Here is a 57,671-nt window from a genome sequence, read left to right on the forward strand (position 1 = left end):
GCACGGCCGACCCCGACATGGACGCCTGACCGCCCGGCAATGGAGGACCATGGACGGACGGCGACGGATCGCGGCGGGGCGCGGAGACTGCGGCGACGAAGCCGGATGGAGACCGGGGCTGCGAGGTCAGGTGGGGACGGCGGCGACGAAGAGGCGGCCGGTTCCGGCGACCTTGATGGCGCCGGCGGTGGCGGGGACGTAGGCCGCGGTACCCGGGGTGAGCTCGACCGGGGTGCCGTCCTCGCTCTGCCCGGTGAAGACGGTCCCCTCGACGCACAGGACGATGCGCGGGCCCTGGGCCGGCACCTCGATGGGTGGGCGGGTGCCGTTCACCTCGATGCGGTAGAGGACGAAGTCGGGTACCGGGACGGTCCACGTGTCGACGCCGGGTTCGACCGAGGTGGCGGGCAGCAGCGGGTCCTCCAGGACCTCGAAGCGCAGCACGCGCATCAGCTCGTCCACGTCGACGCGTTTCGGGGTGAGGCCGCCGCGCAGCACGTTGTCGCTGGCCGCCATCAGCTCGACGCCGAGGCCGCTGAGGTAGGCGTGCAGGTTGCCGGCCGGCATCCAGATCGCCTCGCCGGGGGCGAGTCTCACCAGGTTGAGCAGGAGCGCGACCAGCACCCCGGGATCGCCGGGATAGTGCCGGGCCAGATCCAGGACGAGCCGGGCGGACGCGGCGTGCTCGGCATCGCAGGGGACGGCGCCGGCCGCGGCCACCACCTCGTCGATCAGTGCTGGCCGGTCGCCGGCCGGCCAGGTGAGCAGCAGGCGGACCGCTTCGGCGAGGTCCCCGCCGGTCAGGGCGGTCACCACCGGCTCCAGCCGGGGCACCTGGAAGCCTCCGATGGCCGCGGCGGCGACGGCGGGGCTGCGGAAGCCGCACAGCGCCTCGAACGGGGTGAGCGCCACCAGCATCTCGGGCTTGTGGTGGGCGTCGGTGTAGTTCCGCGGGACGGCCGGATCGGCCTCCTGACGGGCGTGGGCGGCTTTCGCGTACGCCGCGTCGGGGTGGGCCTGCAAGGACAGTGGGGCGGCGGCGGCCAGGACCTTCATCAGGTACGGCAGGCGCGCCCCGAACGTCGCCACGACGTCGTCGCCGAGCTGCCCGGCCGGGTCGCCGCCGATCAGCTGGACCAGGTCGACCGGCCCGTCCGGGCCCGGCACGGTGGAGGGATCACCGGGATGCGCGCCGAGCCACAGCTCCGCCTCGGGCCCCTCGGTGGGGGCGGGACGGCCCTGCAGCTCGGCGATCGCGGTCCGGGAACCCCAGGCGTACGGCCGGATGACTCCGGTCAGCGGATACACGGTCATACCCGGCAAATTAGCAGCCCAGGGCACACTTTCGCGGGTCGCGGCGGTTAACGACGCCGACGCTCAGCGCAGGTCGTCGGCGATCGGGTTGGACAGCTCCTTCATCTCGCTGATCGCGGGCACCGCCATCGGGTCGAGACCGTGTGCCAGCGCCAGGTACAGCGAGGCGTAGTCGGGGACCGCGACCAGGGAGGCGAGCCGCTCCAGCGTGGAGCCGCCCTCGGCGGTGAGCACGTCGCAGCGGACGCCGCGCCGGTCGGCGATGGTCTGGATGGCGTCGGCGCGGCGCTCCTCGACGGCGACCGGCTCGTCGGCGTCGTCCTCCGGGTTGAGGCCGCCGTCGCGGAAGACCACCAGGCGCAGCCGGGTCACGCTCTCGTCGGCGTCGTCGTCCGGGTCGGCGAAGATGTCCCGCGAGCCCTCGGCCAGGCCGCCGAACACGCCGTCGAGCAGGCCCACCCGGCCCCGGCCGGCCTCGCCGAGCGCGCCGGCCATCACCGGGTAGCGGGCGTTGGCGGCCAGGGTGTCGGCGAACCGGCGGGCCGCGACCGTGGCCAGCGGCGAGGAACCCCAGACGATCGGCACCGAGCCGGCCAGCCCGAGGGCGAGCTCCTTGGCCGGGTTGACGAACGAGTCGGCGCCGGGACGGCAGCGCTCGGCGTCGGCGTCCAGCCGGGTCGCGGTCTCGGCGATGTCCGCCTCGGCCAGCTTGGCGATGCCCAGCGCCCGGCCGGCGAACAGCACCGGGATGGTCAGGCCCCACAGGGTGGCCCGGGCCGGGGCGCGGCGCGGCACACCGATGAACGGCGCGCGGGCCCGCTCGGCGAGGGCCTCCAGGTCGGAGCCGGGGTTGCCGATGGCGACCAGGCGGGCGCCGCGGCGGGCGGCGGCCTCGGCGGCGGCCAGCGCCTCGGGGCTGCGGCCGGAGGCGGAGACCGCGATCACCACGTCGGCCGCGCCGACCCAGCCGGGCACGCCGGCGCTGCGGTGGCCGATGATCGGCACCGGGCAGCGCGGGCCGGCGACGGTGGACAGGATGCTGCCGGTGAGACCGGCCGTGCCGATGCCGGCGACCACGACGGCGCGCGGGCGGCCTTCGTCGGCGAGCATGCTCAGGTCGACCTCGGCGGCGAGCGCCGCGGCCTCACGCACCTGCGCGCCGGCCGAGGCGGTGGCGCGCAGCATGCCGCCGGGGTCGTTGCCCAGCATCGACTTCTCGTCGTTGAGCAGCGACTCGTCGGCGACGCGATGACCATTGACCCCCGAGGACCCGCTCAGTGGGCTGACCATCAGCTCTTCCCCTCCTCAGCGGCATCCCCGGCGGCGACGGAAGCGTCAGCCGACGCAGCCGGCGCGGCGGCGGAAGCGGCCGGCTCGGTGGCAGCCGCCGGGGACGAGGCGCCGGGAAGCCGGGCCTCGTCCAGGAGCAGGATCGGGATGTCGTCCCGGATCTCGAACACCCGGCCGCACTCGGTGCACGTCAGCGTCTGTGCGCCGGCATCGTGCTCGAGGGGCGCGTGATGGGTGTCCGGGCAGGCCAGAATCTCCAGCAACTGCTGATCGAGCGCCACCGAGTTACTCCTCATCGCCACGTGAAACTCCGGTCGTGGCGATCCTATCCACGAACGATGGCGAGAACCTCGTCACGGAGCTTTGCCATCCGTTCCGCGTCGGGCGCTTCCACGTTGAGGCGCAGCAGCGGTTCCGTGTTGGAGGCTCGCAGGTTGAACCAGGAACCGTCGCCGACCTGCACGGTCATGCCGTCCAGCTCGTCCACGGAGGCGCCGGGGAACGCCGCCCGCACCTCGGCGATCTTGGCGGCGGAGTCGGCCACCGTGGAGTTGATCTCACCGGAGGCGGCGTACCGCTCGTACTCGGCGGCGTACTCCGAGAGCGGCTGCGGCTGGCCGCCGAGCGCGGCGAGCACGTGCATGGCCGCGAGCATGCCGGTGTCGGCGAACCAGAAGTCACGGAAGTAGTAGTGCGCCGAGTGCTCACCGCCGAAGACCGCGTTGGTCGCCGCCATCTCCGCCTTGATGAAGGAGTGGCCGACCCGGCTGCGGACCGGCTTCCCGCCGTTCTCGACGATGATCTCCGGCACCGCGGCCGAGGTGATCAGGTTGTGGATGATCGTGCTGCCCGGGAACTTGGCCAGCTCACGGGCGGCGACCAGGGCGGTGATCGCGGACGGTGAGACCGGGTCGCCGTTCTCGTCGACGACGAAGCAGCGGTCGGCGTCGCCGTCGAAGGCGAGACCGATGTCGGCGCCCTGCTCACGGACCGCGTTCTGCAGGTCGACGAGATTGCGGGGGTCCAGGGGGTTGGCCTCGTGGTTGGGGAACGACCCGTCCAGCTCGAAGAAGAGCGGCACGATGGTCAGCGGCAGGGCCGGGAGCACCTGGTCGCCGAGGACCGCCGGGACGGTGTAGCCGCCCATGCCGTTACCGGCGTCCACGATGACCTTGAGCGGCCGGATGCCGGAAAGGTCGACCAGCGAGCGCAGGTGCGCGGCGTAGTCGGCGAGCAGGTCCCGCTGCTCCACCCGGGACACCCCGTCGGCTTCCGCGTTCAGGTCGGCGAGCAGCTGCTGGGCGCGCTGCCGGACGACGACGAGGCCGCTGTCCTGGCCGACCGGGCGGGCGCCGGCCCGGCAGAGCTTGATCCCGTTGTACTCCGCGGGGTTGTGACTGGCGGTGAACATCGCGCCGGGCAGCCCGAGCGCGCCGGAGGCGTAGTAGAGCTGGTCGGTCGAGGCCAGCCCGATGTTGATAACGGCGGCGCCGGCCGCGTTGACGCCGCGGGCGAAGGCGGCGGCCAGGCCGGGGCCGGACTCGCGCATGTCGTGCCCGATCACGATCTGATCCGGCTCGTCACCGGACTCGCGCAACATCTCGACGAACGCCGTGCCGATCGCCCGGGCCACGGTCTCGTTGAACTGGTCCGGAACGATCCCCCGTACGTCGTACGCCTTGATGATCTGCGACAGATCGGACACTGCTCACCCCTTGTGCGAAGGTCCTCTTTGAGCCAGAGGGTATCGGAGCGTCACGTGTCCCCAGGTTTTAACCGCGCGGCTGGACGGTTAACTCAGAAGATCTCTGCAGGCACGGTCAGCGACCCTAGTGGTCTCCGGTAGGCGGTACAGGGGGGTCAGGTCCAGTGTCAGCGCACAGGCCCGGTCCAGGCTGATCCGGTGCCCGACGGAGACGAAGACCGGCTTGACCCCGGCCTGGGTGCGCAGCACGGCACCGACCGTCTCCCCCGCGTCGATCAGCGGCGACCGGGCGCCTCGCGGCTCGCCCACCGGCTCCCAGTCTCCCACCAGCCGGGTCTTCCCGACGCCGAACGACGGAAGGCCGGTGAGCACACCGAGGTGCGCGGCGAGGCCGAACCGGCGCGGGTGGGCCAGCCCGTGCCCGTCGCAGATCAGCACGTCCGGCCGTACGCTCAACTTGTCCAGCGCCTCCATCAGCGCGGGGACCTCCCGGAAGGCGAAGAGCCCGGGGATGTACGGGAAAGCCGGCCGTCCTCGGACCACCGCGGTGTCCACCACCGAGAGATCATCGGTCCGCAGCACCACGACGGCCGCGGCGAGCCGTTGATCGTCGGCGGAGTAGGCGACGTCGAGCCCGGCGACGGTGTCCGGCGACGACGGACCGGGCGACACGATCACGCGGGAACGCAGGGCGTCCTGCACGGCAAGGGCTTCTTCTTCGGTACGCGGCCAGGGTTGCACGGCCCGCAGCCTAGTTACTGTTGTCTCTTGACGTGACGGCGGTCACGATGGGGCAGGAGGTGCTGCCGGTGAACCCGTGGCTTGCCCTGACCCCCGGAGACGATCCCGCCGAACGGATCCGCCAGATCGGCCGCGCCCACGAGCGGTTCCTGGCCGGTGAGCGTGGCCCCGGCCAGATGCGTGCCGTGGTCGCCGACTCCTGGGCGCGGTCGGCGGCGTTCGTCCGGGCCGACAGCACCGCCCCGATCGATCTGGCCGACGACGACCTGGAGGCGTACCGGTCGGCGCACCCGCTGGCCCGGGTCATGCCGATCTTCCGGGATCTGCTCGGCGGCCTGGCCGAGGACGGCGACCACATCCTGGCGGTCTGTGACGCGCACGGCCGCCTGCTGTGGGTGGAGGGGCATCCGGCCACGCTGCGCGGCGCCGCGTCGATGAACTTCGTGCCGGGCGCCCGCTGGGACGAGGCGCACGCCGGCACGAACGCGCCCGGCACCGCGCTGGCCGTCGACCACGCGCTGCAGATCTTCGCGACCGAGCACTTCAGCCATCCGGTGCAGCGGTGGACGTGCGCGGCGGCCCCGGTCCACGACCCGGGCACCGGCCGGCTGCTCGGCGCGATCGACGTGACCGGCGGGGACCATCTGGCGAACCCGCACAGTCTGGCCCTGGTCCGGGCCACGGCGCTGGCCGCCGAGGCGTACCTCCGCGGAAGTGAGCCGGTGCGGCAGCAACCGCGCGCCGCCGCACTCGGCCGGGACGAGGCCCTGCTCGCGCTCGGCAGCCGGCGGCTGCGGCTCAAACGGCGGCACTCCGAGCTGCTGGTCCTGCTCACCGTGCACCCGGAGGGCCGGACCGGGGACCAGCTCGGGTTCGATCTGTACGGCGACGACGTCAACCCGGTCACGGTCCGTGCCGAGCTGTCCCGGCTGCGCCGCATCCTCGGCCCGGAGCTGCTCGACTCGCGGCCCTACCGGCTGCGCGCCGGCGTGGAGACCGATCTCGGCACGGTGACCCGACTGCTGGCGGCCGGGCGGGCCGCCGACGCGCTGGACGCCTACCCGGGACCGCTGCTGCCCGCGTCGGACGCGCCCGGCATCGTCCGGCTGCGGCGGCTGCTGGACGACCGGCTGCGCGCGGCGATCCTGGAGAGCGGCGACCGGCGGCTGCTGCGGACCTGGCTGAACAGCGCGTGGGGCAGCGACGATCTGGACCTCTGGGAGGCGTACGCCGCCCTGGCCCCCGCCGATCCGCTGGCCGCCCGCCGGGTCGCCGCGCTGACCCGGGAATACGCGTGCAACGTCCGTGCAACGTGGCCGTAACTAGGGTCCGCCCCAAATGAGGAGGCGAGACCGTGACCGTCTATTCCCCGCCCGGCTCCGATGGCTCGATCGTCAGCTACCAGTCCCGCTACGACCACTACATCGGCGGTGAGTACGTCCCGCCGGCCAAGGGCCAGTACTTCGAGAACCCCTCCCCCGTCACCGGCCAGGTCTTCTGCGAGGTCGCCCGGGGCACCGCCGACGACGTGGAACGGGCCCTCGACGCCGCGCACGCCGCCGCGCCGGCCTGGGGCCGTACCTCGCCCGCGGAACGCGCCAACATCCTCAACCGGATCGCCGACCGGATGGAGCAGAACCTCGAGAAGCTGGCCGTCGCCGAGGCCTGGGAGAACGGCAAACCGGTCCGGGAGACGCTGGCCGCCGACATCCCGCTCGCCATCGACCACTTCCGGTACTTCGCCGGCGCCATCCGCGCCCAGGAGGGCACCGCCGGGGAACTCGACGAGGACACCGTCGCGTACCACTTCCACGAGCCGCTCGGCGTCGTCGCGCAGATCATCCCGTGGAACTTCCCGATCCTGATGGCGGTCTGGAAGCTGGCCCCCGCGCTGGCCGCCGGCAACGCGATCGTGCTCAAGCCGGCCGAGCAGACCCCGGCCTCGATCCACTACCTGATGTCGCTGATCGGCGACCTGATCCCGGCCGGCGTGCTGAACATCGTCAACGGCTTCGGCGTGGAGGCGGGCAAACCCCTGGCCAGCTCGAGCCGGGTGGCCAAGGTGGCGTTCACCGGCGAGACCACCACCGGGCGACTGATCATGCAGTACGCCTCGGAGAACCTGATCCCGGTCACCCTGGAACTGGGCGGCAAGAGCCCGAACATCTTCTTCGACGACGTCAGCCGGGCCGACGACGAGTTCTACGACAAGGCCCTCGAGGGCTTCGCGATGTTCGCCCTCAACCAGGGCGAGGTGTGCACCTGCCCGTCCCGGGCGCTGATCCAGCAGAGCCACTACGCGGACTTCCTGGCCGCCGGCGTGAAGCGGGTGGAGAACCTCAAGCAGGGCAACCCGCTCGACACCGACACGCAGGTCGGGGCACAGGCGTCCAACGACCAGCTGGAGAAGATCCTGTCGTACCTCGACATCGGCCGGCAAGAGGGCGCCCGTGCCCTGGTCGGCGGCGCGAAGGCGGAGCTGCCGGGCGACCTGGCCGGCGGGTACTACGTCCAGCCGACGATCTTCGAGGGCCGCAACACGATGCGGATCTTCCAGGAGGAGATCTTCGGGCCGGTGGTGTCGGTCACGCCGTTCGGCGACTTCGACGACGCGATCAGAATCGCCAACGACACGCTGTACGGTCTCGGCGCCGGCGTGTGGACGCGGGACGGCAACCAGGCGTACCGGGCCGGGCGCGCGATCAAGGCCGGCCGGGTGTGGACCAACTGCTACCACCTGTACCCGGCGCACGCAGCGTTCGGCGGCTACAAGCAGTCCGGCATCGGCCGGGAGAACCACCGGATGATGCTCGACCACTATCAGCAGACGAAGAACTTGCTGGTCAGCTACTCCCCGAAGGCTCTCGGGTTCTTCTAGGCATGGCCCGCCGAGTCGACGTGACGCCCGCCGCTGCCGATCTGATGCGGCAGCTGCGGGGACAGCACGGCCCGTTGATGTTCCACCAGTCCGGCGGCTGCTGCGACGGCAGCTCGCCGATGTGCTACCTGGAAGGCGAGTTCCGCACCGGCGGATCCGACGTCCTGCTGGAGTCTCTGGCGATCGAGGGGGTGCCGGAGCCGATCACGTTCTGGATGTCGGCCGCGCAGTTCGCACTCTGGAAGCACACGCACCTGACGGTGGACGTGGTCCCCGGCCGCGGCTCCGGCTTCTCGCTGGAGGCGCCGGAGGGCGTCCGTTTTCTGATCCGCTCCCGCCTGCTGACCGAGCAGGAGCTGGCTGAGCTGGGCTGAGACGACATCGATCGGGGGGTGGGACCTCAGCGTTCCGCCCCCTGCCCGGCTAGACCTTTCGGACATTTAACATCTTGACCGCACCCCATCGGTGACTCGCGATCCGGCTTCGACGAAACTTGAGACTGTTACCGGATTCGCGCCAAACGAAACATGCGGGCTGGCGGCCGGCGCGATCGCGAGGCATCGTCGGCAGTCTCGCGAACCGACCTGGGGAGGTCTCTTGATACGGCTGTCGCACACCCGGAAGGCCTTGGCGATCAGCGTCGTGCTGATCATGACGGGTCTGGTCGGCCAAGCGACCGCGGCGACCACCACCGCCACGCGGGAGAGCGCGGCGCCGGTCACATCGTCGAGCCCGGCACCCGGCACGCCCACGCCGGCGGCCCCGTCGGCCACGAAACCCGCGCCGAAGCCGGCCAAGACCAAGCCGCGCACCGAGAGCGCCCCGATCAGCACCGCCACCAAGCCCAAGGGCAAGGAGAAGACCGGCCCGGCCGGCAGCCTCCTGGTCACCGGCACCAAGGGCGTCGCGCTGACCTTCGACGACGGGCCCGACCCGCAGTACACGCCGCCGCTCCTCAAGATACTCGCCAAGGAGAAGGTGAAGGCCACGTTCTGCCTGGTCGGCACGCAGGCACGGCGTCACCCCGAGCTGGTCCAGGCGATCGCCGCGGGCGGGCACAGCTTCTGCAACCACTCGTGGAACCACGACCTCAAGCTCGGCAAGCGCTCGCCCAAGCAGATCCGTGCCGACCTGGCCCGCACCAACGCCGCCATCCGAGCCGCGGTCCCCGGCGCGAAGATCCGCTACATGCGCGCGCCCGGCGGCAACTTCACCCCCTCGCTGGTCAAGATCTCCGCCGAGATGGGCATGCACTCGATCTACTGGAAGGTCGACCCGCGCGACTGGGAGCACCACCCCGGCGAGTCGAGCGCGGCGCACCGCAACCGGATCATCAAGACGGTCAAGACCCAGACCCGGCCCGGCGCGATCGTGCTCGCCCACGACTACGCGCAGCCGGACACCATCGCCGCCTTCCGGACGCTGATCCCGTACCTCCGCAAGAAGTTCCAGCTCGTCGCCCTGACCTGAGACCTCGCGGGGTACGCCGTGAGCCGTCCCGCCCGGCGCGACGTGCGCGCCGGGTCACGGCCTCGGCGCGCCGCACGGTCACCCCGATCGTGAGCCGTCGCCCAGGCAGGTCACCGCCATCCCGAAACCGGCCTGACGTACGGCAGACGAGCCGGTCACCGCCGACCCGAGCGCCGGCCGTCGCCCAGACACGTCACCGCCACCCCGAAACCGGCCTGAGCGACGGCTCACGATTGGGGGGGGTGACCGGGACCCGGGTGGCAGCGCTACGGCAGTGCGCCGGGATCAACTCGCGCGGAACGGCGAACCGGCGCCCGTCAGTGGGACGGCGGAATGACGCGCAGGTGACCGCGGCGGCCCGTCTGGTGACCAGGGGTGTGGTCGGACTCGTCGGGGCGCGGCGGGATCGGGCGGGCGGCTTCGCGGACGGCCTCGGCCAGGGCGACCAGGTCGTCGGTGGTGGGGGGTGGTGGCGCGAAGTCGCCGTCGTGGCGGACCAGCTCCCAGCCTCGCGGGGCGGTGAGGCTGCGGGCGTGCGTCTCGCACAGGTCGTACGTGTGGGGCTCGGCGAACGCCGCGAGGGGACCCACGACTGCCGTCGAGTCGCCGTAGACGTAGGTCAGGGTGGCGACCGCCTGTCGGGGACAGCCGTTCCGGGAGCAGCGCCGTGGTGACCTCACGGCGGCAACTTATCTCTCCGTTCGCGATTCTGGGTCGTGTTGCCCCGCGACACGCCGGACGACGCGCATCACGATTCGGCGATGGTCGTTAGACACGCCGCCCCGTTGGGGCGAATTAACGGCGCGGACACACGGTGACCACGGGCTGACCACGTACATCGGCCCCGTGGGGATACGCTGGCCGCGTGACCACCAGCCCCGAACGCCGCCGCGCCACGGACGGCAAGACGACGCGCAAGCCCGGACCGGGCCATCCCGCGCGCCGGGACCGGCACGGACGTGGCCTGCGCGGCCGCCTGGTGCCGGCGACCGTGCCGCTGGCCCGCACCAAAGCGGAGATCTTCGACGACCTGGTGCTGGACACCGTCGAGAGCCTGGAGCGCCGCTATGCCAAAGAGCTGGCCGGCGTGGAGTTCGCGGTCGAGGACGTGCCGCCGGAGCTGAACGTCTACGACTCCGACGTGCTCGAGGACGGCGAGGTGCCCCTGGCCCGGCTGCTGCCGGGACGTCCGGGGCGGCACGAGCTGCCACCGCGGATCGTGTTGTACCGGCGCCCGCTGGAGTTCCGGGCGATGGATCGGGAGGACCTCGCCGACCTCGTCCACGACGTGATCATCGAGCAGGTTGCCAACCTGCTCGGGGTGGATCCTGACGAGCTGGCTTAGGCGTTTCTCAGGCAACCCGTCGCTTCAGCTTGCGACGTTCACGTTCGGACAGTCCACCCCAGATCCCGAAACGTTCGTCGTGCCCGAGTGCGTACTCCAGACACTCCGTCTTGACATCACAGCGGCCGCAGATGCGCTTCGCCTCGCGCGTCGAGCCGCCCTTCTCAGGGAAGAAAGCCTCGGGATCGGTCTGTGAACACAGTGCCCGTTCCTGCCACTCGGGCGCGTCCCCGAGCAGGTCTACCCCTTCAACCTGCGCTTCCATCGGCGTGCCTCCAAATTTCCGCGCCAGCACGAAGCCGGCGCTGACCCCCCACGCACGCAGCGTGTTTATGCGGGTTCGACGCCTTTATGCCGCATCGTCCCCGCAACCCCACCAAAATTACACGCGTGTAAGACGTGCGCCGTCAACCCGAACCTGGTAATTAAGCCCGCTTCACCGACGCTTGCTGACGGATCGCGGACCCGTTGTTGCCATATCTGTCCGGGGCGCCGGAAGGTAACGCGAATCAGAACGTACGCGTCCAATTTAACCCGTTTTGTGACCTAGGGGCAGGGGGTCCCCCAACCCGGGTACACCGAATGGATCACGCGTGTGGAGTTCGGGCGCACATGACGCCCGAACTCCACACGCGAAATACGCGAACTGCGCTGATCTTGCCCAGTCAGCGGCGTCCGTACACCGTGGTGCGTTCCACAGCGGGACGGCCCGCCGAAGCGGCCAGCTCCTTCAACTCCGCAACCGTCCTCGCGGATCCGTGTTCGGAGCCGGCCATTCTGGAGATGGTCTCCTCCATCAGGGTGCCGCCGAGGTCGTTGCATCCACTGTTGAGCATCACCCGGGTGCCCTCGTCGCCGAGTTTCACCCACGAGCACTGGATGTTGTCGATCCGGCCGTGCAGCAGGACCCGGGCCATCGAGTGCACGGCCCGGTTCTCCCGCCAGGTCGGGCCGGGACGGGCGATGCCGGCCAGGTAGATCGGGGCGTTGGTGTGGATGAACGGCAGCCCGACGAACTCGGTGAACCCGCCGGTCACGTCCTGGATGCCGGCCAGCACCCGGAAGTGGCCAAGCCACTGCCGGGGGTGGTCGACGTGGCCGTACATCATCGTCGAGCTGGACCGGATGCCCACCTGGTGCGCGGTGGTGACGACCTCGATCCAGGTGGAGGCGGGCAGCTTGCCCTTGGTGAGGACCCAGCGCACGTCGTCGTCGAGGATCTCGGCGGCCGTGCCGGGGATGGTGCCGAGACCGGCCTCCTTCAGCTCGGTCAGCCACTCCCGCAGCGAGACGCCCGCCTTCGCGGCGGCGGTGACGATCTCCATCGGGGAGTACGCGTGGACGTGCATCCCTGGCACCCGCTGCTTCACGGCGCGGACCAGGTCGGCGTACGCCGTGACGGGCATCTTGGGGTCGATGCCGCCCTGCATGCACACCTCGGACGCACCGTCCCGCCACGCCTCCTCGGCGCGGTCGGCGACCTGCTCGACCGACAGCCGGTACGCGTCGGCGTCCTTCTCCCGCTGGGCGAACGCGCAGAACCGGCAGCCGACGTAACAGACGTTGGAGAAGTTGATGTTGCGGTTCACCACGTACGTGATGTCGTCGCCGTTGACCTCCCGGCGCAGCCCGTCGGCGATCCGGCCCAGCTCGTCCAGGGCCGCCCCGTCGGCGGTGAACAACGCCATCGCCTTGTCCTCGTTCTCCTCCAGGAGGAGAGACGCCGGATCCTTGGCGGCCAGATCGAGTGCGGCCCTGACGTCGGTGGGCATCCGCTCCGGCGCGCCCTTGATGTGCGCGGCGACCTCGTTCCAGTCGCCGTAGACGTCGTCGAAGTCGGACCGCCGGTCGCCGGTCCGCCCGTCGGTGTCGATGCTCCGGAACAGGTCGGTGCGGCCACTGCCGAACGACTCGTCGGGCTCCTGCCACGGGAGGCCGGCCGGCTTCACGTCGGCACCGAGCCCGTCGTCGGTGGCCAGCGCCGCGACGTGCGTCTTCAGCCTCGGGTCGAGCCAGCCCTCGTCGCCCCGGCGCACATACTCCGGGTAGATGGTGAGCCGCTCCCGCAGCTCAAATCCCGACTTTTCGGACATTTCGGCAAGAAGGTCGATCTGTGGCCACGGACGCTCCGGGTTCACATGGTCCGGCGTCACCGGCGACACGCCACCCCAGTCGTCGATGCCGGCGCGCAGCAGCAGCGGGAACTCGTCGTCGATCAGGTTCGGCGGGGCCTGGATCCGGGCCCGCGGCCCCATGATGATCCGCGCCACGGCCACCGTCGCCGCCAGCTCCCGCAGCTCCGCGTCGGGCATCCCGCGCATCGCGGTGTCCGGCTTGGCCCGGAAGTTCTGCACGATGACCTCTTGGATGTGCCCGTACTCCCGGGCGGCGCGCCGAATCGCGAACAGCGAGTCGACCCGCTCGGCGACCGTCTCGCCGATGCCGATCAGGATGCCGGTGGTGAACGGCACCCCGACCCGGCCGGCGTCGTCGAGCACGCGCAGCCGGACCGCCGGCTCCTTGTCGGGGGAGCCGAAGTGCGGCCCGCCCTTCTCCGACCACAGGCGGGTGGCGGTGGTCTCCAGCATCATGCCCATGCTCGGCGCCACCGGCTTGAGCCGCTGCAGCTCGGCCCAGCTCATCACGCCCGGGTTGAGGTGCGGCAGCAGGCCGGTCTCCTCGAGCACGGCGATCGCGCAGGCCCGCACATAGTCGAGCGTCGAGTCGTAGCCGCGCTCGTCGAGCCACTGCCGGGCGGCGGGCCACCGCTCCTCCGGCCGGTCGCCGAGGGTGAACAGCGCCTCCTTGCAGCCCTGGGCCGCACCCTGCCGGGCGATCTCCAGGACCTCGTCGCGCTCCAGGAACGGCGCGGGCAGCTTGTGCGGCACGGTGGCGAAGGTGCAGTAGTGGCACCGGTCCCGGCAGAGCCGGGTCAGGGGGATGAAGACCTTGCGCGAGTACGTGACGACGCCCGGCCGCCCCGCCTCACGCAGGCCCGCGTCCCGGATGCCACCGGCGATGGCCAGGAGTTCGTCGAATCTGTCTCCGGTGGCCGCGAGCAGCGCGGTCGCCTCGTCGACGTCGATCGCTTTGCCGTCGGCGGCGCGGCGCAGTGCGCGGCGGATGCTCGCCTCGGTCGGTACGGGTTCCACGTTGACCTCTACCACACCAGGCAGCCTAGGCCGGAATCGTTTCGCCTGTCGCCGTGGTCACCGGCCCCGCGCCGTGTCCTGAAACACCCTCGCGCCCGGAACAAAGCCGGGCGCGGGGTGAAACCGGCTGGTTGTGGTGGCTGTCCCAGCGCGGCCGGGACAGCCACCACGACCAGCCAGACCCGGTCACTGCCGGGGCGGATCCTGGTCGGCCGGGCCGAAACCGGGCCGGTCCTGCGGCAGAACCTCGGTCCGCTCGACCGGCGGCGTGTCGCCGGACGGCGTGGGCGTGCGCACCACCGGCGTGGCGGCAGGCGGCACGGAGACCGACGGAGCCGAGGCCGGCGGGGCGGAGACCGACGGCGTGTAGGCCGGCGGGGCCGAAGCCGGCGGGGCGGAGACCGACGGCGTGTAGGCCGGCGGCGCGGACGTCGGCGGCACCACCTGGGTCGGGTCCGCGAAGGGGGCGGCCGGAGCCGGGGCTCCGGACACCGGCGGCTGGCCCCACCCGGGCGGCGGGGGCGCGGGCACTGCCGGGTACTGCCCGTAGGGCGCGGCCTGCGGGTTGAACGGCTGGGTCGCCACCGGCTGCCCGTAGGCCGGCGCGGGCGGCGGGACGACGCCCGGCTGGTACGGCGCGGCGGGCGGCGGGGCCTGGCCGTACTGCTGCGGGGCGCCGTACTGCGGCTGACCGTACGGCGGCTGGCCGTACGGCTGCCCGTACACACCCGGCGCGGGCTTCGGCTTCGGCACGTTGAACAGGCCGAGCCAGATCTGGACCACCGCGTACGCCGGAACGGCCAGCAGGGCCAGCCAGGCGGCCCGGGCCAGCAGGGCGGTGAACGCCACCCCCGCGTCCAGGGCGGCGATCTTGCTCACTCCGAAGAACAGGTCGAAGATCACCCCGAAGAGGGCGGCCACCCCGTACTCCACGAGCGCGACCAGGGTGATCACCTTGGCCTTCGCGTGGACCGGCTGGACGCCGAGCGCCAGCAGCACGGCAGCGATCGGGAAGAGGATCGTCTCCAGGCCGACGACACCGCCGGAACTCCACGGGTAGCCGCCGACGAAGCCGGAGCGGAACCCGTTGATGATGTCCACCAACAGGAAGACGGCCACGGCGCCGACGAGGGCGTAGGTGGCCAGGTCGCGCAGGGGGCGCAGGAACTGCCCGACAGGCTTCTCGGCGGCCGGATCCGGCTGCGGTGGTGTGGTCACGTCTACTCCCGGTGCGGTGATCGAGGTCGGCCCAGAGTAAACCGAGACCCGGCAAGCCGTGGGACGACGCCGGTGCGGGAGGATGAGGGAATGCGGATCGTGGTCCTGACGGGGGGCATCGGCGGTGCCCGGTTCCTCCTCGGTGTGCGCGCACATGCCCGCGCCATCGGCGCCGACGTCACGGCGATCGTCAATGTCGGTGACGACGTGCGGATGCACGGCCTTCAGATCTGTCCCGACCTGGACAGCGTCATGTACACGCTGGGCGGCGCCGCCGACCCGGAACGTGGCTGGGGCCGGGTCGGGGAGAGCTGGGTCGTCAAGGAGGAGCTGGCGAAGTACGGCGTGGAGCCGTCCTGGTTCGGCCTGGGCGACAAGGACACCGCCACGCACCTGGTCCGCACCACGATGCTGAACGCCGGCTACCCGCTCTCCGCCGTGACCACGGCCCTGTGCGAGCGCTGGCAGCCCGGCATCGGGATGATCCCGGCCACCGACGACCGCCTGGAGACCCACGTCGTGGTGGACGTCGACGGCGAGCGCAAGGCGATCCACTTCCAGGAGTGGTGGGTGCGCTACCGCGGCGAGGTGCCGACCCACCGGTTCGTGTTCCGCGGCGCCGAGTCGGCGAAACCGGCCGCCGGTGTCCTGGAGGCGATCGCGAACGCCGACGTCGTGCTGGTCGCCCCGAGCAACCCGGTGGTCAGCATCGCCCCGATCCTGGCCGTGCCGGCCCTGAAGGACGCCGTCGCGAACGGTCCCGCCCCGGTCGTCGGCGTCTCCCCGATCATCGGCGGTGCCCCGGTCCGCGGCATGGCCGACAAGTGCCTGGCCACCCTCGACATCGAGGTGAGCGCCGCCGGCGTCGGCCGGATGTACGGTCCCCGCGCCGAGGGCGGCCTGCTCGACGGCTGGCTGGTCGACACGTCCGACGCGGCGGCGCAGGTTCCGGGCGTGCGCACGAAGGCCGTCCCGCTGTGGATGAAGGACGAGAACCTGACCGCGCAGATGGTCGCCGACGCCCTGGAACTGGCCCGATGAGCCTGGAGATCCTGCCGGTCCAGGGCATCGGCGACGTGACCGCCGGTGACGACCTCGCCGAGCTGATCACCGACGCCGCCCCCTGGCTCACCGACGACGACATCCTCGTCGTGACCAGCAAGATCGTCTCCAAGGCCGAGGGCCGCCTGGTCGAGGTCCCCGCCGACGGCCCCGAACGCGAGGAGGCCCGGCAGCAGGCGCTGGCCGCCGAGACGGCCCGCGTGGTCGCCCGCCGCGGCCCCACCACGATCGTGCAGACCCACCACGGCTTCGTGATGGCCGCCGCCGGCATCGACGCCTCCAACGTCGACAAGACCCACCTGGTCCTGCTCCCCCAGGACCCGGACGCCTCCGCGCGCCGGCTCCGCGCCGACCTGCGCGCCCGCGGCCTGGACGTCGCCGTGATCATCTCCGACACGATGGGCCGCGCCTGGCGCAACGGCCTGACCGACGTCGCCCTCGGCGCCGCCGGCATCGACGCCCTGCTCGACCACCGCGGACAGCTCGACCCCTACGGCAACGAGCTGAGCCTCACCCAGATAGCCGTCGTCGACGAGCTCTCCGCCGCCGCCGAGCTGGTCAAGGGCAAGACCGGCCGGGTCCCGGTCGCCGTCGTCCGCGGCTACTCCTACAGCGGCGACAGTGACGGTCCGGGCGTGTCGGTCCTCATCCGCGATGCGGCCAGCGACATGTTCGGATTGGGTACGGCGGAAGCACGCGCGGAGGGCCTGGCAGATGCCGCCCGCATGTCTGTCGACGCGCCGCGTGTCGCTCCGGTGGACGCTCCGGCCCGCGAAAAGGCCAAGATCATCGCCTGGGACCTGATCAATGAGGAGATGCTTCCGCTGATCGGGATCGAATTCTCGGCAGACGACGAGTGCCGGCTGAAGCTGTACCCTCCAGGCCCTGAGCCAGCGGATCTGGTCCGCCTCGGCGCCGAGGCACAGCGTTTCCGTGCGGCCTTCGCCGCGGGAGGCCTTGCCACAGCCCTCGAGGTCAATGACCTTGGCGAGATCACCCTGACCTACGGAGCCACCGCATGACCGCCCTCTACGAGAACGCCGTCGATGTCCTGACCACCTGGACCGCCACCTCCGACGACGCCGAGCTGGCCCGCAAGCGCACCCTCGCCCTGCTCGCCGACGGCCCCGCCGCGATGACCCGCGCCCACCGCGCCGGCCATGTCACCGCGAGCGCCCTGATCGTCGACGACGAGAAGCGCATCCTGCTCTGCCTGCACGGCCGCCTCAACCTGTGGATGCAGCTCGGCGGCCACTGCGAGCCGGCCGACGAGACCCTGGCCGCCGCCGCCCTCCGCGAGGCCACCGAGGAGTCCGGCATCCAGGGCCTGATCCTCGACCCCACCCCGATCGACATCGACATCCACGACGTCCGCTGCGGCGCCGAGGACGGCGCCCCCGCCGAACCGTCGACGCACTACGACGTCCGCTTCCTGCTGCGGGCCCCCAAGGGCAGCATCGAGCAGATCAGCGAGGAGTCGTCGGCGCTCGCCTGGTTCCACCCGGCCGATCTGCCGACCCCACTGGCCTCGGGCACCGTACAGCAGATCGCCCCGGCAATGTCCCGCCTGCCGTAACGCGCCCGGCAGACCGCGACCAGGGAAGGTTCGGGGCGACGGTGCCCACGGAGGGATCAAGCCTGACCGCCCGGAGTGGGCACCGTCGCCCCGAAACCGCCCACCCCGCGCACGACCCTCAGATGTACCCGTGCTGCCCCAGCTCTTTCAGATGATCGACGAGCTGCTTGACCTCCTGCGCCCGCTCCCGGGGACAGACCAGGACGGCATCCGGCGTGTCCACGATCACCAGGTCCCGAACGCCCATCGCCGCGACAAGACGACCCGACGACGGAACCACGACCAGCGACTCCGTGTCCCGCAGCAGAACGGTGTGCTTCTCCGACGACTCCTGGTGCCCGACCACCACGTTCCCCGCCTGGTCGGCCGTGAGCACCTCGCCGAGCGTGTGGAAGTCCCCGACGTCGTTCCAGCCGAAGTCTCCCGGAACCGTCCCGACCCGGCCGACCGCCGCCGCACCCTCCATGACCGCGTAGTCCACCGAGATCTTCGGCAGCGTCGGCCACACGTCGCCCATGACCTCTTCCTGCTCAACCGTCCCCCAGGCCGCCGCGATCCGGCTGATCCCCGCCGCCAGCTGCGGCTGCTGGCGGTGCAGCTCGGCCAGGAACGCGTCGGCCCGCCAGACGAACATGCCGGCGTTCCACAGGTAGTTGCCGGACTTCACGTAGCCCTCGGCCACGTCGTACGTCGGCTTCTCCTTGAACTCCTCCACCTTCAGCAGCGGACCGTCGCCGACCGCCGCACCGCACTGCAGGTAGCCGTACCCCGTCTCGGCCCGGGTCGGGGTGATGCCGAGAGTCATCAGCAGACCCTGCCGCGCGCCCTCCATCGCCTGGCGGATGACGCCGGTGAACGCCGCCGTGTCGGCGATCAGGTGGTCGGAGGCGAACGAGCCCATGATCGCCTCCGGGTCGCGGCGGGCGATGACGGCGGCCGCCAGCGCGATGGCCGCGCACGAGTCCCGCGGCGACGGCTCGATCAGCACGTTCTCGTCGGGCATCGCGGAGAGTTGCCGGGAGACGGCAGCGGCATGCGCCACGCCGGTCACCACGAACACCCGGTCGGGTGAGGTGAGAGTGTCCAACCGGTCGACCGTGGCCTGCAGCAATGAGGCCTCGGTGCCGGTCAAAGGGTGCAGGAACTTGGGATGACCGGCGCGGGACAGTGGCCAGAGACGGGTTCCGGTGCCCCCGGCCAGAACCACTCCGTACAACACAGCCTGTTCGTCGCTCATGCGCGGAGAGTTTAGTTGACGATCAAGCCGCGACCCGATTCCACGTTGCTACATGTACCTCCGCGCTGGACGCCCAGGTGAACTCCTTCGCCCGGTCGAAGCCCGCCTTGGCGAGCGTCCGCCGGCGGTCCTCGGCGTGCAGCAGATCGGCGAGATCGACGGCGATCCGGTCCGGCGCCTCGGTGGTGTAGGCGACCGCGTCGCCCCCGACCTCGGGCAGCGACAGCCGGGGCGTGGTGAGCACCGGCGTGCCGCAGGCCATCGCCTCCAGGATCGGCAGGCCGAAACCCTCGCCGAAGGACGGGTAGCAGGCGACCAGGGCGCCGCCGAGGAAGCCGGGCAGATCCGCGTACCGCAGATAGCCGGGGCGCAGCAGCCGCAGGTGGGCCGGGACCTCGGCCACCGCGCGGTCGATGTCGTCGTCGTGCCCCTGGCCACCGGCGATCACCAGGGCCGGCGGGTGCGGCCAGTCGGCCACCGCGCGGGCCCAGCCGCGGATCAGGTTCGGCACGTTCTTGCGGGGCTCCTTGGCGCCGAGGAACGCGACGTAACCGGAGTCGCCGAGGCCGAGCCGGGCCCGGACCCGGGCCTTCTCGTCCTCGGTGGGCGCGTGGAAGGCCGCGTGGTCGACGCCGTGGTAGGCCACGTCGATCCGGGTGGGATCGGCGTCCAGCAGGCGGATCAGCTCGTCGCGGGTGGCCTTGCTGGGCACGATCACCCGGGCGGCGCGGCGCAGCGACGTCTTGATCGCGCTGCGGAAGAAGGTGCGCCGGGTGTTGTCGTAATGCTCCGGCTCGGTGAAGAAGGTGGCGTCGTGCACCGTCACGGTGACCGGGCAGCCGGCCCGCAGCGGGCATGTGTAGAACGGCGAGTGCAGCACGTCCGCGCCGACCTGCTGGGCGAGCAGCGGCAGGCCGGTCTGCTCCCAGGCAAGACGGGCCGGCCGGTGCACGATCGCCGCCGGGCCGGGGATCACCTCGGCACGGGGCAGGATGCGGCGGTAACGCTCCGCATCCGCGCGCTGGGACACGACTGCGAGATCGACACGCTCGGGGCTCAGTTGCCCCAGCGCGCCGAGAAGTCCGTCGACATATCTGCCGACCCCGCCACGGTCGGCGGGGACACTGGTTGCGTCGACGAGCACTCGCGGGGGGCGACCGGGGGTCACGAGGCATCTCCTTGGCGTCTCTGACGTACCGATGCGGCAATGGGACTACCGACCGTTCGAGGGTACGCCCGGAAGGCTTCACGGAGGTGTCCACGACACTGCCGATCGTTGCCGCCCTTACCACCCAACTACGGTGCGTGATACGCATACGCTGTGGAGCGATGAAGACGACGATTCCACAGGTTTTCGCGGACGCGGTCCGGCGTGACCCGGCCGCACCCCTGTTGACCTGGTATGACGACGCCACCGGCGACCGCACCGAGCTGTCCGGGATCACCCTGGACAACTGGGTCGCGAAGACCGCGAACCTGCTGGTGGACGGTGTCGGCCTGGGCCACGGCGACACGGTGGCGCTGCTGTTGCCGCCGCACTGGCAGACCGCGGCGCTGCTGCTCGGCGTGTCGGCCGCCGGGCTGGCCGCCGACCTGGGTGGCGACCCGCAGCCGGTGGAGGCGCTCTTCACCAGCCCGGACCGGCTGGCGGCCGCGAGCGGCTGGTCCACCCTCGACCGGTACGCGACCGGCCTGCTCCCGCTGGCCATGCCGTTGCGCACCCCGCCGGAGGGTTACGCCGACTACGTCCTGGAGGTCCGCAACCACGGCGACCACTTCCGCGGCGCGCCGGTCGACCCCGCCGACCGGGCCCTGGCCGGGCCGTACGAGCTGAGCCACCAGGACGCCCTGGCCGAGGCCGCCGACCGGGCCGCCCAGCTCGGCATCACGTCCGGCGCCCGGGTGCTGATCGACACCGCCGCCCACCCGGACGCCACCGACTGGCTGCTGGCGCCGCTGGTGGCCGGCGCCAGCATCGTCCTCTGCGCCAACCTGGACTCCTCGAAGGCCGAGTCCCGCGCCGCCACCGAGAAGGTCACGCTGACGCTGCTCTGATCCGTTCCCGCCGGAATTCGGCGAAGGCGGTCAGGGATTCGGGGTTGGCGAGGGCGCCCTTGGCGGCGGCGGAGTCGACGGGGGTGCCGGTGAGGATGCGTTTCACGGGCACCTCCAGCTTCTTGCCGGAGAGGGTGCGCGGCACCGCCCGTACCTGATAAGCGACGTCGGGGACGTGCCGGGGCGAGAGGGCGCCGCGCAACTCCTTCGCGATCCGCGCGCGCAGCGCGTCGTCGAGTTCCACCCCGTCGGCGAGGACCAGGAAGAGCAGCAGCTCACCGTTGGGGTCGCCGGGCTTGTCCAGGTGCACGACCAGCGAGTCGGCGACCTCGGGCAGGCCCTCGACCACCGAGTAGAACTCGGCGGTGCCGAGCCGGACGCCGCCCCGGTTGAGGGTGGCGTCCGAGCGGCCGGTGATCACGCAGCTGCCGTCCGGCTCGATGGTGATCCAGTCGCCGTGCCGCCAGACGCCGGGGAAGACGTCGAAGTAGGCCTCCCGGAACCGGCTGCCGTCGGCGTCGTTCCAGAACCCGACCGGCATGCTCGGCATCGGGGCGGTGATGACGAGTTCGCCGAGTTCCCCGGTGACCGGCCGGCCGGCGCCGTCGTACGCCTCGACCCGGGCGCCGAGGATCCGGCTGGTGATGATCCCGGCCCGGACCGGCAGCAGCGGCACGCCCCCGACGAAGCCGGTGCACACGTCGGTGCCGCCGGACAGCGACACCAGCTGGACGTCCGCGCCGACCGCCTGGTAGACCCAGGCCCAGCCCTCCGGGGGCAGCGGCGCGCCGGTCGAGCCGACGCCCTTGAGGTTCTTCCGCGGGGTCAGCCCGGCTTTGCGGCAGGCCAGCAGGAACGGCGCGGACGTGCCGAAATAGGTGATCCCGGCGGTGTCGGCCAGGTCCCACAGCGCGTTCAGCGAGGGCCAGCCCGGGTTGCCGTCGAACAGCACGATCGCCGCGCCCACGGCCGGCCCGCTGGCCAGGTAGTTCCACATCATCCAGCCGGTGGTGGTGAACCAGAAGAACCGGTCGCCGGCGCCGAGGTCGTGGTGCAGCGCCAGGATCTTGAGGTGTTCCAGCAGGATGCCGCCGTGCCCGTGGACGATCGGTTTGGGCAGGCCGGTGGTGCCGGAGCTGTAGAGCACGTAGAGCGGGTGGTCGAACGGCACCGGCGCGAACTCCAGCGGTTCGTCCGAGGAGCCGGCCAGGGTGTCCCAGTCACCGCCGCCGTGCAGGTAACCGATGGTGATCACGTGTTCGATCGAGGGGATCGCGTCGCGGATCGCGGCGATCTCGGCGCGCCGGTCGACGTCCCTGTCGCCGTACCGGTAGCCGTCGGTGGCGACCAGCACCTTCGGCTCGATCTGGCTCCAGCGGTCGATGACGCTGCGGGCGCCGAACTCCGGCGCGCACGACGAGAAGACCGCGCCGAGACTGGCGGTGGCCAGCATCAGCACGTAGGTCTCCGGGATGTTCGGCGCGTAGGCGGCCACCCGGTCACCGGCGGCGACACCGCGGGCTTTCAGCCCGGCACGGACCCGGCGGACGTCCTCCCGCAGCTCACGGGCGGTGCGGGTGACAGGTTCACGCGTTTGCGAGTACGCGAGAACGACCGGCTCGTCGTCGTCGAAGCCGGGCAGCCGCAACACGTTCTCGGCGTAGTTGAGCGTGGCCCCGGGGAACCAGCGTGCCCCCGGCATCGCCGTGCCCTCCAGCACGGCGGTGGCCGGCTCGTGCCCCACCACCTGGAAGTGGTCCCAGATCGACTGCCAGAACCCGGACAGGTCGGTGACGGACCACTCCCACAGCGCCGCGTAGTCGGCGAACGAGAGCCCGCGCTCGGACTCCAGCCACGCCAGATAGTGCCCGATCCGGGAGGTGTCCCGGATGTCCACCGGCGGCTCCCACAGCACTGTGCCGCTCGTCACCACTCCTGTCGTCATGCCCACACCTTAACGGTGGATCAGCCCGCTGCCTGGTGCTCCGAGCGGGCCTTCTGGATCGCCGCGCGACGGGCCAGGCGGTGGTCGCGGCGGATCATCGCCTCGGTGAACCGGCGCTTGTCCTCGTCGTCCTCGGGCAGCACCGGCGGCACCCGCCGCGGGTTGCCGGCCACGTCCACCGCGACGAACACCAGGTAGGCGGTGGCGACCGGGGTCGGCTCCGGGCCGACGGTGTCCCAGCGCTCGGCGGCCAGCCGCACGCCGATCTCCATCGAGCTGGCGCCGGTCCAGTTGACCTGCGCGTACGCGTGCACCAGGTCGCCCACCCGGACCGGCTCGAGGAAGACGATCTCGTCGATCGCCGCGGTCACGGCGGTGCCGCCGCTGTGCCGGGCCGCGGCCGCGCCGGCCACGTCGTCCACGAACTTCATCAGTACGCCGCCGTGCACGGTCCCGTAGAGGTTCACGTCCACCGCGGTCATGATGCGGCTCAAAGTGACCCGGGACAGGGCGGTCGGCCGGCCGGGGTGCTGTTCTTCCATGCCCGGTACGTTAGTTCTTGACCAAGGCCGGTACCGTGCCGGATCATGCGCCACCTCAGGTCGATCTTCTACGCACTCGTGCTCGGCCCCTCCATCTGGGTGCTCGCCGGGGTCGGTTTCACCAACGACCTGAGCAGCCGTGGCCGGGAGTTCTTCTCCGTCGAGTCGATCAGCGGACTGCTGCTGCTGATCTTCGCCGGCATCCTCTACGCGATTCTCACCTTCGCCCCGGTCTCCCCGGCCGGCCCGGTGCTGACCGGCGCCGCCTTCCTCGGCGTGACGATCTGGGCGTTCAACTCCCCCGAGGCGTACGCGTCACTGTGGGCTCCGGAGGTCGCCAAGGACGGCTTCGACCTGAGCCGCCCCGGGTACGGTCTGGCCGCCCTGCTGGCGATCCCGCTGCTCGGCACGGCGCTGAGCGCCCGCCGCTGGGCGCGGTACGAGCCGCCGGTCCTGCCGATCATCGGTGAGATCGGCCGGTTCCGTGGCGCCGCGAAGGTGGCCGGCACCCCGGTCGCCGCCGAGCAGACCACGGTGATCCGCCCGGCCACCACGCCCCCGCCGTCCGCCGACCGCACGGTGGCCCTGCCGAGCATCAACCGCCCGGCCACGGTGACCGCGCCGCCCGCCCAGCCGGCAACGGTTCCTCAGGTGCAGCCGATCTCCCCTGCCGCCGCCAAGCCCGTCGCCCCGGTCCAGCCGGTCAGCCCGGCACGGCCGGTCGCGCCCGCCCCGGTGGTGGCCGCCGCGGAGCCGACCGTCGCGCTCAACCTGGGCGGCGGGACCAACCCGCCGGCCGGTCAGCCCGTCACCAGGCCCGTCGAGCCGGTGGAACGGGACGCCGAGACCGTGCAGATGGATCGGCCGGCTGACGACCGTACCCCCGCAGGAAAACCGGACCCCGACGCGACCGCTCTGATCCCCGCCCAGCGCAAGCCACCGGGCATCGAGTCCTGACGGAGAGGCCGGCCTTTCCGTAGGTCAGGCCGCCTCGGTCCGGCGGGCGGCGAAGGCGGCCAGCGCCGCGCCGCCGCACAGCACGCCGCACATCAGCCAGACCGCGACGTACGCGCCCTCGGTCGGCGTGTCCCCGCCGGCCCGCACCAGCGCCGCCAGGATCGCCGCGACCACCGCGCCGGCGACCGCGCCGCCGAGCGTCTTGACGTTGTTGTAGAGCGCGGTGGTGATGCCGGTCCGGGACGGTTCGGCGGTCTCCGCGATCACCGTCGGCATGGCGCCGAGCGCGACCCCGGCGGCCAGCCCGACCGGCACCGGCCCGCGGCCTGCTCGCCGGGCGGCCGCAGCAGCAGTGGCCCGGCCGGTCGTTCACCGGCGAGGACCTGGCGCTCTTCCAGGCGCTCAGCCCCGACCCGCGGCAGAGCGCCGTTCGGATCGGGCAGGTCACCGGGCTGAGCCCGACGACGGTCCGGCGGCGGCTGGACCGGATGGACGCGGAACGGTCGATCACGTACCGCTGCGAGGTGGCGCGGTACGTCTCCGGCTATCCGATCTCGGTGTCGCTGTGGTGCACGCTGCCGCCCGCGGAGACCGGGCGGGCGGTCAGCAAGCTGACCGGGATGCGCGAGACCCGGTTCTGCGCCACCCTGTCCGGAACGGCGAACCTGCTGATGACGGTCTGGCTGCGGTCGGTGCACGAGCTCGCGGCGTTCGAGACCCGGCTCGGCGTGCAGGTGCCGGAGCTGACCATCATGGACCGGGCGGTGGCGCTGTGGGTGATGAAACTGGGCGGCCATCTGCTGGATCCGCTGGGCCGCAACCTGCGGGCCGTACCGCTGGGGTTCTGGTCCGACCCGGTGTCCGACGCCGCCGAGGGCGAGCTGCTGGCCCGCCTCAGACGGGTTGGTGGTTGACGGCTCTCCGCTCGATCCGGGCCCGGCGCCAGCGGACCACCGACCCGTACAGGAACATCGCCGCCAGCACGCCGGGGCCGCAGTGCACCGCCAGCACCCCGATCAGGCTCGGACCACCCCAGTCGCCGGCATAGGTGGACGGATCGGTCACGTCGATGAGGAACGGCTCGGCGACCGCACGGACGACGAAATAGGCCGCGACGATCACGCCGAGCACCTTGAGCAGCACCTTCATGTATCCGACGGTAGGGAGGCCGGACGGGAGCCGCATCGGGATGATCCCGGATACCGCCCCTAGGATCGCGGGCATGTCGATCAGTCATCCGCGGTTCCGGCTTGCCATGCTCGGGGTGGTGGCGGCGATCCTGGCCGTGGCCCTGGCGATCCGGGCGGTGGCGCCGATCGGCGGCCTGATCGAGCAGTCGTCGGGGACCGCCCTGTACGCCTCGATGATCTACGCGGGCGTCCTGGTGCTGTGGCCGCGGCTCGGCCCGTACGCCGCCGGGTCGATCGCGCTGGCCTGGTGCTGGGGCGCCGAGCTGTTCCAGCTGACCGGTGTTCCGGCCGCGTTGTCCGAGCACAACCTGCTGGCCCGGCTGGCGCTGGGCACGAGTTTCGACCCGGTCGACCTGCTCTGGTACCCGGCCGGGATCGTACCTCTGGTGGCGCTGCACCGACTGTTGCGGAAGCGCGCGGTTAAATCGAAGATCAGCTATTGACTGGGGTGTGACGGGGCGGCGAGGCTTCGCTCATGCCACGCAGAGCCCGCCGTGCCGCTGTCGTCGCCGGAGCCGCCCTCGCCATGGTCGTCGCCGCCGCCACCCCGGCACTCGCCGCACCACCCACGAAACTGCCCGGGAACGCCGAGGCGATCGAGACGAAATGGCAGCCGGCGTACGACTACGACACCGACGGCTGTTACCCCACCCCGGCGATCGGCCCGACCGGCGCCGTCAACGGCGGCCTCAACCCGACCGGAGCGCTCAACGGCAACTGCCACGACAACTCCGATCTGGACAACACCAACGGGTACGCCCGGTACAAGTGCGACAGCGGGTGGTGCGCCATCGCGTACGGCCTGTACTTCGAAAAGGACCAGGCGCTCGCCGGCACCTCGATCGGCGGCCACCGGCACGACTGGGAGCACGTCGTCGTCTGGGTGCAGAACGACGTCGCCCGGTACGTGTCCACATCGGCGCACGGCGACTTCAACGTGTACGCCGCGAGCAGCGTCCGGTGGACCGGCACCCACCCGAAGGTCGTCTACCACAAGGACGGGATCAGCACGCACGCGTTCCGGCTCGCCGGCGCCGGTGACGAGCCGCCGGAGAACGGCTACCACACCTGGCAGTACCCCACCCTGGTCGGCTGGAACGGCTTCCCGTCCACCGCCGTCCGGAACACCCTGAGCGGCTACAACTTCGGCAGCGCGAACTTCGGCCTGAAGGACGCGAGCTTCGCCGGGCTGCTCACGAAGGCGAAACCGGCCGGCATCACCTTCAACCCGAACGCCTGACCGTCACCCCGCCACGGTGGGGTGGCTGTCCAGCAGCGCCTTGCCGAGCGACGTCAGCAGGTGCAGGCCGGTGTTGCCGTTGCGGACCGTCATGACCAGCCCGGCATTGCGCAGGATCGTCGCGTGCTTGCTCGCCCCGGCCAGCGAGATGCCCAGCCGGTCCGACAGCTCCCCGGTGGTGCATCCGGTGGCCATCACCTCCAGCGCGGCCGCCCGGGTGTGCCCGACCAGCGCGCCCAGCGCCTGCTCCTGATCCGCCGACGGGGCCCGCAGCACCGAGGCGATCTCCGGAGCCACCGGTGCGGGCACCACCAGGGTCGGGCTCTGCGTGCCGTTCGGGTTCAGCAGCAGGCACTGCACGTTGCCGAGGAACAGCGACATCTGTACGGCCAGGCCGCGCCCACCCAGGTGGACGTCCCGGTCCTGGCCGTCCGGAACGGTCAGCACCGGCGGCTCCCACGACGCCCGCGGGTGCAGGGTCCGCAGCAGCGCGTCCACGCCGGCCTGGGCCACGTGCCGGCTGCGGGCGTCGCGCTCCCGTTGCAGGTGCCGGCGCAGCGGGCTCCAGTACGGCATCACCGCGAGCCGGCAGAAGTCGAAGACGAGCGACGACACGTGCCGCCGGGTGCTCTCGTCGCCGATGACGTTCCGGTCCGGCGGCACGTCCTGACCGGCGAGCCACAGCAGGTGCGGCACCGGGCGGTACCGGCGCAGCAGGTCGTTGATGGCCGACATGCGGTGCCCGGCGGCCGACTCGACGTTGCGCCGCCAGTCCTCGAACAGCCGGCTGCTGGGGCTGCTCAGCATCTGCAGGGCGAAGATGCTCTCCAGCACCGGAGAGTCGTTCTCCACCAGTCGGACCCGGGTCAGATCTTCCAGACCGAAATGAATTCGCATCGATGTGTCCCCTCGGCCGCGTTCGGACGGCACGCCTCAGCGCGTCGCGGAGCAATGTCTTGTCGCCGTGGTGAAGCCGCCGGCACCCGGATCGCGCCGCGGGCGGACACCTCCGCGGAACGACCGGGAACCAGGACGGAACAGCGGAACCGGAGAAGCGCGCCCCCGCGCAGCCGAAGCTCCCGCGTGATCGATTCTCAGGGCTTCGGCCGGTCCGCCCCAACCCCTGTTCCGGCGGCAGGGGCCACTACCCGGACGTGGCCGGGAGCCGGTCAGCCGCCGCTGCGGCGCACCACGACCCGGCCGTCGTTGCTGGTCGCCGAGATGGTCCGCCGGCTCCGGGGGTCGGATTTCAGCTCGCTGTCGCCGCCGGACGTGGTCACCCGGTAGGTGGCCTTGTCATCCGGCACGACGACGGTCACCGAGCCGCCGTACGACCGCGCCTTGACCGTGCCGGGCGCCTCGCCGAAGGCGAGCTTGACGTTGCCGTCGTTGGTCGCCGTCGCGCTGACATCGGGCCCGGTCGCCCCGCTCACCGCGATGTCGCCGCCGTCGCTGGTCAGGTTCATCGACCCGGCGCAGTCGCTCGCGTCGAGCGAGGCGTCGGCGCGCAGCCGGGCGGTCAGCCCGCGCCGCAGCCCGGAGACCTTGACCGCCGAGCCGGACCCCTCCAGCTCGAGGGCCGTCCCCTTCGGAATGGTCACCGTGTACCGCGCCGAGCAGTCCTTGATCACACCGCCGCAGGTCGTCTTGAGCCGCAGCGTCCCGTCGTCCAGCGAGTAGCCGGTGTCCTTGCCGCCGGCGATCTCGCCGCGCACGGTGCGCTCCACGTCGATGCCCGAGCCGCCCACCCTGATGTCCACGGCGACCTCGTCGACCACGACCTTGAGCTTGCTCGCCGAGAAGTCGAACGAGTGGGACTCGGTCTTCGCCGGCCCGCTGGCCGCCTTCTCCTCACAACCGGCCAGGGCCGGGACGACGGCTGCCACGGCCATCACGAACACCATCGACTTACGCGCTTTCACAGGCCCTCCCGAGGCGTCGAAGCTCGTGCCTCCAGCCTGTGCGAAGCCTCGCGGCGGGGCATCTGCCGTTCGGCAGATATCGCCCGGCGTCTCAGTCGACCGGGGCCTGGTTCGCGTAGCCGGACTCCCAGGCGTACACGGCGACACCGACCCGGTTGCGTACGTTCAGCTTGCGCTGGATGCTCGCGACGTGGGTCTTCACCGTGCCCGCGGAGATGAACAGCTCGGCGGCGATGTCCGCGTTCGTCTTGCCCTCCGCGACCCGGCCGGCGATCTCCACCTCACGGGCGGTCAGCGCCTCGGCCGGCTTCGGCAGGGCCACCGACGGCTGGGTGACGTGCTTGAGCAGGCGGACCGTGATCGACGGGCTGATCAGGCTGTCCCCGGCGACCGCCGCCCGGACCGCCTCGATGATCAGGGTGGGCCCGGACCGCTTGAGCAGGAAACCGGAGGCGCCGTACCGCAGGGCGGGATACACGTACTCGTCGAGGTCGAAAGTGGTCACCACGACCACCTTGATGCCGCTGGTGGCCGCCGCGCCGGCCAGCAGCCGGGTCACCTCCAGACCGTCCATCCTGGGCATCCGCACGTCGACCAGCAGGACGTCGGGACGCAGGGAACGGGCCTTCTCGAGGGCGTCCACCCCGTCGACCGCCTCGCCGATCACCTCGATGTCGGACTGGCTCGCCAGGATGCGCCGGATGCCCTGACGAACCATCGCTTGGTCGTCGGCGATCAGAACTCGGATGCCCATCCGGAACATGATGGCACGGCGGGCACATACCGGACGACCGCCGGGGCTCGCGGAAGCGAGCCGGCCGGCGGCCGTCGATCGAACTTCTCAGTCGGTGTTCGGTGCCCCGTCGTCCCGGGTCCCGGCCAGGAAGGCCGCGACCCGCCGCAGTATCTCGTTCGCCTCCCGGAGCTCCTCGACCTCACGCTCGAGCCGCGCCACGCGGGACGCCTCGGAGACGTCCTCGCCGGAGGACACCACTCGTGGTTCGAACCGGATCCGGTCCGTCTCCCGGTGTTCTTCCCTGCCCGGCACATCGACTCCCTCCCCGCGCCCGCCTCGTGCGGCGCGGCCATCCGGTGTGGACCCGCGTGGTCACGACCGCACGTTGCGGCGTGCTGTGCCGACCAGGAGCGTCAGGGCCACCAGGGCCACCGCGCCACCGCCGACCAGCAGCGGGCCCGGGCCGGCCGGTTCACCGTTCTCGCGGACGGCGCCCATCACGTCGAGGAAGGCGATGCCGTTGATCGTCGCGTACCACCAGAGCAGGTAGACCGCCTGGAAGAGACGATGGGTACGGCTGAGCACGCCCAGCGCCAGCGCCAGCGAGGGGATGAACAGCGCGCCCGCCGTCCACGCCGCCATGCCGGGGGTGTCACCGGCGATCACCATCCGGATCAGCGGCGCCAGTCCGGTGAGCACGGTCAGCACGACACCGGCTCCCCACTCGGCCACCAGGCGGCGGCGGGCCCACGGGTACGCCCCGAGGATGCCGTCCACCCCGTGCTCGAACTGCTGGGTGCCCAGCCGGGACCAGACCAGCACCGGCCAGATCCAGGCGACCGGCAGGACGAACAGGGTGACCGCGCCGATCGGCATGGCCAGGCCGGCGATCGTGATGGCCAGCGCGCCCAGCCACCACCAGCGCGAGACGCCCTGCACCAGGATCCGGAACTCACCGGCCAGCAGCCTGCCGTACGAGCCGCCCTGCTTCGGCACCGTCCGCGGCAGTCCGGCCGGGGCGATCACCTCGGGGCGGGCCAGCACGGCGATCGCACCGTCGCCGGCGCCGTGCGGCCCCGGAGCGGGCGAGCCGGCGCCCGGGACGATCCCGGCCGGGCCGTTCGGGGCCGGCGCCGTGCCGTGCCCGCGGGACGGGTCGAACCGGGTGAACCAGAACGTCGGCGCCAGCGCCACCAGCAGCCCGAACAGCACCATGGCCAGCCGGCCGGCGAGATAGCCGCCGGAGAGGTCCAGGCCGTCCCAGACGAACACGCTCAGCGGGTTGTCCAGGTAGACCAGGCCGAGGCTGAACCCGCCGCCGGAGAGGTCGATCCCTTGCGCGGCCATGCTGTCCGCCATCGACGCGGCGACCGCGTGCACCCCGATGCCGCCGAAGGGCGCGTCCGGCGACTGCCCGCCGATCGCGACGACCAGCCACACCACGAACCAGAGGATGTTGCCGAGCCCGGCGCGCAGCAGCGGGACGGTCTCGAACAGCAGGGCCATCCCGGCGGTGAAGGCCACCAGCGGCAGCGCGATCACCACGAACGGCGTCACCAGCGCGATCGGATCCACCGAGGTGTTCTCGCCCCGGGCCAGCTGCAGGATCAGGGCGGTCACCGCCAGCACCCCGACCATCGAGGAGAGCACCAGGCAGCTGCTGAGGAACTTGCCGGCCAGGTACCGGACCGTGCGCATCGGCGTCGCGGCGATCAGCTGCCCGACACCGGAGTCCCGGTCCCGGCTCACGCCGTTGCGGACCACGTAGAACCCGCCCAGGGTCAGCCAGAGCGCGCTGGCCAGGGCGATCAGGGTGCCGATGTAGGCGGAGTTGTACTCGCCGCGGTGGTTGCCGATGTACATCACGACCCAGCGGGCGTCGGCGTCCGGCGCCGCGAAGTAGCCCAGGGCGACCGCGGCCAGCAGGATCACCGCGTACGCCGGGCGCCGTACCCGATCACGGAAGTCGGCCATCGCCAGTGCGGTGACGTCCCGCCCGATCATCACCGCACCGCCCGCTCGACGCCGGCCCGCTGGCCGGCGGCGAAGTTGATGACGGCGAGGTAGGCGTCCTCCAGGTCGGGCGCGACGCGCACCGAGCCCGGGTCCGGCTGCACGGGGGAGAGAAGCCGGACCCGGACGCCTTCGGTGGTGCGCACCAACCGGCTGATGACGAACCGGTGCTGGAGGGCGGACACCTGATCCGACGGGACCACCATCTCCCAGACCTGCCCGTCGACCTGACGGAGCAGCGCCTCGGGGCTGTCCCGGCGGAGCAGCCGGCCCTGGGCGACGATGGCGATGTCGGACGCGACCGACTCCACGTCGGACACGATGTGGGTGGAGAGCATGACCACGCGGTCGGCGGCCAGATCGCTGAGCAGGTTGCGGAACCGCACCCGCTCCTCCGGGTCGAGGCCGGCGGTCGGCTCGTCCACGATGATCACCTGCGGGTCGGCGAGCAGCGCCTGCGCGATGCCGACCCGGCGGAGCATGCCGCCGGAGTACTTGCCCAGCGGCCGCTTCAGCGCCTCGGTGAGGTTCACCAGCTGGAGCAGCTCGTCGATGCGGGCCTTGGCCGACCGGGCGGACAGTCCCTTCGCCGCGGCCATGTAGCCGAGGAACTCCCGGGACGTGAGGTTGGGGTAGACGCCGAAGTCCTGGGGCAGGTAGCCCAGGGCCTGCCGGAGCACGTCCGGCTGAGCCACCACGTCGGTGCCGTTGAACAGCACCCGGCCCGAGGTGGGCTTGGTGACGGTGGCCGCAATCCGCATGAGCGAGGACTTGCCGGCGCCGTTCGGGCCGAGAAGCCCCAGCATGCCGGCCTTCATCCCGAGCGTCATGTTGTCGACGGCACGCTTGTTCCCGGTGTAGACCTTGGTGATGTCGATCAGTTCCAACATGGCGGCGATCTCCTAGCCGGCTCGGTGCACGCGGGCGCTGCCGTCCGCGGCGGCGACGGTGATGGAACGGTCACTACGGCTGTCCGAGGCGAGGCTGCCGGAGTCGGCGCCGGCGACCTTGTAGGTGCTGGCGTCGTCCGGAACCGTCACCTCGACCGACCCGCTGGCGGTGGCCTTGACGTTGCGGGGCGCCGCGGCGAAGGCGAGCTTGATGCTGCCGTCGCCGGTGGTCTTCGCCGTGACGTCGGCGGAGCGGGCGCCGGCGACCGTGATCGCGCCGCCCTTGCTGACCAGGTTCAGCTTGCCGGCCGGGCCGGTGACCTGCAGTGACCCGTCGTTCGTGACGGTGGCGTCGACGTCGCCGGCGACCGACGCGAGGGTGACCTGGCTGCCGGAGGCCGCCACCGTGATCCCGGTGCCCTTCGGCACGGCGACGGTGTACTTGCCCTCGCAGTTGACCGCCACGCCCGAGCAGTTCAGGCCGAGCTTCAGCGTGTCACCGGACATCGACCAGGTGGCGTTGCCCTCGCTGGCCGCCTTGCCGAACAGCTCGCGCCGTACCTCCAGGGCGTCACCGGCGCCTTCCTCGACGCGTACCGAAGCCTCGGCGGCGTCGATCCGGACCACCTTTCCGGTAAGCGGAAAGCTCTGCGATTCGGTCTTCGCCGGCCCGTCCTTACCACCACCGCATCCGGAAAGTCCCGCGACGGCGGCCAGCGCAGAAACGGCGACGATAATCTTCGTTCCCTTGGAAATCATGTTCGGTTCCTTTTCGTTCGGATGACCCGTTGACCATTTCAGTCTGACGGGATGTTCCGGTTCGGGCATCTGCCGATCGGCAGATATACGGGCGCTTTCTCGGGTCGGGTGGGGGGGCGGAAAAGGACGCGGCCGGGATGCCTGATGGCATCCCGGCCGAGGGGCCGGAGCGGTCAGGCGATCTCTGGTTGGCCGGGCTGCTGTCGCGGCAACGACGGCAGCGCCGGATCATGTACGGGGTGGGCGCCGGCCGGGACCGGGAAGACGCAGCGCACCTGCCAGCCGGTCTCGGTGCGGCCGGTGTCCAGGCGGCCGTCGAGCGTGCGGACCCGCTCGGCGATACCGACCAGACCGGTGCCGCCACCGGTGCGTCTGCTGATCAGGCCGCCGCCGGGGCGGCCGTTGTCCTCGACGCAGATCTCGATCCCGGACCCGGGCAGCAGGCCCACCCGGACGTGCACCTCGGTGGCCCGGGGCGCGTGCCGGCGCACGTTGGTCAGCGCTTCCAGCACCACCGCGTACGCCGTGGCCTGCCGTTCCGCGTCGAGCACGCCGGCCAGGTCCGCGGGCAGGTCCAGGTGGGCGGTCATCGCCGCCCCCTCGGAGAACCGGTCGATCAGGGCGCCCAGGTCGGCGAGCCGGTGCACCCGGACCGGCCCGCCGGAATCGCCGCCCTCCTCCCCCGGTTCGCGCAGCGCCCGCACCGTCTGATCCATCGACTCGAGCGCTCGCAGGCCGGCGACCTCGATCTGCGCGAACATCTCCTTGACGCGGTCCACGTCGACCGGTTCCAGTTGCGCGGCCTGCGCCTCGAGCACGATGCCGGTGACCTCGTGGGCGACGAAGTCGTGCAGGTCACCGGCGACCCGCAGGCGCTGCACCCGCTGTGCCTCGCTGACCGCCCGCCGCCGCTGCCGGTCCTGTGCCCGCAGGTACAGCCCGACGCCGACGGCGATCGCCACCGGGAACACCGCCAGCGCCACCATCAGGACCGAACCGCCGGCCACTGACCGGTCCATCCGCAGCGTGAACCGCAGCGGCAGCAGCAGCGCCGCCAGCGCGACCAGCGGGCCGGCCCAGACGACCCGGCGCGGGTCGGCCAGCCGGATGGTGAGACCGGTCAGGATCGTCAGGGCCAGCATCTCGAACGGCAGCCAGAACAGCGCCAGACCGTGCGGCCCCGGATAGACGACGTCGACGAGCAGCGACAGCCCCGCCGTCACGGCGGCCGCCGTGGTGAGCGAAACGCCGCGCTGCGGCCATCGAATGAACACCACCGCCGTCGCGATCGCCGCCGGAACGGCGACCATCAATCCGATCGGCGGGGCGAGGATCACCGGAGCCAGCACCAGGAACGCCAGGATCGCCGCCCAAGAGTGCCTATCCCGCCAAACTGCGAGCGATTCGCTTCCCATGCGGCCAGAGTATGCGGGGGAATCATTGGTTGTCGTCGCTAGCATTTCAACTCCCCGCATAAATCTGCCGTTGTGCTGATATCCGACCTCCTCTCCGGGGGACCGGCAGGAGACCTCCTCCGCGCGGGTCTCCTGCCGGGCCGCCCTACCCCGTGGTCACCCGTCCGGCAGGCTCTGCTTGTGGCTCGCCGACCGGACCGGGTGACACCGGCCGGACGGCGGCGGGTCGTGCCCGCGAGAACCGTCGCATGGCCGGCTTCTCCACGAAGTTGTGCAGCACCCAGGCGCCGGCCATCGAGACCACGAACGCCCCGGCGATGAAACCGATCGCGGTCAGCGTCGGCCACATCCGCGGCTCCGGGCCGTCCCCGAGGTCCTCGGTGCCGAACGCGAGGTGCCCGTAGATCAGCACCACCCCGTGCAGCAGGTAGAACGCGAACGTGAGATCGCCGAACCAGACCAGCGGGCGGGCCTGCAGCAGGCTGGTGCGGCCGGAGTACTCGGACGCCGCGACCGCGCCCAGCAGCAGGATCATCGGGATGATCGCGACGGCGGTGAGCTGGTAGAGGTACGGGGCGAAGACGTCGGCCACGTACACCGCGATCAGCAGCGCCGCGGCGGCCATCGGGCGCAACCCGATCCAGCGCTTGGTCAGCACGATCCGGGCGATCAGCATGCCGAGGGCGAACTCGCAGAACCGCATGATCGGCAGGTGGTAGACGAACCACACCTGCGGGATCGAGGCGTGGCCCAGCGCGTCCGGCGGCATGCTCTCCGGGTTGTTCAGCGCCGTCAGGAACTGCATCATCGAGGCGTCGCCCAGCGGGTGCGCGGGGTCCTCCGGCAGGAACAGGTCGGCGACGACCGGGATCGTGAGCACCACCGTGACCAGCGCGCCCACCGCGTACCAGAGCCGCTCCGGCCGGATCCGCTTGACCACCCGGATGAGCACCGGGAACAACAGGTAGCAGAACACCTCGACGGAGAGCGACCAACTGAGGCTGTTGATCGTGTCGTAGTACTCGGGGTTCGGGAACCAGGACTGCACCAGCGACAGCTGGGCCACCGCCGGCCACAGCCCGACGGCGTGCCCGGCCCAGACCATCAGGACCAGGGCGAGCAGGTACGCGGCCAGGTGGTTGGGGTAGACCCGCCAGAACCGGCGGCGCCAGAACTTGCGGGCGGTGTCGTCCTCCTTGTGCGACCAGGTCAGGACGAACCCGCTGAGCAGGAAGAAGTAGGAGACGCCGGAGAGCGCGACGGGCATCACCCCGAACAGCAGGACGCCGCCGATCATCTGGTTGAGGAAGAGGATCTCCAGTGCCGCGTGCGCTCCGAAGACCGCTATCGCGGCGAAGAACCGCAGGCTGGTCAGGGACAGCAGGGCCGGGTTCGACGCGACCGGGGCCGGCGTCCCGGTGGCCGGCTTCACGACGGTGGCGGTCATCTCCGGTCCGCCGCGATCAACTCGGCGGGGCGCATGTCGGTCCAGTTCTCGGTGACGTAGGCCAGCGCCTCGTCCCGCCCGGACTCCGGGTTCGCGACCGACCATCCACTCGGGACCGGGGCGAAGCCCGGCCACAGCGAATGCCTGCCCTCGTCATTGACCAGCACCAGGAATCGGCCGTCCGGGTCGTCGAAAGGGTTCGTGGACATGATGTCTCCAGATCAGTTGAGGTGACGGCCGGCTCAGCCGGCCTGGGCCATCGGTGCCGTCGCGGAGATCGGGCCGGTCTCCCCGCTCAGTCGCCGGCCTTCCAGCAGCGCAACGCCCAGCGAGGTGAGCCGGTGCAGCCCGGCACTGCCACTGCGCCGGGTGGTGACCAGACCGGCCCGCCGCAGGACGGAGGCGTGTCTACTCGCCCCGGCCAGCGTGATGCCGAGGCGTTCGGCCAGCTCACCGGTGGTCAACGTGTCGGTGAGCAGCTGCAGGGCGACGGCACGGGTGTGTCCCATCAGGTCACCGAGCTCGGGGCCGTGGCCGTCGTCCGGCGCGCCGAGCTCCCCGCGGACCGCGGGATTGAGCGGGATGATCAGGGTCGGCGCCTCGCCGGGCTCCTCGACCAGGTGGTAGCTCTTGTCCAGGAAGTAGGCGAAACTGAGCGCGAGCCCCCGGTCGCCGAGGTCCAGCTCCCGGTCCGGCCCGCCCCGGAACCGCAGCACCGGGACCTGCCACTGCAGGCGCGGGTGCAACGATTCGAGCATCCGGCCGATGCCCTTGGTGACGACCGTCCGGCTGCCGGAGTCCCGCGCCTCGGCGATCCGGCCGCTGATCTCCGGCCAGTGCGGCGTCACCGCCACCGACGCGAAGGCCTCCAGCAGGGCGTGGTCGCCGCCCGGGTCACCGGGCGCCAGCGTCAGCAGTTCCGGCAGGCTCCGGCGGCCGGCCAGGTCGGCGACGGGGCCTGCCAGGTCGCCCAGCCGGCTGCGGATCCGCCGCCGCCAGCGGTGGTGGGTCAGGTCGGTGTCGTCCGCGTACAGATGAAGGGCGAAGGCCTTCTCGGCAGCCGGGCCCGGCCCGGCGCGCAGCCGGAAGAGCGCGAGGTTCCGGAAGTCCAGTCGAACCGTCAACATCGATTCCCCCGTGTCGTCTGGTCGGACCGGTCAGTGACCGGTCAACCGCCGCCCGGCGCGCAGCGTCTCGGCGTACTCGAACACCCAGCCGGCGCCCACCTCGACCGGCGCGAGGCTCGCGAAATCGGGGTCCAGGGCGTCCTCCAGCCGCAGTTCGGCGGGACCGGTCCAGACGTCCGAGAACGTGACGCCGGAGACCTCGGAGGCCACCAGCTCGGCGGCGGGTTCCCCGGCCGACGACCAGTTCGGGAAGGTCAGCGTGTGCGCCAGCGGAACGGTGTGCAGCACCGGCGGCTCCACCGCGCGGGACTCCAGGGTCACCCCGGCGGTCGCGACCCGGCGGTCGAAGACCGAGGCCGTGCCGGCGAACCGGCCGCCCGCCGCACGGCGCGGCGCCGCCCGGCCGACCGACATCGCCCGGGTCATGCTGATCGATCCGAACTGCTTGGGCATGCCCTGCACCCAGCCGCGGACCATCGGCACCGGCTGGTCGACCCAGGCGTACGGGCAGCGGGCCATCGGGCGGCCCTCGAACTCGCAGGAGAGCAGGATGAGGAACTCGGTGAACTGGGACCGGGCCGGCTCGCGCAGCTCGGCCTCGTCGTCGGAGCACCACTGCCAGAAGGCGAAGATCGCGGCCGCCGCGCCCGGGTCCGGGCCCGGGTCCAGGCCGGGCGGCAGGAAACGGCGCGCCGCCTCCGGGTCGACCCGGTAGTCGACCATCACTACTTCACCGGAGAAGTGCCACGGCGGCGGGGTCAGCATCGAGGACGTGCCGTTCGGCGACAGCGGCAGGCTGTAACCGGACAGCGTGTCCGGGGCGTGGGTGGTGGTCACATCGACTCCCAGGCGGAGACCAGAGCCTGCCCTGCGGCGTGCAGGACAGCGGGCGGATTGAAGCTGTACGACACCCGGATGGCGGGCGTCTCGGAGGGACCGAACCGGGAGCCGGCCGCGACGCGTACTCCGGCGCGTTCCGCGCTGCGCAGCAGTTCTCCTTCGGCGGGACCGCCGGGGAACCGCAGCCAGAGGAAGAACCCGCCGGCCGGGACGGTGAACCCGCCCGTCCCGGCGAGCGCCTGCGCCAGCGCGTCCCGGCGGGCACGCAGCCCACCGGTCAGGGCGCTGAGACGCTGGTCGTACGATCCGTCGGCGAACAACTCACCGACCGCCAGTGACGTGAGGTGGTTCAGTGAACCGCCACTGACGAACACACCGTGCCCGGCCAGCCGCGCCACCCGATCGGGGTCGGCGAGCAGCCAGCCGAGGCGTAGGCCCGGGCCGAGGGTTTTGGCGAATGAGCCCAGCCGAACCACGCCGCGGTAAGCGGCGAGCGCGGCCATCGACGGTGGTGGTGGGCCGTCCAAGCCCACCTCGGCGTACGCGTCGTCCTCGACGATCTCGACGCCGTACTCGGCACAGACGTCCAGCAGCCGGAGTCGCCGGTCCACCGGGGTCGTCCGCCCGAGGGGATTGTGATGTGTCGGGTTGAGGTACACGAAGGCCGGTCGCGACCCGGTGCGGCGGACGCACCTGATCGCCTCCGCGAGCGCCTCGGGCAGCATGCCCTCGGCGTCGCCCGGCACCCGGCCCAGCCGCAGCCCGCAGTCGGTGAACAGCCGCTGCGCCAGGTCGTAGCAGACCGGGTCGCAGAGCACCACGTCACCCGGCCGGGCCGACGACGTGGCGAGCAGGTAGAGGGCCATCGACGTGCCGGAGGTGAGGAGCACGTGCTCCTTGCCGCACGGGGCGCCGCCGTCGAGGGCCGCCCGGTCGGCGAGCACCTGCCGCAGCGGATCCGCGCCGGGGTTGTGGCCGTAGCTCAGCGCCGCCGGACCGTACCGGGCCAGCGCTGACCGCTGGCCCCGCTCGATCAGGCCGACCGGGAGCAGCGCGGGTTCGAGGTAACCGGGCCCGAGGTCGAGGACCCCGGGGCCGGCCACGTCCTGGACGACGCCCGGCGTCCAGCCGGCCGGGCGCGTCACCGGCTCGGCCGGCAGGGACACACGGGCGCTCGTCATCAGAGTCCGATCAGGACCGAGCGGAGCTCACGGACCGCCTGGGTGAGCGGGCCCGCCGACCGGGACAGCGCCAGGCGCAGCATGTGGTCGCCCTCGGACGGCGCGGCCCAGTGGAACGAGTTGCACGGCAGGGCGTACACCTGGCGTGCGCTCAACTCCTGCCACACTCCCCTGGCCTGCAGGCCACCGACGTGGACCCGTTCGACACTGCTCCGGCTGTCCGGGTCCGGGAAGGACACCCCCGGGATGTCGGCCAGCATGCTGCGCACGATGAGCCGGTTCGCCGCGATGAAGTCGTGCAGTTCGGCGAGGCCGCCCTCCGCCGCGTCCTCGGAGAACTCCCGGACCAGGGCCAGGATCAGCGGTGAGACGCCGAGCAGCACGTCCGAGTAGATCTTGTAGACCGGCAGGTCGATGTTCTCGCTGTAGACCAGCAGGCCGACCTTGAGGTCGAGCGTCGGCCACAGCTTGCCGGTGTCCTCGATGACGACCCAGCGGCAGCCGCTCGCCTCCAGGATCGCGTAGTGGTCGTAGTGGGCCCGCGGGTCGAAGCCGCGGAACGAGGTGTCCAGGGCGAGCACGACGCCGTACTCGGCGCACTGCTCAGCGAGCCGGCGCAGCCGGTCGGCGGCGAGCACCTTGCCGGTCGGGTTGTTCGGCGTGGTCACGAAGACGCAGCCGACCCGGTTCAGCAGCTCGGCCGGCAGGTCGCCGCCGTGCAGCTGCTCCTCGCTCACCGGGACGAGGTCGAGGCGGTTGCCGCGCAGCAGGTCGGCGATGTTGTCGAAGGTCGGGTGGACCAGGGCCACCGTGTCCACCTGCTCGGACAGCGAACGGGACAGGATCTCCATCGCCACCGACGAGGAGTAGCAGCTCAGCACCCGGCCGTGGGCCGTCGGATAGGAGTGCTGACCGAGCAGATGGAAGTAGGCGCGGTGGGCCTCCCTCTCGATCTCCTCGACCGGCCGCTGCTCACCCTCGGCGAACAACGCCGGCAGCTGACCGACGACCTTGTCCTGGCCGGGGGTGAGCGCCTGACGGGCGTGCCCGTCCGCGACATTGAGCTGACTGTTGAGGGCGAGGTATTCCCATTGGGTGAGGTTCTGGGCGTCGATTCCGGCGTTCGGCGCGACGTCGAGATTTGCACTGAGCACGTTCACTCCACGTTTGGTCGGGACGGCGAAACAGCGTCGGTCAATAAATGACGCGCGATTCCGGGTGCACCCGGGATTCACGCGACTTGCGGAGGTCGCGGGCGACGTTGAGCCGGCGCAGCCACCGATCGGTGCCGTCGAAGCGGGCCCGGAACGGCTTGCGGCCGTGCACGACCCGGAAGTTGTCGATGAAGCAGATGTCGCCGGGGCGCAGGACCACGCCGGTCATCACCGCGTCGATCGCGGCGCAGACGGCGTCGAGCGCCTCCTGTTCCTCCGGGCCCTGAACCCCCTGCATGTAGTGGGGGTCGAGCCGGACGTACGGGTCGTCCGAGTCACCGAAGAGAACCGCCACCGGCTCGGGCGAGGCGAGCGCCCGCTCCACCCGCTCCAGCCCCTGGCGGCGCAGCCGAGCGGTCCGGCCGTCCGCGTCGCCGTCGGCCGGGGCGATCCGGTGCGCGTCGTCGGGCAGCACCCGGAACCGCGGTTCGCCGAGCACCCGGCGCAGCTCGTCGCTGAGCTCCACGTCGGCGATGTCGGCGTAGGTGGTCTCCACCTCGTCCGGGTTGCGCAGGCACATCAGCCCGAGGTAGTCGGTGCGCAGCGGGTGGAACGCGTCCTCGGTGTGCCAGGTCAGCGTCTGCTCGCTGCCCCAGCCGATCTGGTCGTTCTGGTACTTCTGAACCGGGAAGATGTCGTGCATGATGTGGCCGTCCTGCTGCGTCGCCCAGGCGATCGGGTCGCCGAGCAGGTCGGCGAAGAGGTAGAACGCCAGGTCGTGCAGCAGCGTGGGCGAAGCGGCGGGCTTGTGCCGCGGGTCGGCCGGCGTGGGGCCGACGGCGACGTCGTCCACCTGCCACCCGGTGATCACCAGCGTGCCGGACGGCTCGGTGAGCCGGAACCGGTTGAGCTCGGCCCGGACCCGCCGCGGCAGCTCCTGGGCGAAGATCCGGCTCTCGCGCTGGAAGTCCGGGGACTCCACACTGTCGTGCCGGTCCGCGATCTCCGTGATGATCGCCTCGATGGCGGCGACATCCCCGTCCGTCAATTCAATGGTCTGCACTCGGCACCTCCGCATTTCGTGGATTCAGCTTCGGTTCTCGGCTCCCGCGGAACCAGTTGTTTGACTCAGGAGTGAAAGTGGGCCCCTGTCCGGGCCGGCGAATGTGGACATCCGCAGCGATTCATGCTGCGTCGAAATGCCGCAGGCCGGGGCTGACCGTCGCGAACACGGCCACCACCGCCAGCGCCGCGGAGCACCACCAGAGGGCGCCCGCCCCGCCGGCCACGGTCAGCAGGACACCGGCGGCCGCGGGACCGAGCACGCCCGCCCCGCCGGAACAGAAGCCGGCGACGCTGCTGAGCCGGCCCCGCAGCGCGTCCGGCGTGATCGTCATCTGGTAGGTCAGGACCGTCGTGTTCGCGGCCGGGGCCAGCACCGTCGTCAGGCCCAGCAGCACGCCGAGCCAGATGCCGGGCGGCGCCACGGCCATCAGCGCGGTGGTGACGACGGCCAGCCAGCTGAACCCGAGGATGCTAGCCCGCGGCGGCAGCGCCGCCTGCAGCCGCGGCGCCAGCACCGCGCCGATCAGGCCGCCCGCGCCCAGGCAGGTCATCATCAGGCCGACCAGTCCGGGGTCGATCGACTCCTGCTCGGCACGGCCCAGGATGATCATGACGAGGGCGCCGAAGATCAGGTTGCTGAACATGATCCAGAGCAGCGTCTCGCGCAGCACCCGGTGACCGAACACCCAGCGCAACCCGGCGCCCGCGTCCGAGCGCCACGACGACGGCTCGAAGTCCGCCTCCGCCTCGTCGCCCTCCGGCACGCCCGGCGACCGCGGCAGCCGCAGGAACACCAGCGCCACCGTGCTGATCAGGAGCATGCCGGCGCTGGCCAGGAACGGCACGTTCGGGCCCAGCTGGAACAGCACACCGGCCAGTGCCGGCCCGAGCAGCCCGGCCAGGAACGGCCGGGCCGTGTTGCGGGAGATCGCCGTGGACAGTTGCGACGCGGGGACGACCTGCGGCAGCGCCGACTGCTCGGCCGGATCGAACACCGTGCTGAGCAGGGCGTCCACCACCATCACGGCGATCACGTGCCAGATCGAGAACCAGCCGGTCACCAGCGCGGCCACCAGGCTGAGCATCCCCAGCACCCGGCCGGCCTGGCAGAACAGCATGAGCTTGCGCCGATCCCAGCGGTCGGCGAGCACCCCGGCCGGCAGCACCGCCAGCATCCCGGCCGCCGCGGCCAGCGAGGCGGCCAGGCCCATCTGCAGCGGATCGCCGGCCCGGGCCAGGATCAGCAGCGGGAACGCCACCGCCACGATCTCCAGGGTGGTCTCCGACAGCAGCTGGCCGGACCAGAGGATGTGATAGCCGCGGTTGCGCGACAGCGGGACCTCGGCCTGGTCCGGCCGGGTCGCTTCGGTCAGAGGTGAAGTCGTCACGGGTGATCGCCCCTCGATGAGTCGGGAGGGGGCCGGGCGCTCGTCGCGCCCGGCCCCGGGATGAAGTCCTGCCGCCGTCAGAGGCGCTGCGAGAGCCGGCCGGAGATCTGCAGCCAGCGCGTACCGTCGTCCGGGGCGGCGACCGGCAGGAACCGTCCGGCGTACGACCAGCCGCCCGGCCCCTCCACCACGAAGCGCCCGTCGGCCTGCAGCCGCATCGGGGCCGGATCGGTGCCACCCAGCCGGATGCCGAGGTGGCCGACGTCGTCCGCCTCCACGACCAGGTCCGCGTCGCCGTTGCGGTACCGGCCGGCCCACGCGTGGCCGCCGGCCACCTCGGGCCCCGGATCCCGCAGGCCGGACACCGGATGGTCGGCAACCGGGATCCCGGCCGCCCGCAGCCGGTCCACCAGGGCCGTCCACAGGGCCGGGCCGGTGTTCGCGTTGGTGGTCAGGCACACGATCGTCGACGTGGCCGGATCGAACCGCAGATGACAGGACGTGCCGTCGCCGGTGCCGTCGTGGCCGTACCAGACCGGTTCGCCGGGCGCGCCGTAACAGGCCCAGCCCAGCGACCAGCCGTCGGCCAGGCCGAACGGCGCGACAATGGCCGGGTCCAGCACCTCGTCCAGCATGGACCGGGTGGTCTCCGGATCGAGCGGATGGCCGCGCCCGTCCCCCGCCGCCACGAACTGCCGGGCGAACGCCGACAGGTCGGCGGCGGACAGGGCCAGGGCGCCGGCCGGCTCCTCGATGATCGGCAGGTCCTGATCGGTGACCACCCGTACCCGGGTGGTCCCGGCCTCGACCGCGTGCCCGCGGACCACCCCGGCGCCCGCCGTCACGTAGGCGGACCGGATCCCCAGCGGCTCGGTCAGCATCGTCTCCAGCGCCTCCGCCCAGGGCATCCCGGTGAGCCGCTCGACCAGATGCCCGACCAGCAGGTAGCCGGCGTTGGAGTAGGAGAACCCCCAGCCGCCGGGGAAGACCAGGTCGTCCTCGCGGCAGTGCCGGCTCACCCAGCGGTCCCGGCGATCGTCGTCGTCGTCCACGTTGGCCGGCAACCCGGCGGTGTGGGTCAGCAGCCGCCGCAGGGTGAGCCCGCGGGCCGTGCCGGGCACGTGCCCGGCGATCGGATCGTCCAGATCGATCTCGCCGTCGGCCACCAGCAGCATCGCCAGGGCCGCGGTGAACGGCTTGGTGAGCGAGCCGAGCGGGAACGGCGAGTCCGGGCCGACCGGCGTGCCGTCGGCCACGTTCGCCGTGCCGACGGCCGCCGCGTGCCGGCGCCCGCCGTGCTCGACCACCAGTTGCGCGCCGGGCACCCGGAACCGCGCGGTCAGTTCGGCCAGCAGACCGGCCGGATCGAGGTCAGCCACGACGCTCACCCGCCGCCCGGCCGATCTCGCGCAGCGCCGCGGCGTGCTCGCCGGCCAGCCGGGCCACCGTGGCCCGGTCGTGCACATCGGTGCAGAAGTACCAGGTCAGCCGCAGCGCGCCGGCGACCACCACGCCCACCACGTCGATCAGGTGCTCCGGCCGTTCCGCCGGATCCTGCTCGGCCCCCAGCGGCTCCGGGAAGCCCAGGTAGAGCGACCCCGGATCCGGATCGGCGCCGGGACTGTCGAGACCGTGGAAGTTGAACGACAGCTCCGGGGACGGCCGGCCGGCCAGCCCGCCGCCGTCCGGCGTCAGGTAGCGCAGGGCCCCGTACGACAGGCCGTTGTCCGGCACCGACCGCACCTGCCGCCGGACCGCGCGGATCTGCTCCGCCCAGCCACCGCCGACCGCCTCGAAAGCCACCGGATAGGTGCTGGTGAACCAGCCGACCGTCCGGGACAGGTCGACGCCGTCCAGCACGTCCTCCCGGCCGTGCCCCTCGACGTCCAGCACCACCGAACCGGTGCCCTGCCAGGTGGCCAGGGTCCGGGTGAGGGCGGCGAGCAGCACGTCGTGGGCCCGGGTCCGGAACACCCCGGGAGCGGTCCGCAGCAGCAGGGTGGTCTCCGCCGGGTCCAGGTCCACCGACACGCTGTCCAGCGCGCCGACGGTGGCCGGGCCGTCGTGATCGACGGGCATCGGCTCCGGCGCCGGCATGTTCCGCCAGTACTCGCGCCTGTCGTCGAACCCGCCCTCGGCCGCGTGCCGGCTCAGGCCGAGCGCCCAGTCCTGGATCGACGAGGTGCGCGGGCTCAACCGGACCGGCTCGCCCGCCGCCGCCTGGGCGTACCCCGTCTCCAGATCCTCCAGCAGGATCCGCCACGAGACGGCGTCGACGACCAGGTGGTGCGCGGTGAGGAACAGGACCGACGGCTCCGGGCCGGCCGCGGTGAACAGCAGCGCCCGCATCAGCGGACCGGTGGCCAGCTCGAACCGGGCGTCGGCGGCGGCCGCCAGCTCCCGCATCCGGTCCCGGCGGACGTCCGCCGGTTCCGCGGTCAGGTCGTGCACCTCCAGCAGGCCGGCGGGCGCCGGCGCCGCGATGGTCTGCCGCCAGCCGTCGCCGTCCCGGACGAACCGGGACCGCAGCCCGTCGTGGTGTTCCGTCAGGGCGTTCAGCGCGGCCCGCAACGCGTCCTCGGCGACGCCGGCCGGCACCCGTACCGTCATCGACTGGGTGAAGTGCCCCGGCCGGAGACGTCCCGCGCCGAAGAACTCCTGCTGCACGGGGGTCAGCGGGACGTCGCCGGTGACCGGCCCGTCCGCCGGCCCGGCGGTGGCCTCCACCGCCGTCACCACCTCGGCGAGCTGGTTCACCGTGGGCGCCAGCAGCAGGTCACGGACCGAGACGGCCAGGCCGTCCTGCCGGATCCGGTGCACCAGCTGCAGGCTCAGGATCGAGTCGCCGCCCAGGTCGAAGAAGTTGTCGGCGCCGCCGACCCGCTCCACCCCGAGCACCTGCGCCCAGAGCCCGGCCAGGCGCTCCGCCATCGCGTTCGCCGGCGGTTCCCCGCCACCGGTCGCCGGTGCGTCCGGCGGCTCGGGCAGGCTGCGGCGATCCACCTTGCCGCTGCTGGTCCGGGGGAACTCGGCCAGCCAGACGAACGCCGACGGCATCAGGTGCGCCGGCAGCGACCGGCCGAGATGACCGCGCAGCTCGGCGGCGTCCGGCCGGGCCGGGCCCGCGCCGACGAGGTACGCCACCAGGCGGGCGGCGCCGGCGCCGGTCCGGCGGACCGCCACCGTGGCCGCCTCGACCGCCGGATGCCCGGCCAATGTCGCCTCGATCTCGGCCGGCTCGATCCGGAAGCCGCGCAGCTTGATCTGGTCGTCGGCGCGGCCGAGGAAGTCCAGCCGCCCGTCCGGCCGGCGGCGCACCACGTCACCGGTGCGGTACATCCGCGACCCGGCCGGGCCGAACGGATCGGCCAGGAACCGGTCCGCGGTCAGCCCGGGCCGGCCCAGGTAGCCCCGCGCCAGCTGCGCGCCGGCGATGTACAGCTCGCCCGCCACGCCGTCCGGGACCGGCCGCAGGTAACGGTCCAGCACGTACCCGCTGGTCCCGCGCACCGGGCGGCCGATCGTCGGCCGGTCCCCGGCCACCTCCTGCCAGAGCACGTCGACAGCGCACTCGGTCGGGCCGTAACAGTTGACAGCGGTGGTGGCGGGCGCGGCGGCCAGGGTGTGCCACAGGTCCGCGCCGATCGCCTCGCCGGCCAGCGTCAGCAACGCCGGAACGTGCCCGCCCGGCTCCAGCAGACCGGCCGCGATCAGCTGGGCGGCGTACGTCGGCGGCAGGTCCAGATGGTCGATCCGGTGCTGCCGTACGTAGCCGACCAGCGCCTCCGGGTCCCGGCGGGTCAGCTCGTCCACCACGTGCAGCTCGTGACCCAGCGCCAGCAGCGCCAGGCCGACCAGCGAGCTGTCGAAGGTGAACGGGCCGCTGAGCGCCGTCCGGACCCGGTCGTGCCCGGCCCGGCTCAGCAGCGGCTGGAACAGGTCGTCGCCGTGCCCGCTGACCAGGGCGGCCAGGGCGCGGTGCTCCACCATGACGCCCTTCGGCAGCCCGGTGGACCCGGACGTGTACAGCACGTACGCCGGGGAGTCCGGCCGCAGCGGCGACCGCCGGTCGATGTCCCGCGGCACGTGCGCCGGCCGGCTCGCGACCGTCGCGGCGACCTCCGGATCGGTGAGCCGGAGAACCGTGACACCCGCCGGGACACCCTCCGGCCCGGCGCCTGCCGGGGCCAGGAGGAGACGTACGCCGGCGTCGCCGAGCTGGAACGCCGTACGCTCCGCCGGCTCCTCCGGGTCGATCGGCAGGTAGGCCGCCCCGGCGGCGAGAACCGCGAGCACGGCGACGACGGTGCCGCCGTGCCGGGCGCCCACGACACCGACCACGTCCTCCGGGCCGACGCCCGCCGCGATCAGGTGGTGGGCCAGCCGGTTGACCCGCTCCCCCAGCTCGGCCCGGGTGAGCGAGCCGTCCGGGCCGGTCAGCGCCGGCCGGGCCGGGCCGTCGGCGGCCGAGCCGGCGAGGAGCTCCGGCAGCGTCGGGACGTCCGCCGTCGTGGCGGCCGGGCGGGCCCGCTCCGCGACCCCGAGGTCGAGCAGCCGGCCCGGGCCCTCGCTGATCGCCCGCAGCAGCAGCTCCAGCGCGTCACCGATCCGGGCCGCGGTCGCCGCGTCGAACAGCGCCGTGGCGTACCCCACCGCCACCCGCAGGCGCCCGTCACCGTCCACGAAGTCGAAGCTCAGGTCGTGGCTGACCGAGTCGGGCAGCACGACGACGTCCTCGACGTCCAGGCCGGGCCACCGGGGCCCGCCGCCGGACGCCTCCTGCTCCAGGCCGACCACCACGTCCACCACCGCGTTACGGCTCGGGTCGCGGACCGGCCGCAGCTCCTCGACCAGGCGGTCGAACGGCACGTCGGCGTGCTCGAAGGCGTCCAGCACGGTGCCGCGGACCTGGGTCAGGAAGTCGGCGAAGGTCTCCCGTTCGTCCACCGTGGACCGCAGCACCACGGTGTTGACGAAGAGACCGGCCACGTCCTCCCATTCGCGGCGGTCACGCCCGGAGACCGGGGTGCCGATCACCACGTCGCCGGTCGCGCACAGCCGGGACAGCAGCAGCTGAGCCGCCGCGGCCAGGACCATGAACAGGGTGGCGTCGTGCCGCCGCGCAACCGACCGCAGACCGGCCGACACCTCGGCCGGGATCTCCACCAGGTGCATGGCGCCCGCCGCGTCCCGGACCGCGCCGCGCGGCCGGTCCACCGGCAGGTTCAGCGGCTCGATCCCGGCCAGGCGGGTGCGCCAGAAGTCCAGGTGGGCGTCCATCTCGGCGGTGCCGAGCCGGCCGCGCTGAGTGGCCGCGTAGTCGGTGTAGCAGGCCTCGGCGGTTCCGAGAGCGGTCCCGTCGTAGGCGGCCGCGAGCTGCCGCACGATCAGGCCCATCGACCAGCCGTCCGTCGCGATGTGGTGGATGACCAGCTGGAACAGGTGCACGTCGGGCGCCGTACGGATCAGCTGCGCCCGCCACACCGGGCCGCGCCGCAGATCGAACGGCCGCGACGCCGCGTCGGCGAGCAGACCCGCCACCTCACCGGCGGCCGGCTCCACCAGCTCCAGCGCGATCGCCCCGGCCGGATGGACGACCGGCCGGGCCTCGCCGTCGACGACCTCGATCGTGCTGCGCAGCGTCTCGTTGCGGGCCACCACGGCGGCCAGCGCCGCCCGCAGCGCCGGCACCGAGAGCCCGCCGGTCAGCCGCAGCGTGGTGACCACGTGGTACTCGCTGCTCTCCGGGTCGACCTCGGCGTGGAAGAAGAGACGCTGCTGCGCCGAGGAGAGCTGGGGCGGGCCGCCCCGGACGATCGGCTGCTCCGCACGGGCCGCCGCCTGGACGACGGCGGCCAGCCCGGCGACGGTCGGCGTGTCGAACAACTGGCGCGGCGAGACGGCCACCCCGAGAGCGGTCCGCAGGCGCGCGATGACCTGGATGCTGGACAGCGAGTCGCCGCCCAGCTCGAAGAAGCCGTCGGTGGCGCCGACCCGCCGGACCCCGAGGACCTCGGCGAAGACGTCGGCCACGGTCCGTTCGGCCGGGGTGCCCGGCGCGACGTGGTCCCGGCCGGTGTCCGGCGCCGCGTCCGGAACCGGCAGCCGGCCCCGGTCGAGGGTGCCGGCCGGCCCGGTGGGCAGCTCGTCCAGCGTCAGGATCGTGGTGGGCACGGCAGCCGGCGGCAGCCGCAGCGCCAGCGCGGCACGCAGCCGCTCCGGATCCGGCCGGGCGCCCGGCTCCGGCACGACGTAACCGGCCAGCCGGGCCGGGCCGGCCCCGTCGGACCAGGTCCGCGCGGCCGCCGCGTAGATACCGGGCTGCGCGGCCAGGGCCGCCTCCACCTCGCCCAGCTCGACCCGGAAGCCCCGGATCTTGACCTGGTCGTCGACCCGGCCGAGGCATTCCAGGAGGCCGTCGGCCCGCCGCCGGACCAGGTCGCCGGTGCGGTACATGCGGGCGCCCGGCGCCGGGTCGTACGGGTCGGCGACGAAGCGCTGAGCGGTCAGATCGGGCCGGTTAAGGTAGCCGCGGGACACGCCGTCACCGCCGATGTAGCACTCCCCGACCGCGCCGATCGGTACCGGCCGCAGTTCGGCGTCCAGCACGTAGATCCGGGTGTTGGCCAGGGTGCGGCCGATCGGCACGGTCGGGCCGTCACCGGCCGTTCCGTCACCGGCCGTGTCGTCTCCGCCGAGCGCGAAGGCGGTGGAGTCGACGGTGGTCTCGGTGGACCCGTACGCGTTCGCCAGCAGGGTGTGCGCGGGCAGCCCGCGCCGGGTCGCCAGCGCTGCCTCGGACCGCCACGCCTCCGAACCGACCAGCACGACCCGGAGGTCGTCGGCGGTACGGCCACGCCACGCCAGCTCGTCGGTGACCGCCCGGGCCAGGGTAGGCACGGTGACCATCAGCTGGGCACGGCTGTCCAGCAGCAGCCCGGCCACCGCCACCGGGTCGCCCATCGCCTCGTCCGGGCAGATCACCATCTCGCCGCCGAACAGCACCGACATCACGAAGTCGGCGAAGAACAGGTCGACCGAGAGGCTGGACACGGCCAGCACCCGGGGCGCCAGCTCGGTGAGCCCGTACCGGTGGTCCCAGGCCCGGGCCATGTGCACGATGTGCCGGTGCTCGACCATCACACCCTTGGGCCGGCCGGTCGTGCCGGAGGTGTAGGCGACGTAGGCCAGGCCGGCCGGGTCGACCGCCCGGAACGGCGGCGCCTGGACCCGGTCGCCGGTGTCCCCGGCGTCCAGCAGCACCAGCGCGGCGCCGGACCGCTCGACCAGCGCGGCGGTCGCCGTCTCGGCGATCACCGCCCGGGGCGCGGCGTCGGCCAGCATCTGGTCGATCCGCTCGCCGGGGTACCGCGGGTCCAGGGCCACGAACGCGGCGCCGGTCTTGAGCACGGCCAGGAGCGCCACGACCGCGCCGGCGCCCCGCCGGACGCAGACACCGACCAGGTCACCGGGACCGGCGCCGTCGCCGGCGAGGCGGCGGGCCAGCCGGCCGGACAGCTCGTCCAGCTCGGCGAAGGTCAGCTCGGTCGTGCCCGCCCGGACGGCGGGCGCGTGCGGGGCGCGGGTCACCTGCTCGGCGAACAGGTCGCAGACGCTGCGCCGGTCGGCCCGCACCGCGGTGTCGTTCCAGCCGTCGAGCAGCAGGTCCAGCTCCCCGGCCGGCAGCATCGGCAGCCGGCCCACGGTGATCTCCGGGGTCGCGGCCATGCCCTCGAGCAGCGTGACCAGGTGCGTGCCGAGACGGCGTACCGTGGCGTCGTCGAACAGCGCGGGGTCGTAGCCGAGCGCCATCAGCAGGTCGTCGCCCGCGTGCACGGTGAGGGTCAGGGCGTAGTTGGTGTGCTCGTCGCCCTGGTACGCGCCGACCCGGACGCCGGCCGCGGCGGCCGACGCCGCGTCCACCGGGTAGTTCTCGAACACCACGATGCTGTCGAACAGCGACGTGGTGGCGGGCGCCGCGCTCCACCGGCGGATCTCGCCGAGCGACACGTACTCGAACGGCCGGCCGTCGAGCTGCGCGTCCTGCACCGAACGCAGCCAGGACCACAGGTCGGCGCGTGGCTCGGCGGCCACCCGCACCGGCACCGTGTTGATGAACAGGCCGATCATGTCCTGGGCGCCGGGCAGGTCGGCCGGACGGCCCGAGACGGTCGCGCCGAAGCACACGTCCGAGCGGCCGGCGTGCCGGGCCAGCAGCAGCGCCCAGGCGCCCTGCACCAGGGTGTTGACGGTGAGGCGGGCGGCGCGGGCGGCGGCGTACAGGGTCTCGGCACGCACGCCGGGCAGCGCGACCCGCACCTCGCGGGAGGACCGGCTGGTGTGTGCGCCGGCCGGGGCCCGGTCGTACGGCAGCGGGGTCGGCTCGGTGTGCCCCTCCAGCACCTGCCGCCAGTGCTTCTCGGCGGCGGCCGGGTCCTGACGGCCGGTCCACGCCACGTACTGCCGGTACGGGCGCCGCCCGGCCGGTGGTTCCGCGGCGCCGGTGCTCAGCGCCGTGTAGTGGCGCAGCACGTCGGTGAGCACGCCGGAGAAACTCCACCCGTCGATCACCAGGTGATGGATGGACCAGAACAGGTGCACCGAGTCGCCGGTCAGCCGGACGATCTCCAGGCGCAGCAGCGGCGCCGCGTCCAGGTCGACGGTGACCTCGGGACGAGCGGCCCACCGGGCGGCGACCAGGCTCTCCCGCTCGGCCTCCGGGCGGTCGCGCAGGTCCAGGTGGCGCACCGGCAGGACGGCCTCACGGCGGACCAGCTGCAGCGGCTTCGGGACGTCCTGCCAGCGGATCTCGGTACGCAGCACCGGGGTGTCACGGACCACCCGCCGCCACGCCTCGGCGAGCGCCTCCGGGTCGGTCACACCGTTCAGGCGTACGCCGAAATGCCCGGTGTAGGGGTCCCGCCCGGTCTCGGACAGGGTGTGGAAGAGCATCCCGGCCTGGGCCGGGGTGAGCGGGTAGAGATCCTCCACCGCCCGGCCGTCGCCGGCGATCCGGTCCAGGGTGGACTGGTCGAGCCCGGCCAGCGGGAAGTCCGACGGGGTGCACCCGCCGGCCTCCGGCGACGCGCAGTGCGCGACGATCTCGCCGAGCGCCTCGACGAAACGGGCGGCGAGGCGGCGTACGGTCGCGGCCCGGTGCTTCCGCATCGAGTACTCGAAGCGGAACTCCATCTCCCGGCCGCTCACCTGCCCGTTGATCTCCAGCAGGTGCGGGCGCCGCTGATCGTGCGCCCGCGGCTCGGAGGCGGCCGGCCGCAGCTTGCGGATCAGGCCGGTGCCGGCGCTCAGGCCGTCCATCTGGCCCAGATAGTTGAAGCTGACCTCCGGCTCGTCACCGGCCAGTTCGGACCGTCCGGCGAGGTAGCGCAGGGCGCCGTAGCCCTGGCCGCCGGGCACCGCCCGCAGCCGCTCCTTGACCGTCTTCAGCCAGTCACCCCAGTCGCCGGTGCCCGGGTCGGGCAGCACCACCGGGTAGACGGTGGTGAACCAGCCCACCGTGCCCGACGGGTCGGCGTCCTCCGGCGCCTCGGCCCGGCCGTGCCCTTCGAGGGTGACCGCCGCCGTGGGGCCGCCGGTCCACTCGACGAGGGTCCGGGCCAGCGCCGCCAGCAGCACGTCGGCGATCTGGGTCCGGTAGACCCGGGGCACCGCCCGCAGCAGGGCGTCGGTCTCCCGCGCGCCGACCCGGACGGTGACCGCCGCGGAGGTGCCGGTGAGGTTGCGCCCGGTGCCGTCGACCGGGAGGGCCGGCGACGCGGCGAGCTCGGCCCGGACCGTACGCCACGCCTCCAGCTCGTCGTCGTAGCCACCGGCCAGGGTGTGCTCGGTCAGCCGGGTCGCCCAGTCGCGATAGGACGGCGCCGGCGTCAGCACGCCCGGTGACCGGTACGCGGTCTCCAGGTCGGCCAGCAGCAGCCGCCACGACACCGCGTCCACGGCGAGGTGGTGGACGACCAGGTAGAGCCGGTCGGGACGGTTCGGGCCGAGGCGGAACAGGCGGGCCCGGACCAGCGGGCCACCGTCGGTGTCGAAGTGGTTCTGCGCCTCGGCGATCTCGTCCCGGATCGCGGTGTCCTGCTCCGCGGAGCCGAACAGGGTGAGGTCGACGGTCCGCAGCAGCCGCCCGGTCTCCGCCGCGACCGTGTGCAGGCGCCAGGTCCCGGACCCGTCCCGGCGGGTCCGCAGCCGTAGCGCGTCGTGCCGGGCCACCACCTCGGTCAGGGCCCGCTCGACCGCGGCCGGGTCGCTGCCCGGCTCCAGGTCGGCCAGCACGGACTGGTGAAACCGGTCGAGGCTGGCCCGGTGGGTGTCGAAGAACCAGTGCTGGATCGGGGTGAGCGGCACCTCGCCCGGCCCGGTCACCACGACGGCGGACACCGGCTCGGTGTCGCCGATCTCGGCGGCCAGGTCGGCGATCGTCTGGTGCAGGAAGGTCTGCTTCGCGGTGACCCGCAGGCCGGCCTGCTGCGCGCGGGCCACCACCTGCAGGCTGAGGATGGAGTCGCCGCCCAGGTCGAAGAAGTTCTCCTCGACGCCGACCCGGGGCACCCCGAGCAGTTCGGCCCAGATGCCGGCCAGGACGCGCTCGGTGTCGGTGCGCGGCGCGGTCTGATCGGCCCGTTCGGCGGCCGGCGCCGGGTCGGGCAGCGCCGCCCGGTCCACCTTGCCGTTGGTGTTGAGCGGCAGCCGCTCCAGCACGACCAGCGCCGACGGGACCATGTGCTCGGGCAGCCGGTCACGGACGAAGGCGCGCAGCGCGGCCAGGTCCGACCAGCCGGCCTCGGCCGGGACGAGATAGCCGGCGAGCCGCCGGGTGCCGCGGTCGTCCTGCTTCACCGCGACGGCGGCCGCGGCGACGGCCGGGTGGGCCCGCAGCACCGCCTCGATCTCCCCCGGCTCGATCCGGAACCCGCGCAGTTTGATCTGGTCGTCGGTACGCCCCCGGTAGTCCAGGTTGCCGTCGCTGAGCCAGCGGACCCGGTCGCCGGTGCGGTACATCCGGGCTCCGGCCGGGCCGAACGGGTCGGCCACGAAACGCTGGGCGGTCAGGTCCGCACGGCCCCGGTAGCCCTGGGCGAGAGCCGGGCCGGCCAGGTAGAGCTCGCCGACCACCCCGGCCGGAACCGGGCGCAGGCGGGAGTCCAGGACATAGCAGCGGACCCCGGCCATCGGGCGGCCGATCGGCACCACCAGGTCCGGGCGGGCCGGGTCGAGCGGGTCGCTCATGCTCGCGCACACGGTGGCCTCGGTCGGCCCGTACGCGTTGATCAGGCGGCGTCCGGCGGCCCAGACCCGTACCGTCTCGGCCGGGCAGGCCTCGCCGGCCACCACGATCGTCACGTCCGGCGCCACCATCTCCGGCGTGAGCACGGTCAGCGCGCTGGGCGGCAGCGTGACATGGGTGATCCCGAACCGCTGGAGGGTGTCGGCGAGCGGCTGGCCGGGCAGCATGTCCTCGCGGCCGGCGGTGACCAGGGCGCCGCCCCGGAACAGCGCCATGCCGATCTCCGAGAAGGCGGCGTCGAAACCGGTGGCGGCGAACTGCAGGACCCGCGACCCCGGTCCGGTGCCGAAGTGCCGCGACTGCGCGTCCACCAGGCCGTGCACGCCCTTGTGGGTGACCACCACGCCCTTGGGCTGCCCGGTCGAGCCGGAGGTGTAGATGACGTACGCCGGATCCGCGGTCCGGATCGGGTGGAGCAGCTCGTCCGCGGTGAGCCGGCCCTCGGGGAGGCCGGCCAGCTCGGCCCGGGTCTCCGCCGCGCCGAGGTCGAGGAAGACCGTCCCGGCCGGCGTCAGCGGGGCCGCGTCCGCCGTGCCGACCACGGCGACCGGGGCCGCGTCGGCGAGCATGAAGCGCCGCCGCTCGGCCGGCTGGGCCGGGTCGAGCGGCAGGTAGGCGGCTCCGGTCTTCAGCACGGCCAGGATCGTCCGCACGTAGTCCGGGCCGCGGGGCAGCATCACCGCCACCAGCGTGCCCCGGCCCGCGCCGCGCCGGTGCAGCAGCCGGGCCAGCAGATCGGTCTCGGCGTCGAGGGCGCGGTAGGTCAGGGCGCCGTCGGCCCAGATCAGGGCGGGCGCCTCCGGGTGGGTGGCGACCGCGTCGGCGAACAGGCCGGGCGCGGTCCGGGCCGGCGCGCCCGGGCCGGGGTCGGACCAGGCGGTGTGGATCAGATCGCGCTCGGCGGCGCCGATCGCGGGCAGGCCGGCGGCCGGGCCGGCGGCCGGGCCGGCGGCGCCGGGCAGCGCGGCCAGCAGCGCCTGCAGACCGGCGACGAGACGACCGGCGGTGTCCGCCGTGAAGATCGCGTCCTGGTACGTCAACCGCCCGTGCAGCAGCCCGTCCCGCTCGGTGAAGTCGAACGCCAGGTCCATGCTGGACACCACGGCGGGCGGGGCGATCTCCTCGATCGCCAGCCCGGCGACCGGCCGGACCGGGTCGCTCCCGTGCAGGTTGACGATCACGTCGACCAGCGGCGACCGGCTGGTGTCGCGCTGCCAGCCGGTGGCGTCCACCACCTGCTGGAACGGCGCGTCCTGATGGGTGAACGCGTCCAGCACGGTGTCCCGGACCCGGCTCACCAGCTGCGGGAACGGCAGGTCCTCGTCGATCCGGGTGCGCAGCACGACGGTGTTGACGAAGAATCCGACCAGCCGCTCCAGCTCCGCCCGGCCCCGGCCGGAGACCGCGGTGCCGACCGCGACGTCGGTCTGCCCGGTCCACCGCGACAGCAGCAGCTGCACCGCGGCGACCAGGACGGTGAACGGGGTGGTGCCGGCGGCCCGGCCGATCCGGCGCAGTTCGGCGGTCAGGTCGGCGGGCACGGTGAACTCGAGGGCCCCGCCGGTCCCGGACCGGATCCGGGGACGGTCCCGGTCCAGCGGCAGCGGCATCGGCTCCCATCCGGCGAGACGGTCGGCCCAGTAGCCGATGTGGTCGGCGCCGGCCGCGGGGTCGATGACGTCCAGGTACTGCAGGGGCGCCGCCGGCGGCACGGGCGAGCCGTCTCGTTCGGCCGCGTACAGGTCGAGCAGGTCCTCGGTGAGCACCCGCATCGACCAGCCGTCGGTGGCGATGTGGTGCATGGCGAGCACCAGGACGTGCTCGTCCGCGGCGAGGGTGAACAGCCGGGCCCGGAACACCGGGCCGTGCCGCAGGTCGAACGGCTGCCGCAGCTCCGCGGCCAGCTCGGCGGTCAGGTCGGCGCCCGGTCCGGTGAGGTCGCGGACGACCAGCGGCACGGCGGCCTCCGGGTGGACCCGCTGGGCGCCGGACCCGTCGCCCGGCTCGTACGTGGTCCGCAGCGACTCGTGCCGGGCCACCAGGCGGTTCAGCGCGCGCCGCAGCGGGCCGATCGCGAGCGGGCCGGTCAGCCGCAGGATCCGGGCGGTGTTGTACTCGACGCCGTCCGGGTCGACCTCGTGCATGTACCAGAGTCGTTGCTGTGCCGCCGACAGGGCGGCCGGTTCGTCCCGGGAGACCACCGGCCGGGCCGGTGCGGCGACCGGGGTGTCCTGCCCGCCGAGCCGGCCGGCCAGGGCCGCTCGCAGGTGCGCCGGCAGCGCCGCGATACGTCGTTCCCGCTCAGTGGTGCTCACGTGCGCCTCCCACGGCCTCTCGCTCCAGCTGTTCCAAGATCCGGTCCTGTACCAGGTCGGCCAGGCCGGCGATGCTCGGTGCGTCGAACAGGTCACGCGGCGTCAGCTCGACGCCGAACGCCTGGTCGACCCGGGAGATCAGGCGCAGCCCGATCAGCGAGTCGCCACCGAGATCGAAGAAGTTGTCGTGCATCCCGATCCGCCCGGCCGGCAGCACCTGCGACCAGATGCCGAGGAGGGCCTCCTCGGTCGGGTTCTCCGGGCCGCGGTCGTCCAGGACCGGCCCGGCCGCCACCGGTGCGGCGATCACGGCGTGCGGCCGGATCTCGCCGGCCAGCGCGCCCACGGTCCCGGCCCAGCCGGCGGCCACCGCCTCGAACAGCGACCGCAGTTCGGCGGCGAGCCCGCTCACGGTGGCCGCGTCGAACGCCCGGGCGTCGTAGTAGAGCCGGACGGTCAGCCGGTCCCCGGCGTAGACCACCGCGGTCAGCGGGTAGTTCGTCGCCGTCCGGGCGGTGATGCCGCGCAGCGCCAGCCCGTGCCGGTCGGTGAGCCGGCCGTCGACCGGGTAGTTCTCGAACACCACCAGGCTGTCGAAGGCCGGGCCGCCGGCGATCCGGAGCCGGGCCAGCGACACGTACTCGTACCGCCGGTCCTCGGCCTGCCGCTGCTGCAGGTCGCGCAGCCAGTCCCCGACGTCGGCGCCGGGATCCAGCGCCACCCGGACCGGAACCGTGTTGATCAGCAGACCGACCATGTCGGACACGCCGTCGAGGTCGATCGCCCGGCCCGAGGTGGTGGCGCCGAAGCAGACGTCGGCGCCGCCGCCGCGCCGGGCCAGCAGGGCCGCCCAGACGCCCTGGACCAGCGTGTTCAACGTGACGCGGGCGCTGCGGGCGGCAGCGGTGAGCCGCCGTGACACGTCCTCGCTCAGCTCGACGGCGAGGTCGGCGGTGGTGCCGTTGCCGGGGCCGCGGCGCGGCGGCCGGTCGTACGGCAGCGGTGTCGGCGCGGTGAGCCCCGCCAGCACCCCGTGCCAGTGGCGTTCGGCCGCGTCCTGGTCCTGCCGGCCGAGCCAGGCGAGGAAGTCGGTGTACGGCCGCGGCGCCGGCGGCAGCTCCGTGCCGGCGTAGTCGGCGAGCACATCGGACAACACCCGCATCGCGCTCCAGCCGTCGAGCAGCAGGTGGTGGAAGG

45 protein-coding genes and 3 pseudogenes (1 of these 48 running past the window's edge) are annotated in these 57,671 nt (G+C 72.6%); 14 read left to right on the forward strand and 34 right to left on the reverse strand.

What is annotated here, in order from left to right:
* Positions 1-126: 126 nt before the first annotated feature.
* The 5 genes and pseudogenes from manA to nfi form a co-directional block, all read right to left on the reverse strand.
* The gene (gene manA, locus ACZ3II_RS08080; RefSeq protein WP_465516888.1) at positions 127-1,314 is read right to left on the reverse strand and encodes a mannose-6-phosphate isomerase, class I; all 1,188 of its coding nucleotides are present in this window, start codon (positions 1,312-1,314) and stop codon (positions 127-129) included.
* 63 nt (positions 1,315-1,377) lie between these two features.
* Positions 1,378-2,604 carry an SIS domain-containing protein gene (locus ACZ3II_RS08085; protein WP_465516889.1) on the reverse strand — a complete coding sequence of 409 codons (1,227 nt, stop codon included), beginning with the start codon at positions 2,602-2,604 and terminating at the stop codon, positions 1,378-1,380.
* 119 nt (positions 2,605-2,723) lie between these two features.
* Positions 2,724-2,885, reverse strand: a pseudogene (locus ACZ3II_RS08090) (Trm112 family protein); the annotation flags it as partial.
* Between the two features lie 44 nt (positions 2,886-2,929).
* The gene (locus tag ACZ3II_RS08095) at positions 2,930-4,309 is read right to left on the reverse strand and encodes a phosphomannomutase/phosphoglucomutase (protein WP_465516890.1); all 1,380 of its coding nucleotides are present in this window, start codon (positions 4,307-4,309) and stop codon (positions 2,930-2,932) included.
* An 87-nt stretch (positions 4,310-4,396) separates the two neighbouring features.
* The gene (nfi, locus tag ACZ3II_RS08100; protein ID WP_465516891.1) at positions 4,397-5,050 is read right to left on the reverse strand and encodes a deoxyribonuclease V; all 654 of its coding nucleotides are present in this window, start codon (positions 5,048-5,050) and stop codon (positions 4,397-4,399) included.
* A 47-nt stretch (positions 5,051-5,097) separates the two neighbouring features.
* On the opposite strand from nfi, the gene ACZ3II_RS08105 reads away from it, so the two are divergent.
* The 4 genes from ACZ3II_RS08105 to ACZ3II_RS08120 all read left to right on the forward strand — a co-directional run bounded on the left by ACZ3II_RS08105 (position 5,098) and on the right by ACZ3II_RS08120 (position 9,398).
* Positions 5,098-6,372 (forward strand): GAF domain-containing protein, encoded by a 1,275-nt coding sequence (locus tag ACZ3II_RS08105; RefSeq protein WP_465517252.1) that lies wholly within the window; start codon positions 5,098-5,100, stop codon positions 6,370-6,372.
* Between the two features lie 32 nt (positions 6,373-6,404).
* A complete protein-coding gene (exaC, locus tag ACZ3II_RS08110) occupies positions 6,405-7,928 on the forward strand; it encodes an acetaldehyde dehydrogenase ExaC (protein WP_465516892.1) in 1,524 nt (507 codons plus the stop codon).
* A 2-nt stretch (positions 7,929-7,930) separates the two neighbouring features.
* Positions 7,931-8,302, forward strand: coding sequence for a DUF779 domain-containing protein (locus tag ACZ3II_RS08115; RefSeq protein ID WP_465516893.1), 372 nt, complete (start codon positions 7,931-7,933; stop codon positions 8,300-8,302).
* Positions 8,303-8,525: 223 nt separating this feature from the next.
* Positions 8,526-9,398, forward strand: coding sequence for a polysaccharide deacetylase family protein (locus ACZ3II_RS08120; RefSeq protein WP_465516894.1), 873 nt, complete (start codon positions 8,526-8,528; stop codon positions 9,396-9,398).
* A gap of 317 nt (positions 9,399-9,715) precedes the next feature.
* Here ACZ3II_RS08120 and ACZ3II_RS08125 read toward each other — a convergent pair whose 3' ends face one another.
* Positions 9,716-10,078, reverse strand: coding sequence for a DUF3499 domain-containing protein (locus ACZ3II_RS08125; protein ID WP_465516895.1), 363 nt, complete (start codon positions 10,076-10,078; stop codon positions 9,716-9,718).
* A gap of 185 nt (positions 10,079-10,263) precedes the next feature.
* Between ACZ3II_RS08125 and ACZ3II_RS08130 the strand changes: the two genes are divergently transcribed.
* Positions 10,264-10,743 carry a metallopeptidase family protein gene (locus tag ACZ3II_RS08130; protein WP_465516896.1) on the forward strand — a complete coding sequence of 160 codons (480 nt, stop codon included), beginning with the start codon at positions 10,264-10,266 and terminating at the stop codon, positions 10,741-10,743.
* A gap of 7 nt (positions 10,744-10,750) precedes the next feature.
* On the opposite strand, the gene ACZ3II_RS08135 is transcribed toward ACZ3II_RS08130, so the two are convergent.
* The 3 genes from ACZ3II_RS08135 to ACZ3II_RS08145 form a co-directional block, all read right to left on the reverse strand.
* Positions 10,751-11,008 (reverse strand): WhiB family transcriptional regulator, encoded by a 258-nt coding sequence (locus tag ACZ3II_RS08135; protein ID WP_043522029.1) that lies wholly within the window; start codon positions 11,006-11,008, stop codon positions 10,751-10,753.
* Between the two features lie 400 nt (positions 11,009-11,408).
* Entirely contained in the window at positions 11,409-13,910 is a 2,502-nt protein-coding gene (locus ACZ3II_RS08140; protein WP_465516897.1) for a bifunctional FO biosynthesis protein CofGH, read from the reverse strand.
* 171 nt (positions 13,911-14,081) lie between these two features.
* Positions 14,082-15,113 (reverse strand): hypothetical protein, encoded by a 1,032-nt coding sequence (locus ACZ3II_RS08145; protein ID WP_465516898.1) that lies wholly within the window; start codon positions 15,111-15,113, stop codon positions 14,082-14,084.
* A 90-nt stretch (positions 15,114-15,203) separates the two neighbouring features.
* Between ACZ3II_RS08145 and cofD the strand changes: the two genes are divergently transcribed.
* The 3 genes and pseudogenes from cofD to ACZ3II_RS08160 all read left to right on the forward strand — a co-directional run.
* Positions 15,204-16,154, forward strand: a complete 951-nt coding sequence (cofD, locus tag ACZ3II_RS08150; RefSeq protein WP_465516899.1) for a 2-phospho-L-lactate transferase — start codon at positions 15,204-15,206, stop codon at positions 16,152-16,154.
* On the forward strand, positions 16,151-17,197 hold the full coding sequence (locus ACZ3II_RS08155; protein ID WP_465516900.1) for a coenzyme F420-0:L-glutamate ligase: 1,047 nt from the start codon (positions 16,151-16,153) through the stop codon (positions 17,195-17,197). The genes cofD and ACZ3II_RS08155 overlap by 4 nt, the downstream gene beginning before the upstream one ends.
* Positions 17,194-17,773 (forward strand): annotated as a pseudogene (locus ACZ3II_RS08160) (NUDIX hydrolase); the annotation flags it as partial. The gene ACZ3II_RS08155 and the pseudogene ACZ3II_RS08160, both read left to right, overlap by 4 nt.
* A 96-nt stretch (positions 17,774-17,869) precedes the next feature.
* Here ACZ3II_RS08160 and ACZ3II_RS08165 read toward each other — a convergent pair.
* Together ACZ3II_RS08165 and ACZ3II_RS08170 are read right to left on the reverse strand one after the other, a co-directional pair.
* On the reverse strand, positions 17,870-18,988 hold the full coding sequence (locus ACZ3II_RS08165; RefSeq protein WP_465516901.1) for a mannose-1-phosphate guanylyltransferase: 1,119 nt from the start codon (positions 18,986-18,988) through the stop codon (positions 17,870-17,872).
* Between the two features lie 22 nt (positions 18,989-19,010).
* Positions 19,011-20,156, reverse strand: a complete 1,146-nt coding sequence (locus ACZ3II_RS08170; RefSeq protein ID WP_465516902.1) for a glycosyltransferase family 4 protein — start codon at positions 20,154-20,156, stop codon at positions 19,011-19,013.
* A gap of 161 nt (positions 20,157-20,317) precedes the next feature.
* Here ACZ3II_RS08170 and ACZ3II_RS08175 point away from each other — a divergent pair, with 161 nt between their 5' ends.
* Positions 20,318-21,043, forward strand: a complete 726-nt coding sequence (locus tag ACZ3II_RS08175; protein ID WP_465516903.1) for a TIGR03089 family protein — start codon at positions 20,318-20,320, stop codon at positions 21,041-21,043.
* Here the strand turns inward: ACZ3II_RS08175 and ACZ3II_RS08180 are convergent.
* Positions 21,024-22,988 (reverse strand): acetoacetate--CoA ligase, encoded by a 1,965-nt coding sequence (locus tag ACZ3II_RS08180; protein ID WP_465516904.1) that lies wholly within the window; start codon positions 22,986-22,988, stop codon positions 21,024-21,026. The two genes, ACZ3II_RS08175 and ACZ3II_RS08180, sit on opposite strands and share 20 nt — an antisense overlap.
* A gap of 20 nt (positions 22,989-23,008) precedes the next feature.
* Positions 23,009-23,530, reverse strand: a complete 522-nt coding sequence (locus ACZ3II_RS08185) for an acyl-CoA thioesterase (RefSeq protein WP_465516905.1) — start codon at positions 23,528-23,530, stop codon at positions 23,009-23,011.
* A 45-nt stretch (positions 23,531-23,575) separates the two neighbouring features.
* Here ACZ3II_RS08185 and ACZ3II_RS08190 point away from each other — a divergent pair, with 45 nt between their 5' ends.
* On the forward strand, positions 23,576-24,487 hold the full coding sequence (locus ACZ3II_RS08190) for a hypothetical protein (RefSeq protein WP_465516906.1): 912 nt from the start codon (positions 23,576-23,578) through the stop codon (positions 24,485-24,487).
* Positions 24,488-24,511: 24 nt separating this feature from the next.
* On the opposite strand, the gene ACZ3II_RS08195 is transcribed toward ACZ3II_RS08190, so the two are convergent.
* Positions 24,512-24,802 (reverse strand): hypothetical protein, encoded by a 291-nt coding sequence (locus ACZ3II_RS08195; RefSeq protein WP_465516907.1) that lies wholly within the window; start codon positions 24,800-24,802, stop codon positions 24,512-24,514.
* Positions 24,803-24,870: 68 nt separating this feature from the next.
* On the opposite strand from ACZ3II_RS08195, the pseudogene ACZ3II_RS08200 reads away from it, so the two are divergent.
* Both ACZ3II_RS08200 and ACZ3II_RS08205 read left to right on the forward strand, forming a co-directional pair.
* Positions 24,871-24,966, forward strand: a pseudogene (locus ACZ3II_RS08200) (AsnC family protein); the annotation flags it as partial.
* Between the two features lie 9 nt (positions 24,967-24,975).
* Positions 24,976-25,401, forward strand: a complete 426-nt coding sequence (locus ACZ3II_RS08205) for a hypothetical protein (RefSeq protein WP_465516908.1) — start codon at positions 24,976-24,978, stop codon at positions 25,399-25,401.
* Here ACZ3II_RS08205 and ACZ3II_RS08210 read toward each other — a convergent pair.
* Positions 25,382-25,636: a hypothetical protein gene (locus ACZ3II_RS08210; RefSeq protein WP_465516909.1), complete on the reverse strand. Its 255-nt coding sequence runs from the start codon at positions 25,634-25,636 to the stop codon at positions 25,382-25,384. The genes ACZ3II_RS08205 and ACZ3II_RS08210 overlap by 20 nt on opposite strands.
* 73 nt (positions 25,637-25,709) lie before the next feature.
* On the opposite strand from ACZ3II_RS08210, the gene ACZ3II_RS08215 reads away from it, so the two are divergent.
* Both ACZ3II_RS08215 and ACZ3II_RS08220 read left to right on the forward strand, forming a co-directional pair.
* Positions 25,710-26,120 (forward strand): ribosomal maturation YjgA family protein, encoded by a 411-nt coding sequence (locus tag ACZ3II_RS08215; RefSeq protein WP_465516910.1) that lies wholly within the window; start codon positions 25,710-25,712, stop codon positions 26,118-26,120.
* A gap of 32 nt (positions 26,121-26,152) precedes the next feature.
* Positions 26,153-26,917, forward strand: a complete 765-nt coding sequence (locus tag ACZ3II_RS08220) for an NPP1 family protein (RefSeq protein WP_465516911.1) — start codon at positions 26,153-26,155, stop codon at positions 26,915-26,917.
* Positions 26,918-26,920: 3 nt separating this feature from the next.
* Here the strand turns inward: ACZ3II_RS08220 and ACZ3II_RS08225 are convergent, their stop codons facing one another.
* From ACZ3II_RS08225 to ACZ3II_RS08315, 19 genes are all read right to left on the reverse strand, one after another.
* Complete coding sequence (locus ACZ3II_RS08225; RefSeq protein ID WP_465516912.1) at positions 26,921-27,814, reverse strand: ArsR/SmtB family transcription factor; 894 nt, start codon at positions 27,812-27,814, stop codon at positions 26,921-26,923.
* Between the two features lie 272 nt (positions 27,815-28,086).
* Positions 28,087-28,839, reverse strand: coding sequence for a DUF4097 family beta strand repeat-containing protein (locus tag ACZ3II_RS08230; protein ID WP_465516913.1), 753 nt, complete (start codon positions 28,837-28,839; stop codon positions 28,087-28,089).
* A 91-nt stretch (positions 28,840-28,930) separates the two neighbouring features.
* Positions 28,931-29,593 carry a response regulator gene (locus ACZ3II_RS08235; RefSeq protein WP_465516914.1) on the reverse strand — a complete coding sequence of 221 codons (663 nt, stop codon included), beginning with the start codon at positions 29,591-29,593 and terminating at the stop codon, positions 28,931-28,933.
* An 87-nt stretch (positions 29,594-29,680) separates the two neighbouring features.
* Positions 29,681-29,887, reverse strand: coding sequence for a hypothetical protein (locus ACZ3II_RS08240; RefSeq protein ID WP_465516915.1), 207 nt, complete (start codon positions 29,885-29,887; stop codon positions 29,681-29,683).
* A 60-nt stretch (positions 29,888-29,947) separates the two neighbouring features.
* Positions 29,948-31,579 (reverse strand): ABC transporter permease, encoded by a 1,632-nt coding sequence (locus ACZ3II_RS08245; protein ID WP_465516916.1) that lies wholly within the window; start codon positions 31,577-31,579, stop codon positions 29,948-29,950.
* Positions 31,579-32,478, reverse strand: coding sequence for an ABC transporter ATP-binding protein (locus ACZ3II_RS08250; RefSeq protein WP_465516917.1), 900 nt, complete (start codon positions 32,476-32,478; stop codon positions 31,579-31,581). Before ACZ3II_RS08250 ends, ACZ3II_RS08245 begins: the two co-directional genes overlap by 1 nt.
* A gap of 12 nt (positions 32,479-32,490) precedes the next feature.
* Positions 32,491-33,237: a DUF4097 family beta strand repeat-containing protein gene (locus tag ACZ3II_RS08255; protein ID WP_465516918.1), complete on the reverse strand. Its 747-nt coding sequence runs from the start codon at positions 33,235-33,237 to the stop codon at positions 32,491-32,493.
* 173 nt (positions 33,238-33,410) lie between these two features.
* A complete protein-coding gene (locus tag ACZ3II_RS08260) occupies positions 33,411-34,652 on the reverse strand; it encodes a sensor histidine kinase (protein ID WP_465516919.1) in 1,242 nt (413 codons plus the stop codon).
* A gap of 145 nt (positions 34,653-34,797) precedes the next feature.
* Complete coding sequence (locus ACZ3II_RS08265; RefSeq protein WP_465516920.1) at positions 34,798-36,099, reverse strand: acyltransferase family protein; 1,302 nt, start codon at positions 36,097-36,099, stop codon at positions 34,798-34,800.
* On the reverse strand, positions 36,096-36,308 hold the full coding sequence (locus ACZ3II_RS08270; protein ID WP_465516921.1) for an MbtH family protein: 213 nt from the start codon (positions 36,306-36,308) through the stop codon (positions 36,096-36,098). Before ACZ3II_RS08270 ends, ACZ3II_RS08265 begins: the two co-directional genes overlap by 4 nt.
* Before the next feature lie 33 nt (positions 36,309-36,341).
* Positions 36,342-37,226, reverse strand: a complete 885-nt coding sequence (locus ACZ3II_RS08275; RefSeq protein WP_465516922.1) for an ArsR/SmtB family transcription factor — start codon at positions 37,224-37,226, stop codon at positions 36,342-36,344.
* A 30-nt stretch (positions 37,227-37,256) separates the two neighbouring features.
* Positions 37,257-38,063 (reverse strand): enduracididine biosynthesis enzyme MppR, encoded by an 807-nt coding sequence (mppR, locus tag ACZ3II_RS08280; RefSeq protein WP_465516923.1) that lies wholly within the window; start codon positions 38,061-38,063, stop codon positions 37,257-37,259.
* Positions 38,060-39,247 (reverse strand): aminotransferase class I/II-fold pyridoxal phosphate-dependent enzyme, encoded by a 1,188-nt coding sequence (locus ACZ3II_RS08285; protein WP_465516924.1) that lies wholly within the window; start codon positions 39,245-39,247, stop codon positions 38,060-38,062. Before ACZ3II_RS08285 ends, mppR begins: the two co-directional genes overlap by 4 nt.
* On the reverse strand, positions 39,247-40,401 hold the full coding sequence (mppP, locus tag ACZ3II_RS08290; protein ID WP_465516925.1) for an enduracididine biosynthesis enzyme MppP: 1,155 nt from the start codon (positions 40,399-40,401) through the stop codon (positions 39,247-39,249). Before mppP ends, ACZ3II_RS08285 begins: the two co-directional genes overlap by 1 nt.
* A gap of 40 nt (positions 40,402-40,441) precedes the next feature.
* Positions 40,442-41,464 (reverse strand): guanitoxin biosynthesis L-enduracididine beta-hydroxylase GntD, encoded by a 1,023-nt coding sequence (gene gntD, locus ACZ3II_RS08295; protein ID WP_465516926.1) that lies wholly within the window; start codon positions 41,462-41,464, stop codon positions 40,442-40,444.
* A 121-nt stretch (positions 41,465-41,585) separates the two neighbouring features.
* On the reverse strand, positions 41,586-42,854 hold the full coding sequence (locus tag ACZ3II_RS08300; RefSeq protein WP_465516927.1) for an MFS transporter: 1,269 nt from the start codon (positions 42,852-42,854) through the stop codon (positions 41,586-41,588).
* 77 nt (positions 42,855-42,931) lie between these two features.
* A complete protein-coding gene (locus ACZ3II_RS08305) occupies positions 42,932-44,233 on the reverse strand; it encodes a serine hydrolase domain-containing protein (protein WP_465516928.1) in 1,302 nt (433 codons plus the stop codon).
* Positions 44,226-56,474, reverse strand: coding sequence for an amino acid adenylation domain-containing protein (locus tag ACZ3II_RS08310; RefSeq protein WP_465516929.1), 12,249 nt, complete (start codon positions 56,472-56,474; stop codon positions 44,226-44,228). Before ACZ3II_RS08310 ends, ACZ3II_RS08305 begins: the two co-directional genes overlap by 8 nt.
* A protein-coding gene (locus ACZ3II_RS08315) for an amino acid adenylation domain-containing protein (protein ID WP_465516930.1) crosses the window boundary here: on the reverse strand, positions 56,461-57,671 show its 3' portion. 6,655 nt of this gene lie beyond the right edge of the window; only the last 1,211 of its 7,866 coding nucleotides appear in the window; the start codon falls outside the window, past its right edge; the stop codon is at positions 56,461-56,463. Before ACZ3II_RS08315 ends, ACZ3II_RS08310 begins: the two co-directional genes overlap by 14 nt.

This window comes from Actinoplanes sp. NPDC019969, from assembly GCF_055562375.1.

Coding starts and splice junctions, on each gene's coding strand:
- manA (WP_465516888.1), bottom strand. CDS start 1,314: ATGACCGTGTATCCGCTGACCGGAGTCATCCGGCCGTACGCCTGGGGT.
- ACZ3II_RS08085 (WP_465516889.1), bottom strand. CDS start 2,604: ATGGTCAGCCCACTGAGCGGGTCCTCGGGGGTCAATGGTCATCGCGTC.
- ACZ3II_RS08105 (WP_465517252.1), top strand. CDS start 5,098: ATGGGGCAGGAGGTGCTGCCGGTGAACCCGTGGCTTGCCCTGACCCCC.
- ACZ3II_RS08115 (WP_465516893.1), top strand. CDS start 7,931: ATGGCCCGCCGAGTCGACGTGACGCCCGCCGCTGCCGATCTGATGCGG.
- ACZ3II_RS08135 (WP_043522029.1), bottom strand. CDS start 11,008: ATGGAAGCGCAGGTTGAAGGGGTAGACCTGCTCGGGGACGCGCCCGAG.
- cofD (WP_465516899.1), top strand. CDS start 15,204: ATGCGGATCGTGGTCCTGACGGGGGGCATCGGCGGTGCCCGGTTCCTC.
- ACZ3II_RS08155 (WP_465516900.1), top strand. CDS start 16,151: ATGAGCCTGGAGATCCTGCCGGTCCAGGGCATCGGCGACGTGACCGCC.
- ACZ3II_RS08165 (WP_465516901.1), bottom strand. CDS start 18,988: ATGAGCGACGAACAGGCTGTGTTGTACGGAGTGGTTCTGGCCGGGGGC.
- ACZ3II_RS08175 (WP_465516903.1), top strand. CDS start 20,318: ATGAAGACGACGATTCCACAGGTTTTCGCGGACGCGGTCCGGCGTGAC.
- ACZ3II_RS08180 (WP_465516904.1), bottom strand. CDS start 22,988: ATGACGACAGGAGTGGTGACGAGCGGCACAGTGCTGTGGGAGCCGCCG.
- ACZ3II_RS08185 (WP_465516905.1), bottom strand. CDS start 23,530: ATGGAAGAACAGCACCCCGGCCGGCCGACCGCCCTGTCCCGGGTCACT.
- ACZ3II_RS08190 (WP_465516906.1), top strand. CDS start 23,576: ATGCGCCACCTCAGGTCGATCTTCTACGCACTCGTGCTCGGCCCCTCC.
- ACZ3II_RS08205 (WP_465516908.1), top strand. CDS start 24,976: ATGGACGCGGAACGGTCGATCACGTACCGCTGCGAGGTGGCGCGGTAC.
- ACZ3II_RS08210 (WP_465516909.1), bottom strand. CDS start 25,636: ATGAAGGTGCTGCTCAAGGTGCTCGGCGTGATCGTCGCGGCCTATTTC.
- ACZ3II_RS08215 (WP_465516910.1), top strand. CDS start 25,710: ATGTCGATCAGTCATCCGCGGTTCCGGCTTGCCATGCTCGGGGTGGTG.
- ACZ3II_RS08220 (WP_465516911.1), top strand. CDS start 26,153: ATGCCACGCAGAGCCCGCCGTGCCGCTGTCGTCGCCGGAGCCGCCCTC.
- ACZ3II_RS08225 (WP_465516912.1), bottom strand. CDS start 27,814: ATGCGAATTCATTTCGGTCTGGAAGATCTGACCCGGGTCCGACTGGTG.
- ACZ3II_RS08235 (WP_465516914.1), bottom strand. CDS start 29,593: ATGGGCATCCGAGTTCTGATCGCCGACGACCAAGCGATGGTTCGTCAG.
- ACZ3II_RS08245 (WP_465516916.1), bottom strand. CDS start 31,579: ATGATCGGGCGGGACGTCACCGCACTGGCGATGGCCGACTTCCGTGAT.
- ACZ3II_RS08250 (WP_465516917.1), bottom strand. CDS start 32,478: ATGTTGGAACTGATCGACATCACCAAGGTCTACACCGGGAACAAGCGT.
- ACZ3II_RS08255 (WP_465516918.1), bottom strand. CDS start 33,237: ATGATTTCCAAGGGAACGAAGATTATCGTCGCCGTTTCTGCGCTGGCC.
- ACZ3II_RS08260 (WP_465516919.1), bottom strand. CDS start 34,652: ATGGGAAGCGAATCGCTCGCAGTTTGGCGGGATAGGCACTCTTGGGCG.
- ACZ3II_RS08265 (WP_465516920.1), bottom strand. CDS start 36,099: ATGACCGCCACCGTCGTGAAGCCGGCCACCGGGACGCCGGCCCCGGTC.
- ACZ3II_RS08270 (WP_465516921.1), bottom strand. CDS start 36,308: ATGTCCACGAACCCTTTCGACGACCCGGACGGCCGATTCCTGGTGCTG.
- ACZ3II_RS08275 (WP_465516922.1), bottom strand. CDS start 37,226: ATGTTGACGGTTCGACTGGACTTCCGGAACCTCGCGCTCTTCCGGCTG.
- ACZ3II_RS08285 (WP_465516924.1), bottom strand. CDS start 39,247: ATGACGAGCGCCCGTGTGTCCCTGCCGGCCGAGCCGGTGACGCGCCCG.